The sequence below is a fragment of the Rhodobacter sp. Har01 genome (assembly GCF_020564565.1).
Taxonomy (GTDB): Bacteria; Pseudomonadota; Alphaproteobacteria; order Rhodobacterales; family Rhodobacteraceae; genus Pseudogemmobacter.
The window spans coordinates 385,290-427,836 of record NZ_JAJCTD010000004.1; the positions used below are offsets into that span (position 1 = coordinate 385,290).

Below are 42,547 nucleotides of genomic sequence, written 5' to 3' on the forward strand. Positions count from 1 at the left end.
GGACGGCCGATTTGACCTGGGCCGAAGCCACCGGCAGGGCATAGCGCACTGGCACCGGGTCAGCGGCGCCCACCACCGTCATCGGCAGCCGCCCGCCCGCACGTCCAAAGGCTCGCGCGCCGAACAGCGCCAGCGGGTCGGTCACCCGCCCCATCGGCCGTTTGCGCAAGCTGGCGTCGCCGGTGTAGGTCGCGGTGATCGGGGTCGTGGCCATGCTGCCCATGATCAGCCGCGCCCCGGTGCCCGAGTTGCCGCAGTCGATCACGTCGGCCGGCTCGCGGAACCCGCCGACGCCGACACCGCGCACCGACCACTCTCCCGGCCCCGACCGCTCGACCGTCGCGCCAAAGGCCTGCATGGCCTTGCCGGTGTCCAGAACGTCCTGGCCTTCCAGCAGCCCGGTGATCCGGGTCTCGCCCACCGCCATCGCCCCCAGGATCAGCGCCCGGTGGCTGATCGACTTGTCCCCCGGCACCTCGGCCACGCCTGTCAGCGGCCCGCACCGGCCGGAGGTCATCGGTTGTGCCTCGCCGTGGCCCGCCATCCTGGTCTCCTTCGCAAATCCGCCCGCCTGATAGCGCAAGCCGAACGGGCGGTCCACCCGCCCCCCTTTTCGCGGCGGGGTGGGCGGGTGGGCGCCGCGAAAAGGGGGGCTTGCCCGGCCTCAGGCGCGGCGGAAGGTCAGGTAATGCGGCACCCGGCCCTCGCGCAGGGCTTTCTGCTCATAGCGGGTGGAAATCCAGTCCTCCCAGGCCTCGCCCGGCCCGGCCTGGCGTTCCAGCACGAAGCCGGCGGGCGGCACCTCTTCCAGCGCCTGCCGGACGTAATCGGGAATGTCGGTCGCCACCCGGAACTCGGCCCCCGGCGCGGTCACGCGGGCCAGGGGCAGCAGATAGTCCGGCGTCACGAAGCGGCGGCGATGGTGGCGGGCCTTGGGCCAGGGATCGGGGTAGTTCAGGAACACCCGCGTCAGGCAGGCGTCGGGCAACACGTCGAACAGCTCGCGCACATCGCGCGGGTGCAGCGACAGGTTGGTCACCCCCGCCGCCCGGATCTTGCCCAGCAGCATGGCAATGCCGTTGACGAAGGGCTCGGCGCCGATCAGATGCACCTCTGGATGGCCCGCGGCCATGTGCACCAGATGCTCACCGCCGCCGAAGCCGATTTCCAGCCAGAGCGGCCGCCCGCCGGCAAAGCCCAGGTCCAGCGGGGCACGATCCGGGTTCTCGGCCGCCGTCACGCCCTTCAGCCGCAGCGGCTCGAGGTCCTGCGCCAGATAGTCCCGCTGGGACGCCCGCAAGGTCTTGCCATGGGTGCGACCATAGAAGTTGCGGCGTTCGGGCTGGGGCAGGTCAGAAGGGGGCAGGTCAGAGGGGGGCATGACCGGGGCCTCTAGCGACGCCGCCCCCGGGGGTCAAGCCCGCGGCAAGATGCGTCCCCGCCGGGCAGCCCAAGCCGAAACGATTGCGCAACGTCGCCAAATCGGGCAACACTGCTGCGCGATGCGCCAGATGTTCCTTTCCCTGCACCGGCTGCTGATGCTGGTGGCCCTGACGGTCGCCCTTGCGGCAACCGGCTTTGCGCATCGCATGCCCACGCCGGACCAGGCGGCGCTGGACGCCTTCCTTCTGGCCGGAGGCGAGCTGAGCGATCTGTGCGGCGATGCCGACGGCGACGGCCTGCCAGACCACCCCGGATGCCAGGCCTGCCAGATCGCCGGCGCGGCCGACCTGCCGGCACCCCTGACCTCGGCCCGCAAGGCCGATCTGGTCTTTGTCGCCGAGGTCGTCGCCCCGCGCGAAAGCCGCGCCGTCCGCGCCGTGCTGGACCCCGCCCGCGGATTGCGCGCACCCCCCCTGGCCTGATCCCAGTCCCGGCCTTGCCGCGATGACCTGACCGGCCGCGCGCCCCTGGCGCTGCCGCCTGTCGCATCGCCCGGGCCTCCCGGCTTTTCCGGGCTCCGCGGTGGCGTCCCCTTGCCCGCCGGGGCCCAAGGCGCCGCCCCTTGTCACAAGGGACGGCACCCCGCCTGGCCCCGTCCGGTCCCCAGACGGACGGGGCCCCTTTCCGAACCATCGACACAACAACAGGGAACCGAACATGCGCCCCATCCTTGGCCTTCTGACCGCCCTCCTGCTTGCCGCCCCGCTGCACGCCCATGGCGTGACGGCGGGCAGCATCGAGATCATCCACCCCAACATCCCGCAGCCCGCGGACGGCGCCATGGCGGCCGCGGGCTACATGGGAATCGCCAATGCCGGAGATCAGCCCGACCGGCTGATCGGCGTCGAAACCCCGGTGGCGAAAAGCGCCATGCTGCACCAGACCTCGGTCGACGCCGACGGTGTGGCGAAGATGGCCCATCTGCCGGGACTGGACATTCCCGCCGGCGGCACTGCGCTGCTGGAACCCGGCGGCACCCACATCATGCTGATGGGCCTGACCCAGACCCTGACCGAGGGCCAGATGGTCCCCGCGACGCTGATCTTCGAAACCGCCGGCCGGGTCGAGGTCGAGTTCATGGTCGATCCGCCCGGCGGCATGGACCACTCGACGATGGACCATTCGGCCGCCGGCAACTGACCCCCTTTTTTCACACGGGAGACCCCGATGAACCGCCTTCTCACCCTGGCCGTTCTGGCCCTTTCCACCGCCCTGCCCGCCTGGGCCGAGGTCACGCTGACCGACCTGAAGGGCCGCGAAGTGACCCTGCCCGAGACGCCCGACCGGGTGCTTCTGGGCTTTTACTACGAGGATTTCATCGCCATCACCGGCCCCGGCGGCATCGACAAGGTTGTCGCGATCTCGCGCGGCCCTTGGGCCGAATGGCGCCCGATGCAGTGGGAGGCGTACAAGGCCGTCTTCCCGCAGATCGACAGCCTGCCCGACGTCGGCGATACCGAGACCTCGACCTTCTCGGTCGAAGCCGCCATCGCGGCCAAGCCCGATGTGGCCCTGCTGGCGGCCTGGCAGTTCGATGCCCTGGGCGAGGGCGTGGCGCAGCTTGAATCGGCCGGCATCCCGGTGGTGGTGGTCGACTACAACGCCCAGACGCTGGCCGCGCACCTCGCCTCGACCCGCGTCATCGGCACGCTGATGGGCAGCGAGGACCGCGCCGAAAGGCTGGCCACCCTTTATGAGGCGATGATCACCGACACCGCCGCGCGGGTGGCGGCGGCGGGCGATGCGCCGAAGAAGGTTTATGTCGAGCTGGCCAAGAAGGGCCCGGCCGAGATCGGCAACACCTATGGCAACGGCATGTGGGCCGGTGTGATCGACCTGGTCGGCGGGGCGAACATCGCCAAGGGCCAGATCGAGAACTGGGGCCCGCTGGCGCCCGAATACGTGCTGGCCGAGCAGCCCGAGGTGATCCTGCTGGCCGGGTCCGAATGGATGTCGGCGCCCGAGGCGGTGCGGGTGGGCTTCAAGGCCGATGCGGCCGACGCGCAGGCCAAGATGGCCGCCTACCTGACGCGGCCCGGCTGGGCCGACCTGCCGGCGGTCAAGTCGGGCGAGGTGCATGCCATCTACCACGGCGGGGCGCGGTCGCTGTCGGACTTCGTCTTCGCCCGCTACCTGGGCAAGGTTCTGCACCCTGCCGCCTTTGCCGATGTCGATCCGCAGGCGGAACTGGCGGCCTATTACGCCGAATGGCTGCCGATCCCGCTGGACGGCATCTTCGTGCAAAAGCTGCAATGACCTCCGTTGGCCTGACCCCCGGCGCGGCCTATGCCCGCCGGATCAGGCGGCGCGGCGCGGCGGTTCTGGCCGCCGCGCTGGCGCTTGTGGCGCTGCTGATCGCCGATCTGGTGACCGGCCCCTCGGGCATGCCGCTGGCCGAGCTGAACCGCGCCCTCTGGGCCGGGCCGGGCGGGGAAGACCGCGCGGCGGCGGCGATCCTGTGGCAGATCCGGATGCCGCAGACGATCATGGCCACGCTGGTCGGCGCCAGCCTGGGCCTGGCCGGTCTGATGATGCAGACCATCCTGGCCAACCCGTTGGCCAGCCCCTTCACCCTGGGCTTTTCCGCCGCCGCCGGCTTTGGCGCGGCGCTGTCGATCCTGTTCGGCGGCCTTTCGCCCCTGCCGCAATGGGTGGAAACGCCACTTGCCGCCTTTGCCATGACCCTGCTGTCGACCGGCCTGATCTACCTGGTCGCCCGGCTGAAGGGTGCCCAGCCCGAAGTGCTGGTGCTGGCCGGCATTGCCGTGCTGTTCTTCTTTCAGGCGCTGCAATCGCTGGTGCAGTTCATGGCCTCGCCCGAAGTCTTGCAGCAGATCGTGTTCTGGCTGTTCGGCAGCCTGCTCAAGGCCTCGTGGACCTCGGTCCAGGTCGCCGGCGCGATCCTGGCACTGTGCCTGCCGCTGGTGCTGCGCGACGCCTGGAACCTGACCGCGCTGCGCACCGGAGACGCCAATGCCGCCGCGCTGGGGCTGGACGTCAACCGCCTGCGCCGCCGTGCCTTTCTGCTGGTGGCGGCGCTGACCGCGGGGGCCGTCAGCTTTACCGGCACCATCGGCTTTGTCGGCCTGATCGCCCCCCACGTCGCCCGCGCCGCCGTGGGCGAGGATCACCGCTTTGCCCTGCCGATGGCGGCGCTGACCGGCGCGGTGATCCTGGTCGCGGCCTCGGTGCTGGGCAAGCTGATCTCGCCCGGGGCGGTGATCCCGGTCGGCATCATCACCGCCGTCGCCGGCATCCCGATGCTGCTGGCCGTCCTGTTGACGCTGAAACCGGCGGGGCCGCGATGACGCTGCACGCCAGCCTTCCCGCCGTCCGCAAGGGCCGCCGCACCATCCTGCACCCGCTGGAGCTGACCGCCGAGCCGGGCCAGATGCTGGGCGTGATCGGCCCCAACGGCGCGGGCAAGTCCACCCTTCTGCGCAGCCTGGCCGGGGCCGAGGGGCCAAGGCCCCCGACCACCTGGCAGGGCGCGCCTCTGCCCGCCCGCCGCATCGCCTACATGCCGCAGGCGTTCCAGATCTCGGCCGGCCTGACCGTGCTGGAATGCGTCCTGCTGGGCCGGCGCGAGACGCTGGGCTGGCACGTCCTGCCCGCCGACATGGCCGAGGCCGAGGCCGTTCTGCACCGGCTTGGCCTGTCGGATCTGGCGCCCCGCGGGATGGACACGCTGTCGGGCGGACAACAGCAGATGGTCCTGCTGGCGCAGCGCCTGGTCCGCGCGCCGCTGCTGATGGTGCTGGACGAGCCGACCTCGGCGCTGGACCTGCACCACCAGCTGGCGATCCTGCGCCACCTGGTCGGCTATGCCCGCTCCGCCCGGGCGGTGATCGTTCTGGCCCTGCACGACCTGACCCTTGCCGCCCGCTTTTGCGATCGGCTCTGGCTGTTGCATCAGGGCGCGCTGGTGGACAGCGGCCCCGCCGCGCGGGTTCTGACGGCCCGCGCCATCGGCCAGTGCTGGCAGGTCGCGCCGGAAATCCTGACCGGCCGCGACGGCCACCCGGTCATCGTCCCGCATTGACCGCCGAACAACCGCGTCAGACCGGCGCGCCGGCGGCGTCGAAGATGCCCTCGAACAGCGCCGAGGACAGGTAGCGCTCGCCCGAATCCGGCAGGATCACCACGATGGTCTTGCCCGCGTTCTCGGGCCGTTCGGCCAGCCGCAGCGCCACCGCCGTCGCCGCGCCGCAGGAGATGCCGGCCAGGATGCCCTCATCCCGCGCCAGCCGCAGCGCGGTGGCGATGGCTTCGGGGCCCGTCACCTGCTCGACCGCATCGACCAGCGACAGGTCCAGCACCCCCGGCACGAAGCCCGCGCCAATGCCCTGAATCTTGTGCGGCCCCGGCGCGACCGTCTCGCCCGCGCGGGTCTGGCTGATCACCGGGCTTTCCGCCGGCTCGACCGCGACCGAGACCAGTGGGTGCCCCAGCGTGCGCTTGATGTAGCGCGACACGCCGGTGATGGTGCCGCCGGTGCCCACGCCCGCCACCAGGATATCGACGACTCCGCCGGTATCTTCCCAGATCTCGGGCCCGGTGGTGCGTTCGTGGATCGCCGGGTTGGCCGGGTTCTGGAACTGTTGCAACAGCACGTATTTCGGGTCGCTCGCCGCAATCTCCTCGGCCCGGGCGATGGCCCCCTTCATACCCTTGGCGCCTTCGGTCAGCACCAGCTTCGCGCCATAGGCGAGCAGGATCTTGCGCCGCTCGATGCTCATCGTCTCGGGCATGGTCAGGGTGATCGGGATGCCGCGCGCGGCGGCGACGAAGGCCAGCGCGATGCCGGTGTTGCCCGAGGTCGGCTCGACGATCTCTTTCCCCGGGCCCAGCAGGCCGCGTTCCTCGGCATCCCAGATCATCGCAGCACCAATCCGGCATTTCACCGAATAGGCCGGGTTGCGGCCTTCGATCTTGGCCAGGATGCGCGCGCCGGTCCCGGCAGCGATCCGGTTCAGCTGCACCAGCGGCGTGCGCCCGATGGACAGCGAGTTGTCGTCGTAGATCCGTGTCATCCGCGTCGCTCCAACCGATCCGTGGCGTCCTGTGCCCCGGTCACGGTGGCGAATGCGGCACGCGCCGGTCAAGCCGAAAAGGCGGCGCGGAAGCATCTGCTCTTCCCGGCCGAATTCCGGAACCGGCGTTCTGCGCAAGCCCGGAAACCGAGAACGTCCGTCTCCGGGCGCTTGGCCTGCGGCGTGCCGCTCAGCGCGCGTCGGCGAGAATCAGCTCCGCCGCCTTCCAGCCGACCAGAATCGCCGGCGCATTGGTGTTGCCCGCGATCAGGTTCGGGAAGCTGGAGGCATCGGCCACCCGCAGCCCCTGCACACCATGCACCCGCAGCCGCGCGTCGATGACCGAGGTCGCCGGCTTCGGCCCCATCCGGCAGGTGCAGGAGGGGTGATAGACGGTGCCCGAGCGCAGGCGGAAATCCTGGGTCAGGTCGGCGTCGCTTTGCACCTGCGGCCCGGGGCGCAGTTCCTCATCCACCCAGCGGGCGAAACTCGGCTGCGCCGCGATCTTGCGCAGGAACTTCACCGCCAGCAGCATCTCGGCCACGTCTTCCCTGGTGGAATAGGCATTCCCCACGATCGACGGATGCGCCATCGGGTCGGGCGAGGTGATCCGCACATGCCCGCGGCTAGTGGGCCGGCAGTTCGACAGGCCGATGCTCAGCCCCGGAAAGGGATCGGGGTTCAGCAGCGGCCGCTCACCCGCCTTCGGGATCAGGGTGGAAAACGCCTGCATGTAAAGCTGCATGTTCGGCCGGTCGAGGTCGGGCCGCGTGCGGAAGAACCCGCCGCCGTGGTTGATCGACTTGGCCAGCGGCCCGCCTCCCAGGGTCAGATACCACAGCCCGACCAGCACCTTGCCCCAGGCTGGGTGCAGGATGTTGTTGTAGGTCGGCACCTTCATCCGCCAGGTGTAGTTCAGGCCGTGGTGGTCGCTCATATGCTCGCCCACGTTGGGGTTGGCCTGCACCACCGCAATGCCCATCTTCTGCAGCAGCGGCCCCGGCCCGATGCCGGAAAGCTGCAGCAGTTGCGGGCTGTTGATCGCACCGCCGCACAGGATCACCTCGGCCTTCGCGCGCAGCACCCTGCGCTCGCGCGCGTTGCGATATTCCACGCCCACCGCCCGGCCGTTCTCGATGACGATCCGCGTCACCTGCGCCCCGGTGAGGACGGTCAGGTTCTTGCGCCGCATCGCCGGCCGCAGGAAAGCGCGCGCGGTCGAGTTGCGGCGGCGGTGCCTGATCGTCATCTGGTAGGTGCCGGCGCCGTCCTGCTCGGCGCCGTTGAAATCGGGGTTGAAGGGCAGGCCGGCCTCGCCGCAGGCGGCGATGTAATCCTGAACCAGCCAGTGCAGCCCCTTGCGGTTTTCCGAGATGAACAGCGGCCCGCCACGGCCGCGGAAGGCGTTGCCGCCGGCCTGATTGTCCTCGATGGCGCGGTAGGCGGACAGGACGTCATCCCAGCCCCAGCCAGGATTTTCCGCGCCCCATTCGTCATAGTCGGCACGGTGGCCGCGAATCCAGACCATGGCGTTGATCGAGGACGACCCGCCCAGCACCTTGCCGCGGGGGATGAAGTCCTGCTGGCCCGCAAGGCCGGGGTCGGGTTCGGTCCGGTAAAGCCAGTTCACCGCAGGGTTGTAGAACAGCTTGCCGTAACCCAGCGGCATCTGGACGAAAAGTCGCCGGTCCGTGCCGCCCGCCTCCAGCAGGGTGACACGGTACTTGCCGGATTTCGTCAAACGCTCGGCCAGCACGCAGCCCGCAGAGCCGGCGCCCACGATGATGTAGTCGGTCTCGTCCGTCATGCCCGGGCCTCCGCTGCCGGGCAAGCTACCCCCCGGGCGGGCCGCGGCCTTGGCGTTTTGCGACCGGGAATGTCGCGTCGGAACCATCCGGGGCGGCAGCGTTGACAGGCCTGCCCGTCAGGATCAAACTTCGCCGGCTTGCCCAACCCGCCGCAGCGAACATCAGGACCATGGCCATGTCCGAAAGCGCGCATCACGATGCCTGGGCGGCGGCCGACAGCTAGATGCCTACATGGGCCGGTGGAGCCGGCAAACCGCGCCGCTGTTCCTGGACTGGCTGGCGCCGCTCGCGGGCCTGGACTGGGTCGAGGTCGGCTGCGGCACCGGCGCGCTTTCGGCACAGATCCTGGCGCGCGGCTCCCCCGCCAGCCTGACCGCCATCGACCCGTCCGCCGGGTTCGTGGCCAAGGCGCAGGCCGCCCTTGCAGACCCGCGCGCGCGCTTTGCGGTGGGCGATGCGCAGGCCCTGGACCTGGCCGATGCCAGCGCCGACATCGTGGTCTCGGCGCTGGCGCTGAACTTCATTCCCGACCGCGCCAAGGCCCTGTCCGAGATGTGCCGCGTGGCCCGGCCCGGCGGCACCATCGCCTGCTACGTCTGGGATTATCCGGGCGGCGGGGTCGAATTCATGCGTGCCTTCTGGACGGCGGCGGTGACGCTGGACCCTGCCGCAAGCGATCTGACCGAGGACAAGCGGTTTCCCTTCTGCACCCCCGACGCGCTGACGCACCTTCTGCACGAGGCCGGCCTGTCGAGGCTGGCCTGCCAGACCCTGACCGCGCCGACACGGTTCGTCGATTTCGACGATTTCTGGCGCCCGTTCGCATTGGGCGCCGGTCCGGCACCCGGCTATTGCGCCAGCCTTGCGCCAGACCACCGCCAGCGCCTGCAAGACCGGCTGTCGGCCGATCTGCCGCGTCAGGCCGACGGCTCCATCGTGCTGCACACCCGCGCCTGGGCGCTGCGCGGAACTTCCAGATGACCGCTAGCGCCCCTTCCAGACCGGATCGCGCTTTTCGGCAAAGGCGCGGGCGCCTTCCAACTGGTCTTCGCTCGAGTAGAGCCGGTCCACCGTCGGCATCTGCCGCTTGGTGATGCGGTTCAGGGCATCCTGGAAGCGCATGGCCTCGGCCTCGCGCACCACTTCCTTGATCGCGGCGTAGACCAGCGGCGGGCCGCTTTCCAGCAGCCGCGCCAGCGCCCAGGCCTTGGGCAGCAGGTCTTCGGCGGTGCAGATTTCCTTGACCAGCCCCCATCGATGCGCCTCCTCGGCATCGAACCAGCGCCCGGTCAGCAGCAGGTCCATCGCGACATGGTAGGGGATGCGCTTGGGCAGCTTGATGCTGGCGGCATCGGCCACGGTGCCGGACCGGATTTCCGGCAAGGCGAAGGTGGCAGTGGTGGTGCACAGGATGAGATCGGCCGACAGCGCCAGTTCCAGGCCTCCGCCGCAGCAGATGCCCTGCACCGCGGCGATCACCGGCTTGTTGAGGTTGGGCAGTTCCTGCAAGCCGCCGAAGCCGCCGACGCCATAGTCGCCGTCCACCGCGTCACCGTCGGCCGCGGCCTTGAGGTCCCAGCCAGGGCAGAAGAATTTCTCGCCGGTCGAGCGCAGGATGCAGACGCGCAGGCTGTCGTCGTCGCGGAAGTCGCGGAACACGAGCCCCATGATGCGGCTGGTGACCAGGTCGATGGCATTGGCCCTGGGCCGGTCGAGCGTCACCTCGAGGATGGCGCCTTCGCGGCGGGTGCGGATCGGGCCTTCGGTTCGCATCTGCATCGGCATGGGGCTCAGACCTTCCTGATCAGGGCATCCACCGCCACCGCGCCGGTTGCGCGGACGAGGATGGGGTTGATTTCGATTTCCTCGAGGCTGTCGTCGGCCAGCATCAGCGCGCCCAGGCGGGTGGCGATCTCGGCCACCGCCGCCATGTCGGCCCGCGGCCGGCCGCGGTAGCCATCCAAGAGCGGCCATAGCCGCAGGCGGCGGGCGGCCTGCAGGAGGTCTTCGGCGGGGACGGGCAGGACCAGGGTGACGGTATCGGCCAGCACCTCGGCGGTGACGCCGCCCATGCCAAGGGTCAGCGTCACGCCATAGACCGGGTCGCGGCGCAGGCCGATAAGGATTTCTGCCAGGGTGCCGGTGACCATTTCCTCGACCAGATAGCCGGTAGCGCCGGGCATTTCGGCCTGGCCTTGCAGGCTGGAGAGATTGAGGCGCACCGCCCCGGCCTCGGTCTTGTGGGCGAAGCCCAGGCCCTTGAGCGCGAAGGGTGGCGTCAGATGCGCGGCCTTGGCGGCAACGTCGGCAAGGGTGTGGCCAAGGACGCCGCGCGGGATGGGCACCCGGGCCGCGTCCAGAAGGCGCTTGCCTTCGGCCTCGTCCAGCAGGCGGGTCTCGCGCGGGGGCAGAGCGGCGGCGGGGCGCCAGCCGGGGCGGCCGGGGGGCGTCTGCGCCGCCCGGATCGCGGCCAGGCCGGTTTCCAGGCCCAGCAGGGCGCAGACGCCCTGGGCCATCATCGCGGTCACTCTGGCCTCGCCGAAGTTCTCGGCCAGCGAGGCGATGGGCAGGGAGGGCTTGCCGGTGGCGCGCTGCGCCGCGACGATGGCGTCGAAGGCGGGCTGGTAGCCCGAGGGATCGCAGCGGTCGGGGCGCGGGCTGTCGATGATGTAGAGGCCGGCGTCGTAGGCCGACAGCATCGCGGAGAAGACCTCGGTGGTCTTGGGCCCGTCACCCCAGATGAAGGTGTGGTAATCCAACGGGTTGGCGATGGCGACGATGGGGCCGAGGGTTTCGAACAGCCGCGCCCGGGTGGCTTCGGGCACCGGGGGGAAGTCGATGCCGAAGGGGGCGGCAAGGTCGGCCACCAGCCCGGCTTCGCCCCCCGAGCAGGACAGCGAGCAGAGGCGGGTGCCGATCTGCGGGCCGTGGACGTGGAAGAGCTTGAGCGTCTCGATCAACTCGCTGGGGGTGTTGACCTCGGCCACGCCGATCTGGCGCAGGAAGGCGCTGGAGGCGGCGCCGCCACCGGCCAAGGAGGCGGTGTGCGAGGCGGCGGCAGTACGGCTGAGTTCGGTCTTGCCGGACTTGATGCAGACCACGCCCTTGCCCAGGCCGCGGGCGCGTTCGGCCAGGGCGGCGAAGGCGGCGGCGTCGTCGATGCCCTCGACATACATGCCCAGGGCGGTGACGCGCGGGTCGTCCAGCAGCGCGCCGGCCAGTTCGGCCAGGCCGACAACGGCGGCATTGCCGAGGCAGGCGACATAGGCGACGGGCAGGCCGCGCTGCTGCATGCCAAGGTTGATGACGATGTTCGAAGACTGGCTGACAAGCGCAACGCCCTTGTCCACCCGCACGCCGCCGTGCTGGTCCGGCCAGAGCAGCGCGCCATCCAGGTAGTTGATCACACCATAGCAGTTCGGCCCGAGGATCGGCATGTCGCCGGCCGCGTCGACCAGTCTCTGCTGCAACCCGGGCTCGCCGGCTTCCTCCCAGCCCGAGGCAAAGCAGATCGCGCCGCCTGCCCCCATGGCGGCAAGGTCCCTGACCACGTCCAGTGTGGCGAAGCGGTTGACGCCGACAAAAGCGGCATCGGGCGGCTCTGGCAGGTCGGCGAGGCTGGTATAGGCCCGCAGCCCGCCGATCTCGGCCTTGGTCGGGTGCACCGGCCAGACCGGACCGGCAAAGCCCATCTTGCGGCATTGCTCGATGACGTTCAGCGCCCAGCCGGCGCCAAGCACGGCGATGTGGCGCGGACGGAGCAGGCGATCGAGCCGCGTCATCTGCGGCCTCCGCCCTGGCGGAGGCCGCCGGGGGCGCTGCCCCCGGACCCCCGGGATATTTGAGGACAGATGAAAGGGCCAGGGGTGCACCCTGCCCCGGCGAACCGAGGCAGGGTTTCACCCGTCACGGTCATCGGCGTCCCCGCCTGTACCGTGGCCTCAGATTGGCCCATTAACCTTAACATTTCGTTTCATCTGTCCTCAAATATCCCACGGGGGTCCGGGGGTGTGAAACCCCCGGTTCCAACGGTTCAGGCCCCGAGCGGCCGCAGCAATTCGCGGCTGATGATGTGCCGCTGGATTTCCGAGGTGCCTTCCCAGATCCGTTCCACCCGCGCATCGCGCCAGATGCGTTCCAGCGGCAACTCGTCCATCAGCCCCATGCCGCCGTGGATCTGGATCGCCTCGTCGGCGATCATCGCCAGCACCTCGGTGGCCTTCAGCTTGGCCATCGACATGTCGGCCTCGGTGACGGTGCCCTGGTCGTATTTCCAGGCCGCCTCGCGCACCAGAAGCTCGGCCGCCTTCAACTCCATCGCCATGTCGGCCAGCTTGAAGGAAATCCCCTGGAACTTGCCGATCTGGCTCCCGAACTGCCTGCGCTCGGCCGCCCATTGCAGCGCGTGGCCCAGCGCGCGTTCTGCCCGGCCGAGGCAGGTGCTGGCGACCTGCAGCCGTGTCGCGCCCAGCCAGGAATTCGCCACCTCGAAGCCCTTGTGCACCTCGCCCAGGATCTGCCGCTTGTGCAGGCGGCAGTCATCGAATTCCAGGATCGCGTTGGTGTAGCCGCGGTGGCTGACGTTGCGGTAGCCGTCGCGCACGGTGAACCCCGGCGTGCCCTTGTCCACGAAGAACGCCGTGATCCTCTTCTTCGGCCCTCGCGGGGTGTCTTCCTCTCCGGTCGCCATGAAGACGATGGCGAAGCCGGCCAGGTCGGCGTGGCTGATGAAGTGCTTGGTGCCATTCAGGATCCAGTCGTCGCCGTCGGGGCGGGCGCTCGCCTTCATCCCCCGCAGGTCCGACCCCGCGCCGGGTTCCGTCATCGCCAGGCAGTCCCAGGTCTCGCCGCGGATGCAGGGCATCAGGTAGCGTTCGCGCTGTTCCTCGTTTCCGGCCAGCAGGATGTTCGAGGGCCGCGCGACGCAGGTCCAGTGAAGGGCATAGTTCGCCCGGCCCAGCTCTTTCTCGTAAAGCAGCCAGGACAGGGTATCCAGCCCCGCACCGCCCACCTCGAGCGGCATGTTGGCGGCGTAGAGGCCGGCCGCCATCGCCTTCTGCTGCACCTCGCGGATCAGCTCCAGCGGCAGCACGCCGCTGCGTTCCACCGCCTGTTCGTGCGGGTAGAGCTCGGTCTCGACGAAGCTGCGCGTCGTCTCAACGATCATCCTTTGCTCTTCGCTCAGGCCGAAATCCATGGCGTCACCTCAGGGGTCCACGTTGTAGGTCATGCCGTCCACGGCGAGGGCCTGACCCGCGACCATGCGCGCGGCGTCGGAGGCCAGGAACAGCGCCATGTCGGCCACGTCCTGCGCCTCGGTCAGCCGCTTCATGGCGGTGCCGGCGGCATAGCCTTGCCGCACGGCTTCGGGCGTCATGCCCTTGGCGGCCGCCTCGGCCTCGATCACGCGGTCGATGCGGGGGCCGGTCACGCTGCCGGGGCAGATGGCGTTGGCGCGGATGCCGAAGGGGCCCAGTTCCATCGCCACCGTCTTCATCAGCCCGATCATTCCCCATTTCGCCGCCACATAGGGCGCGCGGAACGGGGTGCCGTTGAGGCCGGAGGTGGAGGAGATGAACAGCACGACCCCCTGCCCCGCCGGCTTCATCAGCCGGGCGGCGCCGCGCGCCAGCAGCATGGCGCCGTCCAGGTTCACGCCCAGGCACTGGCGCCAGGCTTCGAGCGCAAGGTCCCCGATCGCCGCCGTGGGGCCCTTGATCCCGGCATTGGCCACGGCCACGTCGAGCCCGCCCCAGTCGGAGGCGATCTCGGCGAACAGCATCTCCATCGCCGGTTCGCTGGACGCATCGGCCAGCGTCCCGCGGATGCCGGGCGGCAGCGCCGCCATCATCGACTGGTCCACGTCCGTCACCCAGACCCGGTCGCCCGCGGCCTGGAAGGCGCGGGCCATGGCCAGGCCGATGCCGTTCGCCCCGGCGGTGATCAGGACGCGGCGGCTCACTTCTTCTGGCCGACGGCGCGGCCGGCGCCTTCGGGCAAGGGTAGGCCGGCGTGGGCGGCGGCGATGGGGCTCAGCAGGGCCAGCACCTCGGGCGCGGCGGCGCAGGCGCGGCCCGCTTTCATGTCCACGTGCAGCAGCATCTGTTCCACCGTCGCCACCGGCCGGTCGCCGACCGAGAGGCGGATGAAGCTGTGGATGCGCTTTTCGTCGGCCTTCACCACCTGCAGCGTGCCGGTCACCCGGTCGCCCAGCTTGGCCTCGTCCAGGTGGCGGATGTGGGTTTCGGCGGTGTAGTAGCTGTGGCCGGCCGCCACATAGTCCATTCCCGCCCCGATCAGCCGCAGGAAGGCGTCGCAGACTTCCGAGGCGCAGAACAGGTAGCGGCTTTCGGTCATGTGGCCGTTGTAGTCGATCCAGCCCGGCAGCACCTGCATCTCGGCCATCTTCAGCGGCATGCCGTCCGGCGCGCCGGCATGGAACGCCGCCTGCCGCCGTTCGTCATGCTCGCGCAGCACACGGCCGGCGCCCCAGTTCCGTTCCTTCAGCGCGCGCAGGAAGCCGATCAGGTTGGAATCCCGAATCCGCTCCAGCTCGCGGATCGTGTGGTGGCCCGATTGCGCGTTGGACTGGCCGGCGATCAGGTCCACCAGTTCATCGTTGAACTCGGGCACGTCCATCAGCTTGGTCCAGGGCCAGGTCAGGCAGGGGCCGAACTGCGCCATGAAGTGCTTCATGCCCGCCTCGCCGCCCGCCACGCGATAGGTCTCGAACAGGCCCATCTGGCCCCAGCGCAGGCCAAAGCCCATGCGGATCGCCTCGTCGATCTCTTCCGTGGTGGCGACACCATCCTTGACCAGCCACAGCGCCTCGCGCCAGACCGCCTCGAGGAACCGGTCGGCGATATGGGCGTCGATCTCCTTGCGGACATGCAGGGGGAACATGCCGATCTCGCGCAGGATGTCCTTCGCCGCCTCGATCACCTTGGCGTCCGAGCGGGCCGAGGGCACCACTTCGGCCAGCGGCAGCAGATACACCGGGTTGAACGGGTGGGCGACGAAGATCACGCCGGGGTCGGCCGCGCCCTGCTGCAATTCGCTGGGCTTGAAGCCGCTGGTGGAAGACCCGATCGGCGTCCCCGGCGCAGCTGCCTGCTGGATCAGCGCAAACACCCGGTGCTTGAGGTCCAGCCGCTCGCTGACCGATTCCTGGATGTAGGCAGCGCCCTCGACCGCCTCGGTCACCGTGCCGACGAAGGACAGCCTGCCCTCGGCCGGCATCGGAATGTCGGACAGCGCCGGCAAGGCCTTGCGGGCATTGGCGATGACCTCGCCCACCTTGCGCGGGGCCTCGGGGTCGGGATCGAACACCGCCACGTCCCAGCCGTTCAGCAGGAACCGCGCCGCCCAGCCGCCGCCGATCACCCCACCGCCGATGATTGCCGCCTTGCGCGCCATCTGCGTCCCTCCCCCTAGTCCACGCAGATGGCCGACTTCTGGCCCTGCTCGTCCATGAATTCGTAGCAGCCGAACACCGGCGTGACCTTGGAGCAGGTCATCGTGTCGGCCATGCATTGCCCCTCGCAATCGCCGGCCCGGGTGCAGGCCTTGCCCGCATCCGGCATCGGCCGGAAGCAAAGCTCGTCGGGGAACAGCCCGCCACGGCCGACCGTCCCGCCCTGCGCCAGACAGGCGGCGCGGTCGGCGTCGCCCAGCGGCTTGCCCTCGGGTCCGCCGTCCTGCGCCTTGTCCACGCAGCCGGCCAAGGCGAGAAGCAGCACCAGCGCGCGGATCATTTCGCCACCGGGGCGCGCTTTTCCAGCTTCAACCGGGCGCGGACTTCGGCCGGGGTGATGACGCGGGCGCCCAGGTTCTCGATGATCCCGGCCGCGCGTTCCACCAGTTGCGCGTTGGTCGCCAGCACGCCCTTGTCCAGCCAAAGGTTGTCTTCCAGGCCGACGCGGACGTTGCCCCCCGCCAGCACGGCGGCGGCGACATAGGGCATCTGGTGGCGGCCCAAGGAGAAGGCCGACCAGAACCAGGTCTTCGGCACGTTGTTGACCATGGCCATGAAGGTGTTCAGGTCGTCCGGCGCCCCCCAGGGCACGCCCATGCACAGTTGCACCAGCACCGGGTCGGGGATGATGCCCTCCTCGGCCAGTTGCTTGGCAAACCACAGGTGGCCGGTGTCGAAGGCCTCGATCTCGATCCGGGTTCCGGCCGCGACCATCCGCTTGGCCATGTCGCGCAACAGGCCCGGCGTGTTGACCATCACATAGTCGGCCTCGTTGAAGTTCATCGTGCCGCAATCGAGGGTGCAGATCTCGGGCCGGCAGTCGACCACATGCGCCACCCGCTCGGTCGCCCCGGCCATGTCGGACCGCGCGCCCATCCGGTCCATCGCCTCGGTGCCGTCGAACAGCAGGTCGCCGCCCATGCCGGCGGTCAGGTTCAGCACCACGTCGGTGTCGCTGTCGCGGATGCGCTCGGTCACCTCGCGGTAGTAGTCCAGCCGGCGGCTGGGCTTGCCGGTGTCCGGGTCGCGGACATGGCAATGCACCACCGCCGCGCCGGCCTTGGCCGCCGCGATGGCGCTTTCGGCAATCTGCTGCGGGCTGCGAGGGACGTGGGGCGAGCGGTCCTGGGTGCCGCCCGAGCCGGTGATGGCACAGGTGATGAAGACTTCGCGGTTCATGGTCAGCGGCATCGGTCCCTCCGGGTCTGGCCTGCCACCTTAGCGGGCTGGACAGCGCATGTGTTGCGGATTACGAAATCCGCATGTCGGAAAACGCAATCTTCGTCCCGGCAAGGGCGCCGCTGACCATTGCGCTGCTGGTGCTGCCGCAGTCTTCGATCCTCGAGGTCGCCTCGGCGCTGGACCCCCTGCGCAACGCCAACCGGCAACTGGGGCACGAAGCGTTCCGCTGGCGCGTCGTCACCCCGGACGGCCAGCCCGCGCCCTTGACTTGCGGGCTGTCGCTGCCTGCGTCGGGGCCGCTGGCCGCAGCCATCGGCGCCGAGGCGCTGATCGTGGTGGCGGGCTACCGGCTGGATCTGGTGGCGACGCGCCTCCTGATCCGCGACCTGCGCCGCATCGCGCCACGCTTCGCCCTGGTGGGCGGCATCGACGCCGGGCCCTGGGTGCTGGCGCGGGCCGGGTTGCTGGACGGCCACCGCGCCACGGTGCATTGGGAAGACCTCGAGGACCTCGCCGCCGTCCACCCCGAGATCGACGTGGTGCCCGACCGCTTCGTGATCGACCGCAACCGCGCGACCATCGGCGGCGCCGCTCCGGCACAGGATTTCATGCTGGCGCTGATCGCCGCGCGTCACGGGCCGGCGCTGGCCCGGCAGGTGGCGCTCAGCTTTCTCACCACCCCCCGCCCCGGCGCCGAGCCGCAGACCGCCCCGGCGCCCGACCCGGCCCTCGACCCCCGCGTTGCCCGTGCCGTGCAGCGGATGGAGGCCCGGATCGACGCGCCCGAGCCGGTGGCCGAGACCGCCGCTTCCGTCGGCCTGTCCGCCCGCCGCCTGGAAACCCTGTTCCGAGCCGCCTTCGGCACCACCCCCGGGGCGCACGCCCTGTCGCTGCGCCTGCAGGCCGCGCGGCGCATGCTGACCGACACCCGCCACCCGCTGGCCGAGGTCGCCCTGCGCACCGGCTTCTCCAGCCCCGCCACCCTGAGCCGCGCCTTCCGCCGCGCCTACGGCCAACCGCCCGGCACCCTGCGGAAACCGGAAAGCGGGGGTTTCACACCCCCGCACCCCCGTGGGATATTTTCAGACAGATGAAACGGAAAGAAACCTGTGCCCTTTCATCTGTCCCCGAATATCCCGGGGGTGAGGCCGCAGGCCGAGGGGGCAGCGCCCCCTTACGCGGCGTCGAGCAGCCCACGGCCTTTCAGCAGCGCCTCTACGCCCGGCATCCGGCCGCGGAATTTCAGATACAGGGCTTCGGCCTCTTCGCTGCCCCCTGCGGACAGGATGAAGCGTTCCAGCCTCGCCGCCGTCTCTGCGTCGAAGGGATCGCCCGCCTCCTCGAAGGCCGCGAAGGCGTCGGCGTCCATCACCTCGGACCACATGTAGCTGTAGTAGCCCGCCGAATAGCCGTCGCCGCTGAACACATGCGCGAAATGCGGGGTGGCATGGCGCATCCGGATCGCCCGCGGCATCCCCAGGCCCTCCAGCACCTCGGCCTGTTTCTGCATCGGATCGGCCGGCGGCGCGCCGGTGTGGAACTCCAGGTCCACCAGCGCGCTTGCCACGAATTCCACCGTGGCAAAGCCCTGGTCGTAGGTCGCCGCCGCCAGCAGACGCTCCAGCATCTCGGCGGGCATCGCCTCGCCGGTCTCATGGTGCCGCGCATGGGCCTGCAGCACGGCGGGCACCTCCAGCCAGTGCTCGTAAAGCTGGCTCGGCAGTTCCACGAAATCGCGCGCAACCGAGGTGCCGCTGATGAAGCCATAGGTCACGTCGGACAGCATCTGGTGCAGCGCGTGGCCGAATTCATGAAACAGCGTGCGCGCGTCGTCATAGGACAAGAGGCACGGGTCACCCTTGGCGAAGTTGCAGACGTTCACCACGATGGGCCGCACCTCGCCGCCCAGCTTGCGCTGACTGCGCATCGCCGAACACCAGGCGCCCGAGCGCTTGGAGCCGCGGGCGAAGTAGTCGCCCAGGAACACCGCCCGATGGGCACCGCGGCGCGTCACCTCCCACCCGCGCACGTCGGGGTGGTAGAACGGCCCGTCGATCTCGCGGAACTCCAGCCCGAACAGGCGGTTGGCGCAGTCGAACATCGCCCCCAGCATGGCGTCGAGCGAGAGATACGGCTTCAACGCCGCCTCATCCAGGTCGTGCTCGGCGCGGCGGCGCTTTTCGGAATAGTAGCGCCAGTCCCAGGCCTCCAGCGGCCCCGTCAGCCCGTCCGCCTGCAGCATCGCCTCCAGCACCGTTGCATCCGCCAGCGCCTTCGCCCGCGCCGGCTGCCAGACCCGCATCAACAAATCGCGCACGGCGTCCGAGGTCTTGGCCATCTCGGGTTCCAGCTTGTAGGCGGCGAAATCCGGATAGCCCAGCAGCGCCGCCCGCTCCGCCCGCAAGGCCAGGGTTTCCGCCGCGATCCCGCGGTTGTCGGTCTCGCCGCCGTTGGCCCCGCGCCCCACCCAGGCCTCATAGGCCCGCTGCCGCAGCCCCCGGCGGGGCGAGAATTGCAGGAACGGCACGATCAGACTGCGGTTCAGCGTCACCACCGGCCCCAGACCGCGCTCGGCCCCGGCCGCCTGCGCCGTATCCACCACGAAGCCGGGCAAACCCTCCAGGTCGGCCTCGGCCAGCTCCATGAACCAGCCCCGCTCCTCGGCCAGCAGGTTCTGCGAAAACTGCGTCCCCAGCACCGCCAGCCGCGCCTTCACCGCGGTCAGCCGTTCGGCCGCCGCCCCCTCCAACGCCGCGCCCGAGCGGACGAACATCCGCCGATACAGCTCCAGCACCCGCAGCGCCTCGGCCCCCAGACCAAGGCCCTCGCGGCCCTGCCACAGCGCCTCAATCTTCGCAAACAGCGCCTTGTTGTTCGTCACCTCCGAGGAAAACGCGCTCATCTTCGGCGCCAGCTCCCGCTGCAGCGCCTCGCGCGCGTCGTTCGAATCCGCTCCGGCGAGGTTGTAGAACACCCCCGCCACCCGGTCCAAATCCGCCTCGGCCAGTTCCAGAGCCTCGATCACCTCGGCGAACCCCGTCCCCGGCCCCTCGGCAATCGCCCCGATCGCCACCCGCGCGCGCGCCAGCGCCTCATCGAAAGCCGGGGCGAAATCCTCATCGCGGACCTTTGCAAAGGGCGGCAGGCCGAAGGGCGTGTCCCAGGTCTGAAGCAATACGTTCATCGTGCAGTCTCCTTTGAGCGCAAGCTAGGCACCCCAGCCGGCAAGGTCTACCCCGCCTGCGGCAATTGCCCTTTTTGAAATACTCCACGGGGGTCCGGGGGTGTGAAACCCCCGGCCTTCGCCGTCAGTCTCGCCCGCGCGACCGCATCCGCGCCTCGAACCGGCGCAACACCAGGCTCAGCCCGATGGTCATGGTCAGGTAAATCAGCGCCGCCACGTTGTACGTCTCGAAATAGCGGAAGTTGCCCGTCGCGGTGACCTTGGCCAACTGCGCCACGTCGGAAATCCCCAGCACCGCCACCAGCGAGCTGTCCTTGACCATGGCCACGAAGTCGTTGCCCAGAGGCGGCAGGATCAGCCGGAACGCCTGCGGGAACCGCACCAGCCGGAAGCGTTGCCAGCCGTTCAGGCCCAGGGACATCGCCGCCTCGACCTGGCCCTTGTCCACCGCCTGCAGGCCGGCCCGGAAGATCTCGGCCAGAAAGGCCGAATAGGCCAGCATCAGCGCCAGCACCGCCCGCCACAGCAAGGGCACGTCGCGGGTGCGCCAGGCGTCCTCTCCGAACACCCAGTTCACCGCCGCGATCACTGCCGGTACCAGCGCGAAGGCCACGTACAACAGCAACACCAGGATCGGCACGCCGCGCATCACCTCGATGTAGAGCCGCGCCGCCTGGCGCAGCACCATGTGCCGTGACAGCCCCATCATCGCCAGCCCCAGCCCCATCAGGCAGGCGCCGACATAGGCCACCACTGACACGCCCACGGTGATCCAGATGCCCTTGGACAGCGCCTTCAGCGAGGCCCGGTAGACCTCGTCCGAGGCGACCTGCCAGAACAGGTAAAGGCCGGTGACCGCAAGGATCACCAGCCACCAGGGAAAGTCCTTCTCGGGCGTGTTCTGTGGCGCCATGCAGCGGCCCCGGGGGGTCAGGTCACCCCGGGGCCAGACCCTTTCACTGCCCCATCTTGTACTCGACGAACCACTTCTGGTTCAGCGCATCCAGGGTGCCGTCGGCCTTCATCGCCGCAATCGCCGCGTTGACCGGGGCCACCAACTCGCTGCCTTTCGGGAAGATGAAGCCGAAATCCTCGCTCGCCAGCGGCGCGCCGATGATCTTCAGCCCGCCCTCCGAGGCCGCAACATAGCCGTTCGCTGCCGTCGAATCCGACAGCGTCAGGTCCACGTCGCCCGCCTTCAGCGCCTCAAGCCCGGCGCCGAAGGTCTCGAACTTGATGATGCGGGGATTTTCCTCGTTGCCGTCCAGAATCTCGTAGACTGCCGCGTAGAACGGCGAGGTGCCGGGCTGGGCCGAGACCAAGAGTTCGGGAATGGCCGCAAAGGACGCCGCGTCGGTGAAGCGGGCCTCGTCCCCGCGCACGATCATCAGCATCTCGGACCGCATGTAGGGATCGCTGAAATCGACCTTCTCCTTGCGGTCGTCCTTGATGGTGATGCCGGTCATGCCGATGTCGTACTGGCCTTCCGACACCGAGGGGATCATCGCATCCCAGGATGAGTTCTCGTATTTCACCACCATGTTCAGACGCTTGGCGATTTCCGCCATGGCGTCGTATTCCCAGCCCACCGCCGCGCCGGAACTGTCCATGAACTGCAGCGGCGGATAGGCGTTCTCGGTGACGACGACCACCTCCTTGCCGCCCAGGTCGGGCAGGCCCTGGGCCAGGGCGGAAAGCGGCAGAAAGGTCAGCGCGGCGGCGCCAAGCATGGCGGTCAGTTTCATGGGTCAGGCTCCCGGTTGGTTTTGTCGCACTATGAGCATGGGTCCGCCGCGTTGCAAGCAAGGCCGCACCTGTGCGCCCGCGCACCAAACCCCAACGCGGGCGCGGAATTGCACCGAACCCATTGCAGCGCCATCTTGGACGCATCCCGCGCACCCCGGAGAGACCGATGAGCCCTCGCATGCCCACCTACTTCATCAGCCATGGCGGCGGCCCCTGGCCCTGGATGCCCGACTGGCGCGCGATGTTCGCAAATCTCGAGGCCAGCTTCGTGCAGATGGTGCGCGACCTGCCCGAACGGCCCAAGGCGATCCTGATGATTTCGGGGCACTGGGAGGATGACAGCTTCGCCGTGATGTCCGGCGCGCAGCCGCCGATGGTCTACGACTATTCGGGGTTCCCGCCCGAAACCTTCCAGATCAAGTACCCCGCCCCGGGCGCCCCCGCCCTGGCGCGCCGCGCGGCCGAGCTGATCGCCGCCGCCGGCCTGCCGGTGCGGCTGGATGACAAACAGGGCTTTGACCACGGCACCTTCGTGCCCGCCTATGTCATGTATCCCGACGCCAGCATGCCGGTGTTCCAGATTTCCCTGCGCCACGGCTACAGCCCGGTAGAGCACTTTGCCCTCGGCCGCGCGCTGGCGCCCTTGCGCGACGAAGCCGTGCTGATCGTCGGCTCGGGCCTGTCCTACCACAACCTGCGCCTGTTCGGCCCGGGGGCCAAGGTGCCCTCCGAAGCCTTCGACGCCTGGCTGGCCGAGACCATGGCCGCCGCCCCGGCCGAACGCACCGACCGCCTGACCCACTGGGAACGGGCCCCCTACGCCCGCACCTGCCACGCCCAGGAGGACCACTTCGTCCCGCTCTTCGCCGCCCTCGGCGCCGCCGAAGGCGAAGCGGCGCGCATGGTCTATCACGACAAGGACCTTTTCGGCGGCGTCACCGCCTCGAGCTACCGGATAGGTTAAGAGACCGATTTTTCGACGAAAAATCGAAACCGGCGCGCGACTTTCGCGGTCAGCTTTCGCCGCAGACCGGGCAACCTGGCCGCTTTTGCACCCCGATCACCCGCGTCTCGGCGTATAGCGCGTCGTGGATCATCAGCCGGCCGCGCAGCGGCTCGCCCGCGCCGGTGATCAGCTTCACCGCCTCCATCGCCATCATCGTGCCGATGATTCCCGGCAGGGGTGCTGCCACGCCGGCCTCGGCGCAGGTCGGCACCATGCCGGGCGCCGGCCGCACTGGAAACACGCATTCGTAGCAGGGCGCGCCGCGGGCAGGATCCCAGACCGAAAGCTGCCCTTCCCACTGGGTGATCGCCCCGGCGACCAGCGGCTTGGCCAGCTTCGCGCAGGTGCGGTTCACCAGGTAGCGGGTGCCGAAATTGTCGGTGCCATCCAGCACCAGGTCATACTCGGCCACCAACGCCTCGGCGATGTCATCCTGGAACCGCCGGTGATAGGGCCGAACCTCGACGAAGGGGTTCAGCGCCTTCATCGCGGCCTCGGCCGAGAACACCTTGGGCATTCCGATCCGCTCATCGGCATGGATGATCTGCCGCTGCAGGTTCGAACCTTCCACCGTGTCCGGGTCGATCACCCCGATCCTTCCCACCCCCGCCGCCGCCAGGTAGAGCAGCGCCGGAGACCCCAGGCCCCCAGCCCCCACCACCAGCACCTTCGCCGCCTTCAACCGCTTTTGCCCCGGCCCGCCGATCTCACGCAGAAGGATGTGGCGGGCGTAGCGGTCCAGTTCCGCCGGGCCGAAGCTGGCCCCGGGCGCCGGCACCGCTGCGGCCGGGGCCGACGCGGCCAAGGGCCTGGCCCGCGCCTTCAGGGCGGAAAACCCCAGCCGGTAGAGCGCCACCAGCGCGCCCAGCAGGCCGAAGACAAGCCAGCCATCGAAGGTCCCACCCACCGCGTCGATCAGCGTGTCGCTGGCGACCATCGGCAGATGCACGGCCATGATCGCCAGCCACCACAGCGCCGCCAGGGCCCAGACCGCCCAGGGCCGCCAGCGCAGCCATCGCCCCGCGCCCCAGAGCGCAGCAAAGCCGAAAAGCCCGATCATCGCGTCCCGGTCGAGCCGAAGCCGCCTTCACCCCGCGCCGTGGCCTCCAGCCGGTCGACCACCCCGAACAGCACCTGCACCACCGGCGCCACCACCGCCTGCGCGATCCGGTCGCCATGGCGGATGGTGTAGGGGACCGCGCCAAGGTTGACCAGCGCAACGCCCAACGGGCCGCGATAGTCGGCGTCGATGGTGCCCGGTGTGTTCGGCAGGGTGATGCCATGCCGGGTGGCCAGCCCCGAGCGCGGGCGGATTTGCATCTCGTACCCGTCCGGAATCGCCACCCGCAGCCCGGTCGGGCAGATCGCCCGCTGCATCGGCGCCAAGGTCAGGCCTGTGGCACGCTCGGCCTCGGGGAAGTTGGCGCACAGATCGGCGCCCGCCGCGCCCGCCGTCTGATAGGCGGGCAAGGGCAGGCTGCGGTCAGCCCAGTCCTCCCACAGTACCTGCACCACCGGGGTCATGCCAGCGCCTCGGCGATCCTTGCGGCCAGCTGGCGCGCCACCGCGTCCTTGGTCATCCGCGGCCAGGTCTCGGCGCCCGCCTCGGTGATCAGCGTCACCGCGTTCTCGGTCCCACCCATGATGCCGGTGCCGGGAGAGACGTCATTCGCCACCATCCAGTCGCAGCCCTTGCGCAGCCGCTTGGCCTTGGCATGGGCCAGCACATCCGTCGTCTCGGCGGCAAAGCCCACCACCAGCCGGGGCCGCGGCGCACCCTTTGCGACTGTCGCCAGAATGTCCGGGTTCTCGGCGAACTCCAGCGCCGGCGCGCGCCCCGAGCCGTCCTTCTTCATCTTCTGCCCGGCGGTGTTGGCCACCCGCCAGTCGGCCACCGCCGCCGCCATCACCGCCGCATCCGCCGGAAGCGTGGCCAGCACCGCCGCCAGCATCTCGGCCGCCGTCTCGACCCGGACCACCGCCACCCCCGCGGGCGCGGGCACGACGGCCGGCCCGGTGACGAAGGTCACCCGTGCGCCCAGATCGCGCAGCGCCGCCGCCAACGCCGTACCCTGCGCGCCCGAGGATCGGTTGGCGATGTAGCGCACCGGGTCGATCGGCTCATGCGTCGGCCCGGATGTCACCAGCACATGCCGCCCCGCCAGCGGCCCGCCGCCCAAGGCGGCCTCGATGGCGGCGAAGATCGCCCCGGGTTCCGCCATCCGGCCCGGCCCGTATTCGCCGCAGGCCATCTCGCCCTCGTCCGGGCCCACCGTCAGCACGCCGTCGCCGCGCAGGGTGGCCAGGTTGCGCTGCGTCGCCGGATGCGTCCACATCCGCACGTTCATCGCCGGCGCCAGCAGCACCCGCTTGTCGGTGGCCAAAAGCAGGGTCGAGGCGAGGTCATCCGCCCGCCCCGATGCCATCTTGGCCATCAGGTCCGCGGTAGCGGGCGCCACCACCACAAGGTCCGCCGCGCGGGACAGCTGGATGTGGCCCATCTCGGCCTCATCGCCCAGGTCGAACAGGTCCTGGTGCAGCTTCTCGCCCGCCAGCGCCGTCAGCGACAAGGGCGTCACGAACTCCCCCCCGGCCCGCGTCAGCACCGGAGACACCGTCGCTCCGGCCTTCTTCAGCAGCCGCACCAGTTCCAGCGCCTTGTAGGCCGCGATGCCGCCGCCGACGATCAGAAGAATACGCTTGCCTGCCAGCATGATCCGTCCCTGCCTTGCTGCCCGGACGTTAGGACCCGGCGCGCGCAAACTCAACCGCCTGCGCGGGACGCCGGGCCTGGGCGCGGAATTCGAAGTCGAATTCCGTCCACGATTTCCGACTTCGGAAATCGGTTCCTTGCTTGACCCTCAGCCCTGGAACGCCAGACAGGGGTCTTCGCGCGGGGCCGGGGCGGTCAGGTTCACCGCGTCAAAAGGGGCGTCCGGGCCGGGGTCCGCCTCGACCTGGCCCAGCGCCCAGACCGTCACGCCGGGCGCGGCCGCGGCGATCAGCGCCGGGATGCCCTGATCCTTGCGCGCGTGCCCTGTGCCGGTGATCACCACCACCGGGGTCAGGCCCCGCTCGACCGCCGCCACCGCGGCCGCCGCCATCGCCTGGTCACGCAACCGTTGCGCCTCGACCATGCCCGGCAACAGCGTGGCCGGCAGCGCGCTGCAATGCGCCTCCTGTTGCTCGGCCTCGCGCGTGGCCTGGTCCTCGGGCGGCAGGGGGCCCAGGGCCCAGAGCGCCGCTGCCTCTGGCCCGACCACCGCGGCAGCCCCTTCCTTCACCGCGCGGGAAAGCCTGTCCTTCGGCACCGCCGCGCCGATCATTTCAGCCCCTCCTGCCGCCAGGACGATCGGATGATACATCGCGAAATCCGGCCAGCCCGATGCTTGCCAGCCCAGCGCCTCGGCCAGGGCGCCGGCATCTGCCCGGTCCACGCCCACCGCGGCCAGCAGTTGCGCCGGGGTCAGCATTTCCCAGACCACCGCCTGCGGCGCAAGATCCGCCACCAGACGGGCCTGCTCGGCATGGTGGGCGGCATTGTCGTGCACCTCTCCCAGCACGTAGACCTGAACTCCGGCTGGCGGGATGACTTGCGCAGGCGCGGCCGACGCGGCCGACGCGGCCGCAAGGGCAACCAGGAATGCGATGAACCTCATGCGAAGAAGTGTTGCACCTCGCGCGACTGCGCTTCAAGGCTGCGCCGCAGCTTGACGAAGGCAGCGGCCTCCAGCTGCCGCACCCGTTCTTTCGACAGCCCCAGTTCCTCGCCCAGCGATTCCAGCGTCCGCGGCTCATCCTTCAACTTGCGCTCGGCCACGATGAAGCGTTCGCGCTGGTTCAGCCCCTCCATCGCCCGGCTCATCCAGACCCTCAGCTGCGCCCCATCGTGCGAGGCCTCGACCTGCTCTTCCGCCTGCGGGCCCTCGTCCTCCAGCGCCTCGATCCATTCGCGGCCATCCTCGTCCGCCGACTGCACCGCGTTCAAAGAGAAGTCGGACCCCGACAGCCGGCCCTCCATCATTTCCACATCGCCCACCGGCACGCCGATTTCCGCGGCCACCATCTGGCGCAGGCGCAACTGGTCCAGCGCCTCGCCCCGCTCGGCGGCCTCGCGCTCAAGCTTGGCCTGCACGCGCTTGAGGTTGAAGAACAGCGCCTTCTGGCTGCTGGTCGAGCCGGTCCGCACCAGCGACCAGTTGCGCATCACATAATCCTGGATGCTGGCCTTGATCCACCACACGGCATAGGTCGAAAACCGTACGCCCCGCTCGGGGTCGAACTTGTCGGCCGCCTTCATCAGGCCAAGGCTGGCCTCCTGGATCAGGTCGTTCATCGGCGCGCCGTAGCGGCGGAACTTCGCCGCCATGCTGACCGCCAGCCGCATATAGGCCGTGATCAGCCGGTGCAGCGCGCGCTCGTCGCGGTGGTCACGCCAGGCCCGGGCCAGCCGAAGCTCGGTCTCCGCATCCAGCAGTTCGGCCCGCATCGCTTGGCGCGGCAACCGAAAATCGCTATATCCGTCTAGCGCCATGACAACCCCCACCCTGGTGCCTGCGCGGCACTTCTGCCGACGTCTCCAGGCTTTTTACGCAAGGCCCCTGTGACCGGATCACCCAAGTCCCCGCAATTCCCGCTGCCACCCCTGACCCTGGTCACCGGAGGCGCGCGGTCCGGCAAATCCCGCTTTGCCGAAGGCCTCGCCCGCGCCTCGGGCCTGCCCCGCCGCTACCTTGCCACCGCCCAGGCCTTCGATGCCGAGATGGCCCAACGCATCGCCCGCCACCGCGACGACCGCGGCACGGGCTGGGAAACCGTCGAGGCCCCGCTTGACCTGTGTCCCGCGCTGGCCGCCGCGGCCGCCGACAGCGTGACCCTGATCGACTGTGTAACGCTCTGGCTGACCAACCACATGCTCGCCGGCCACGACCTGCAGGCCCAGGCCGACATGCTTTTCTCCAGCCTCGCCGCCTGCCGCGGCAAGGTCATTGTCGTCTCCAACGAAGTCGGCTGGGGAATCGTTCCCGAAAATGCCCTTGCCCGCGCCTTCCGTGACGAACAGGGCCGGCTGAGCCAGCGGCTGGCGGCAGAGGCGGGCCTTGTGGTGGCGGTGATCGCGGGCCTGCCGCTGGCGCTGAAGGGCCGCTTGCCGTGACCCGGCTCTGGCTGGTCCGCCACGGGCCGACGCATGCGACCGGCATGGTCGGCTGGTCCGACCTGCCCGCCGACCTGTCGGATACCGACGCGCTGGCCCGGCTGAACGCCCACCTTCCGGCCGACGCGCCCGTCGTCTCCTCCGACCTGACCCGCGCTGTCACCACCGCCGATGCCCTGTCCCCCCGTCGCCGCCTGCCGCATGACCGCGACTGGCGCGAGCTGAACTTTGGCCGATGGGAACTGCGCCGCTGGGACGAGGTCGAGGATCAGGCCCGCGCCCGCGCCTTCTGGGACGATCCGGGCGACACCTGCCCCCCCGGCGGCGAAAGCTGGAACGCGCTGACCGCCCGCGTCACCGCCGCCATCGACCGGCTGGCCGCGCACCCCGAGGTGATCGTCGTCGCCCATTTCGGCCCCATCCTCGCCGCCCTGCAATTGGCCGAAGGCCTGACCCCCGCCGCCGCCTTCACCCACCGGATCGAGCCGCTTTCGGTCACCTGCCTTGACCTTGGCCCCGCCCCGCGTGCCATGGCGATCAATCATCGCCCGTGATGCCACCGTTCAGCATTCCGCGCTTTTCCCTTGCCCTGCCGCCGCCTACCCTGCCGGTGCCTCAAAGGACGGAACCATGACCTATACCCTCGTGATCGGCGACCGCGGCTATTCCAGCTGGTCCCTGCGCGGCTGGCTGCTGTTCGATGCCTTCGGCATACCGGTGCAAACCGTGCAGGCGCGGCTGTACACCGACGAACTGCCCAACCTTCTCAAGCAGTTCCCCCCGGCCCGCACCGCCCCCACCATGCGCACCCCGGCCGGGACCGTGGTGCCCGAATCCCTGGCCATCGCCGAGGAGCTGGCCTCGCGCCATCCGCAGGCCAGGCTCTGGCCCGCCGACCCAGAGCACCGCGCCGTGGCGCGCGCGCTGTCCGCCGAGATGCACGCCGGTTTCACCGCGCTGCGCAACCATTGCCCGATGAACCTGCGCGTCAGCTACACCGACTGCGCACCACCGCCCGAGGTGCTGGCCGACCTTGCCCGGCTGGAAACCGTCTGGGCCTGGGCGCGGCAGGCGACCGGGTCGCAAACCCCCTGGCTCTGCGGCGCCTATTCCGCCGCCGACGTATTCTTCGCCCCGGTGGCGGCGCGGGTCGCCGGCTACAACCTGCCGGTCGGGCCGATGGCCATGGCCTACGTCGCCGCCCACCTCGCCCAGCCGTCGTTCCGCCGCTGGCGCGCGATGGGCCTGGTCGATGGCCCCGACCAGGACTTCTACCGCCGCGACTACCCCCGCCGCGCCTGGCCCGGCCCGGTGCCGCTGCCCGCAACGCCCGTCGAAGGCACCGCCGCAGAAAACGCCGCCTGCCCCTATTCCGGCAAGCCGGTGACCCATGTGCTGGAACTGTCCGGCCGGCGCTTCGGCTTTTGCAACGCCTTCTGCCGTGACAAGACCGTGGCCGACCCCGAGGCCTGGCCCGCTTTCATGGCCCTGGTCCGGGGCGAGCAGACCGGATAGGCCCGCGTTTACCTTTCCCTAACCATTTGCACGCTATCGGTTAACCAAGGTTAAGCGAGGCAGACATGGTGGCACGGGCCTATACGGTGGCCTTCGAGGGGGTCGAAGCGCGCATCGTCGAGGTGCAATGCGCCGTCTCGGCCGGCAGCGCCGCCTTCAACCTTGTCGGTTTGCCCGACAAGGCCGTCTCAGAGGCCAAGGAACGCGTCCGCGCCGCCCTTCAGGCGCTGACGATCGCGCTGCCGAACCGGCGCATCACCGTCAACCTGTCTCCGGCGGACATGCCCAAGGAAGGCAGCCACTTCGACCTGCCCATCGCATTATCGCTGCTGGCGGCACTGGACATCATCCCCAGGGACGAGATCGAGCACACGGTCGCCCTTGGCGAACTGTCCCTCGACGGCCGCCTGATGCCGGTCCTGGGCGCTCTTCCCGCCGCGATGGCCGCCGCGGAAGCGGATCGCGGCCTGCTGTGCCCTCGCGCCTGCGGGGCCGAGGCCGCCTGGGTGGGCGCCACCGAGGTGCTCGCCGCCGGCTCGCTGGACGAGGTGGTTCGCCACTACACCGGCCAGCAGCCGCTGCATGCCGCCGAAGCCGGCGAAGTCGCGGCCCCGCCGCCGGGCCGCGACCTGCGCGAGGTCAAGGGCCAGGAACGCGCCAAGCGCGCGCTCGAGATCGCCGCCGCCGGCCGCCACCACCTGTTTCTTGTCGGCCCGCCTGGCTCGGGCAAGTCGATGCTGGCCGCCCGACTGCCTGGACTGCTGCCGCCGCTGTCACCCGCCGAAGCGCTGGAAACCTCGATGATCCACTCGCTGTCGGGCCTGCTCAGCGAAGGCGGCATTTCCCGGCAGCGTCCGTTCCGCGAACCCCACCACACCGCCTCGATGGCCGCCATCGTCGGCGGCGGCCGGGGCGCGAAACCCGGCGAGATCAGCCTGGCCCACAACGGCGTGCTGTTCCTGGACGAGTTCCCCGAATTCCCCCGGACCGTGCTGGAGACGCTTCGCCAACCCCTCGAAACCGGCGAGGTCATGGTCGCCCGCGCCAATGCCCACATCCACTACCCCTGCCGCTTCCTGCTGGTCGCTGCCGCCAACCCGTGCAAATGCGGCTACCTGACCGATCCCGCCCGCGCCTGCGGTCGCGCGCCGATCTGCGGCGAAGACTACCTCGGCCGCATCTCGGGCCCGCTGATGGACCGGTTCGATCTGCGCATCGAGGTGCCCCCCGTCGCCTACACCGACCTCGACCTGCCGGCCTCGGGCGACACCTCCGCCACCGTCGCCGCCCGCGTGGCGCAAGCCCGCGCCGTCCAGCAGGCGCGCTTCCAGGACCACCCCAATCTGCGCGTCAATGCCGACATGGAAGGCGCGCTGCTTGAGCAGACCGCCTCCCCCGACGCCGAAGGCCGGGCGCTGCTGACCCGGGTTGCCGAACGCATGGGCCTCACCGCCCGCGGCTACCACCGGGTTCTCCGCGTTGCCCGCACCATCGCCGATCTCGACGGGTCAGCGACGGTGCGCCAACCCCACATCGCCGAAGCGATCAGCTATCGCCTGACCCTGGGGCCGAAATCCTGACCTGCAGGCCGCCCACCATGGCCAAGCCCCGGCGCCGCGCCCCGAACCGCTCCCCGAAAGCGCGGCTCTAGCGCGCCCGCTTCGCCTCGATCACCTGCCAGATCCGCGCGGCCGTGTTGGTGCCGTCGAACCGCTCCAGCTCCTGGATGCCGGTCGGCGAGGTCACGTTGATCTCGGTCAGCCAGTCGCCGATCACGTCGATGCCGACGAAAACCTGGCCCTTTTCCCGCAACACCGGGCCGATGGCGGCGCAGATTTCGCGGTCCCGCTCGGTCAGCCCCACCTTCTCGGGCCGCCCGCCGGCATGCATGTTCGACCGCGTCTCGCCGGCCTGCGGCACCCGGTTGATCGCGCCCACCGGCTCACCATCGACCAGGATCACCCGCTTGTCGCCGTTTTCCACCGCCGGCAGGAACTTCTGCACGATCAAGGGCTCGCGGCTCATCGAGGTGAACAACTCGTGCAGGGCCGAAAGGTTGCGGTCGTTCGGGTCGAGCCGGAACACGCCGGCGCCGCCATTGCCGTAAAGCGGCTTCAGGATGATGTCGCCATGCCGCGCCTTGAACGCCCGGATGGTGGCCAGGTCGCGGGCAATGGCGGTCGGCGGGGTCAGATCGGGAAAGCGCAGCACCAGGAGCTTCTCGGGCGAATTGCGCACCCAGAACGGATCGTTCACCACCAGCGTCTGCGGATGGATCATCTCCAGCAGATGCGTCGTGGTGATGTAGCCCATGTCGAACGGCGGGTCCTGCCGCAGCCAGACCACGTCCATCCCGGCCAGGTCCACCTCGCGCTCGGGGCCGAAACTGACATGGTTGCCGGCTTCGCGCCGCAGCTCGATGTCCCAGCCCCGCGCCACCACCCGACCCTCGACAAAGGCCAGCCGGTCGGGCGTGTAATAGAACAGGCGATGCCCCCGCGCCTGCGCTTCAAGACCAATTCGAAACGTCGAATCGGCGTCGATGTTGACTGACCCGATCGGGTCCATCTGCAGGGCGACGTTGAGCGGCATCGCATACTCCGGTTTCGGCACCGCCCCTTCTTGGCGCAGGACGCAGCCGGATGCAAACCGCCTCAGTCGAGCCAGAGATTCTCAGTGATCTCGATGCGCCCGCCCCGGTCGACCAGGGCCAGGTCGATGCGAACATCGGTCTGCTGCCCCAGGGGTTCGCCGTCGATGAAATCGGCCACGGTCCGGACGATTCGCTCATGCTGGGTGCGGGTGAAATACTCTGCCGCGATGGCGTGGGTCGCCGCGGATTTGACTTCGACGAAAACCACCGTCGCTCCGTCCCGGACCACCAGGTCGACTTCGCCCGAGGCCCCGCGCCAGCGGCGCGCGGCGACCGCCAGTCCGCGCGCTGCATAGTGCCGCGCCACGGCATCTTCGGCCGCTTGTCCGGACAGATGCGCCCGCAGTCCGCGGTCGGCGCGGCGCTGGCGTTCGGGGCTTTCGCAGACGAAATCGAAGGGCATCGGTCCAACCTTGGGGCGGCAGAGGCTATCGTTCGGCCAGATCGAGCGCCATCCGGTAGGCGTCCTTGCGTGGCACCCCCAGATGATGCGCCACTTCGGCTACTGCTTCCTTAACGCTCATGGTTTTCAGGGCGTTGGTCAGCGCCGCCCTCACCTCGTCGGCGGTCGCCGCGCGGTCGGGCGCCCGTGCGATCACCAGGACGATTTCGCCTTTCGGTTCAGCGCCTTGCAATTCCTCGGCCAGGTTGAGAAGCCTGCCCCTCCGAATTTCTTCATGGCGTTTCGTCAGTTCCCGGCACAGCGCCGCAGGCCGGTCAGGACCGAACACCCGCGCCATTTCCGCCAGGGTGCGCGCCACCCGCCGGGGCGATTCGTAGACCACCAGGGTTGCCGGCACCGTCGCCAGGTCGGCCAGGTATCTTGCCCGATCCCCCGCCGCCGTCGGCACAAAGCCTGCGAACAGGAAGCGGTCGGTCGGCAGGCCCGACAGGGTCAGCGCCGCCAGCACCGCCGAGGCACCGGGCACCGCATGCACCGGCTGCCCGGCCGAGACCGCCGAGCGGACCAGCGTGAAACCCGGGTCCGAGATCAGCGGCGTGCCGGCCTCCGAGGCATAGGCGACCGACTTGCCCGCCTGCAGCGCCGCCAGCATCCGCTCGGCCGCTTCGGCCTCGTTGTGGTCGTGGCAAGCGATCAGCGGGCGCTTTCCCACCGCGAGGCCATGGATTTCCATCAGGTGCCGCAGGGTGCGCGTGTCTTCGGCCATCAGCACGTCGGCGCCGGCCAGCACGTCCAGCGCCCGCAGCGTGATGTCGCGGGCGGCGCCGATCGGCGTCGCCACCAGATGCAGCCCCGGCGGGATCGTGCCGGAAACCGGGCGGGCATCGGCCGCACCGTTCATCGGCCACGTCCCGGCAAGTTTACTTCGCATTGGGAAACAACTAACGTGACCACTGTCGCTGCGCCTTCTCTGCCAAAGGACGTTTTCATGTTGTCCGCAATGCTTCGGGCCCGCAAGTCCTTGGGCCGCCTGTTTCTTGTCTTCCTCGGCCTGCTCGTCGCGGCCTGCGTTCCGGGTGGCGGGCCGTTGTCCGGGGCGCAGCAGGGCGGGCCGGGCAACGTCCAGGTCGCGCTTCTGGTGCCGGGCGGCTCGGGCCAGTCCAGCGACGCCGTGCTGGCAAGCAGCCTTGAGAACGCCGCCCGGCTGGCGGTGGCCGACCTTTCCGGGGTGGGAATCGACCTGCGCGTCTACCCGACCGGAGGCCAGCCCGGCCAGGCCGTCGCCGCGGCCCAGCAGGCCGCTGACGAGGGCGCCCAGGTCATCCTTGGCCCGGTTTTCGCCGAGGAAGCCAATGCGGTCGGCGTGGCGATGGCCGCGCGCGGGCTGTCGGTCCTGGCTTTCTCGAACAACCCGGCCATCGCCGGCGGCAATGTCTTCGTGCTGGGCCCGACCTTCGACAACACCGCCCGGCGGCTGGCCTCCCATGCGGTGCGGGCCGGCAAGGGCCAGGTGATGATCGTCCACGACCGCAACACCGCGGGCGAGTTGGGCCGCGACGCAATCCAGCGCGGCGTGGCCGCGGCGGGCGGCTCGGTGGTGGCGGTCTCGTCCTACGAATTCTCGCAAAGCGGCGTGTCCGGGGCCGCCCCGGGCATCGTGCAGACCGCCAAGGCCAAGGGCGCCACCGCGATGTTCCTGACCGCAGACACCGCCGGGGCGCTGCCGCTGCTCAGCCAGCTGCTGGCGGACAACGGGCTTGACACCGGCGCCACCAAGTTCATCGGGCTGACCCGCTGGGACATTCCGGCCCAGACGCTGGGCCTGCCCGGGGTGCAGGGCGGCTGGTTCGCGCTGCCCGATCCCGGCCTTTATGCCCAGTTCCAAAGCCGTTACCAGTCGGCCTACGGTGCCGCGCCGCATCCGATTGCGGGGCTGGCCTATGACGGCATCGCCGCCATCGGCGCGCTGGCCCGCCAGGGGCGCGACTTCTCGCCGGGCTCGCTGACGCAAGGGTCCGGCTTCGCCGGGGTCTCGGGCATCTTCCGCTTCCGCGCCGACGGCACCAACGAACGCGGTCTTGCCATTGCCGAAATCCGCAACAACCAGGTCGTGGTGATTGACCCCGCTCCCCGCAGTTTCGCCGGCGCCGGCTTCTGACGCCTCCCGGGCGCCGACCCGGCCAGCCCTCCACCAGGGGCCGCTCGCCGGGCGGCCCCTTCTGGTGCCCGCCACCGAGATCGTCGACCCGCACGCGCTGGCTGCGGCGATCCTGGCCGAGGTGCACGGCGCCGAACCGATCGAGCCGCGCGCCGCGCGCGGCATCGCCGTGCGCCACCTGACGACGGCCCGCGCTGCTGCCAACGCCCGCCTCGCCACGGCCTTTGCGGCCCACCCGCTTGAGGCGCGCGCGATGGTCACCGCCCAGGCCCACCTGACCGACGGTCTGGTCACCACCGCCTTCGCCGTGGCCCAGGCGTTGCACCCCTTGCACAACCCGACCGAGGCCGAGCGCATCGCCATCCTCGCCGTCGGCGGCTATGGCCGCGCCGAGATGGCACCACACTCCGACGTCGATCTGCTGTTCCTGACGCCGTGGAAGATCACCCCCTGGGCGGAATCGGTGATCGAGTCGCTGCTCTACATCCTGTGGGACCTCAAGCTGAAGGTCGGCCATTCCAGCCGCACCGTCGCCGACTGCATCCGCCTGGCGCGCGACGACATCACCATCCGCACCGCGCTTCTGGAACACCGCTTCATCGCCGGCTACGACCCCCTCGCCACCGATCTGGCCGACCGGCTGTGGGGCGAGCTGTTCCGCACCACCGGCCCGCAGTTCATCGAGGCCAAGCTGGTCGAGCGGGCCGAACGCCACCGCCGCCAGGGCGGCCAGCGCTATGTGCTGGAACCGAACGTCAAGGAAGGCAAGGGCGGCCTGCGCGACCTGCAGACCCTGTACTGGATCGGCAAGTATCTGCACCGCAGCCCCACCGCCGAGGGCCTGGTCGCCGCCGGCCTGTTCTCGGCCGAGGAATTCGCCACCTTCACCCGGGCCGAGGATTTCCTCTGGGCCGTCCGCTGCCACCTGCACCTGGTTACCGGGCGGGCCACCGACACGCTGACCTTCGACCTGCAACCCGAAGTCGCCACCCGCATGGGCTATGCCGACCAGGGCGGCCGCCGCGCGGTTGAAATCTTCATGCAGGACTACTTCCGCCACGCCACCCGCGTCGGCGAACTGACCCGCGTCTTCCTGGCCGAACTGGAAGCCCGCCACGCCAAACGCGAGGCCAGCCTCTTCGGCATCTTCAAGCGCACCAAACGGGTGAAATCCGGCTACACTCTGGTTCAGGGCCGGCTTGACCTCAAAGACCCCAAGGATTTCCTCAAGGACAAGCTGAACCTGCTGCGGGTGTTCGAGGAAGGCCTGCGCACCGGTTATCTTGTCCACCCGAACGTGCTGCGCCTGCTGTCCACCAACCTCTGGCGCATCGACGACGACCTGCGCGAGAACCCCGAGGCCGCGCGCATCTTCCTGGACACGCTGTTGAAACACGGCAACCCGGAACGCCCGCTGCGGCGGATGAACGAGATCGGCGTGCTGGCCGCCTTCATCCCCGAATTCGAACCCATCGTCGCGATGATGCAGTTCAACGTCTACCACCACTACACGGTTGACGAACACATCATCCAGACCATCAGCATCCTCGCGCAGATCGAACGCGGCGAACTGGTCGAAGACCTGCCGCTGTCGTCCTCGATCCTCAAGGCAGGGGTGAACCGCCGCGTCCTCTACATCGCGCTTCTGTTGCACGACATCGGCAAGGGCCGCCCCGAGGATCACTCGATCCTCGGCGCCCAGATCGCCCGCCGGGTCTGCCCGCGCCTGGGGCTGACCGAGGAGGAAAGCGAAACCGTCGAATGGCTGGTGCGCTATCACCTGCTGATGTCGGACATGGCGCAAAAGCGCGACCTGGGCGACCCGCGCACCGTGCGCGACTTCGCCAAGGCGGTGAAGACCCGCAAGCGGCTGGACCTCTTGACCGTCCTTACCGTCTGCGACATCCGCGGCGTCGGCCCGGGCACCTGGAACAACTGGAAGGCCATGCTGCTGCGGCAGTTGCACAAGCTGACCGCCGAGGCGCTGGAAGGCGGGCTGGAAACCCTGAACCGAGAGAACCGCGAAGACGAGGCCAAGCGCGCCCTGCGCGAGCGGCTGTCCGGCTGGGACGCGAAAGATCTGCGGCATGAACTGGCACGCCACTACGCGCCCTACTGGCAGGGCCTGTCCACCGACACCCACGCCGTCTTTGCCCGCCTGCTGCGCGGCATCGGCACCGACGAGATCCGCATCGACCTGCACCCCGACGACGACCGCGACGCGACGCGGGCATGCTTTGCCCTGGCCGACCACCCCGGCATCTTCTCGCGGCTGGCCGGCGCGCTGGCGCTGGTCGGGGCCAACGTCCGCGACGCCCGCACCTACACCTCCAAGGACGGCTACGCCACGCCGGTCTTCTGGGTCCAGGATGCCGAGGGCAAGCCCTACGAGGCCGCCCGCCTGCCGCGCCTGACCCAGATGATCGACAAGACACTGAAGGGCGAGGTCATCGCCCGCGACGCCCTGAAAGACCGCGACAAGGTGAAGAAGCGCGAGCGCGAGTTCCGCTTTCCCACCCACATCATGTTCGACAACGAAGGGTCCGAGATCTACACGATCATCGAGGTCGACACCCGCGACCGGCCCGGCCTGCTGTATGACCTGACCCGTACGCTGGCCAGTTCCAACATCTCCATTGTCTCGGCGGTGATTGCCACCTATGGGGCGCAGGTGGTGGACACCTTCTATGTGAAAGACATGTTCGGCCTGAAACTGCACCAGAAGCTGAAGCAGGAAACCCTGGAGAAGAAGTTGCGCCAGGCCATCATCGAAGGCGCCGAACGGGCGCGGGCGCAGGGCTAGGCCGGGGGCATGAAACCGATCCGCCTGCTGACCGGCTTTCTGACCGTCGGCTTCTGGACGCTGCTCAGCCGGATCATGGGCTTTGTGCGCGACATCCTGATGGCCAACTACCTGGGCTCGGGCCCGGTGGCCGAGGCCTTTCTGGTGGCGCAATCGCTGCCCAACATGTTCCGCCGCTTCTTCGCCGAAGGCGCCTTCAACATGGCCTTCGTGCCAATGTTCGCGAAAAAGCTGGAAGGGCATGAGGACGCAGAGACCTTCGCCCGCGATGCCTATTGGGGCATGGCGGGGGTGCTGATCGTCTTCACCCTGATCGGCATGGCCGCGATGCCCTGGCTGGTGCTGGCCATGGCAGCGGGCTTTCTGGGCGATCAACGCTATGACCTGGCGGTCACCCTGGGCAACATCGCCTTTCCCTACATCCTGTTCATCTCGTTGACCGCGCTCCTGTCGGGTGTGCTGAACGCGATGGGCCGGTTCCTGGCCACCTCGGCCGTGCCGATCCTGCTGAACGCGGGGCTTGTGCTGGGGATGATCCTCGCCCACCGCCTGCAATGGGACATGGGCCGCGCGCTGGCCTGGTCGGTGGCGCTGTCCGGCGTGGCGCAGCTCTTCTTCACCTGGATCGCGGTGCGCCGCATGGGCCTGCGGCTGCCGTTCCGCTGGCCGACGCTGACGCCCGACCTGAGGCGCCTGGCCATCATCGCCGCCCCCGCCGTGTTGGCCGGCGGCGTGGTGCAGATCAACCTGATCGTCGGCCGCCAGGTCGCCAGCGCGACCGAAGGCGCCATCGCCTGGCTGTCCTACGCCGACCGGCTGTATCAACTGCCCCTCGGCGTGGTCGGCATCGCCATCGGCGTGGTGCTGCTGCCCGACCTTTCCCGCCGCCTGCGCGCCGGCGACGGCCCCGGCTCGCGCAATTCCTTCAACCGCGGGACCGAGTTCGCGCTTCTGCTGACCGTGCCCGCCGCGGTGGCCCTGGTGGTGATCGCCTATCCGCTGATCTCGGTCCTGTTCCAGCGCGGCGCCTTCGGTGCGACCGACACGGCGAACACCGCCATGGCGCTGGCCGCCTATGGCGCCGGCCTGCCGGCCTTCGTGCTGCACAAGGTGCTGCAGCCGCTCTACTATGCGCGCGAAGACACGCGCCGGCCGTTCTATTACGCGGTGATCTCGATGGCGGTGAATGCCGCCATCGCCATCGGCCTGATGCCGCTGATCGGCTTCCTTGCCGCTGCCATCGCCACCTCTGCCGCGGCCTGGGTCATGGTCTGGCAACTCTGGCGCGGGTCCCGCGCGATGGGCGACGCGGCGCGTTTCGACGACCGCTTCCGCCACCGCCTGCCGCGCATCGTTCTGGCCTCGACGGTGATGGGGGCCGTGCTCTGGGGCCTGGCGCAGGTCATGTCGGGCTGGCTGGCGGCACCGGGCGCGCGGTCGCTGGGCCTGCTGGTCCTCTGTTCGGCCGGCATCGTCACCTACTTCGGCATCGCCGCCGTCCTCGGCGCGATGAGCCTGCCGGAGCTGAAATCCGTCCTGCGCCGCAACCGCAACGGCAAGTCCTGATCCTTACCGGTCGCGCAGCCGCGCCCGCACCCGGCTCCAGCCCCCCGGGCTGACGACGAAACTCAGCACGAACCCGGTCGCGAACCCCGCCAGCTCGGCCACCCAACCGAAGCCGCCACCGAACAGCAGCCCGAACACCAGCTGGATCGCCAGCAGCATCCCGATCAGGGTGAACGCCCGGAACTGGCTGGTGCCAGTGCCGGCCAGCCGCACCCAGATCAGGAAGGTGAAGGCCCCGATCAGCCCGTAGTTGCCCGGAAACGCCCCGATCAGCACCCCCCGTTCGCCTGGCAACAGCGCCGTGTAGACCAGTGCGCCCACGATGCAGGCGCCGAAGAACACCGCCAGCACCGCCCACCAGCGGAACACCTCGCCCACCATCTTGCCCAGCGCCAGCAAGAGGACCACCCCGAACAGCGCCCCGGTGAAATCCGGATGCACGAAGGCATAACTCAGCAGCCGGTGCAGCCCGTTCAGCGGCCAGACCCCGGTCTCCCAGAAATACCGCATCAGGTCGGGCACATAGGCGAACCGCTCGACCGCCTGCAGCCGCCAGCCGATGCCCCCGGCCCCCCCCACCAGCCCGCGGTCGGCCAGTTGCAGAACCAACTCCATCGCGATCATCGGCAGTGCCATCACCCAGACCACCACCGGCAGCGGGTTCAGCGGAGGGGCGTTGCGGTCCTGCAGGTTCATGCCGTATCTCCCTTGGGGGTGTGCGCCCTTGCGCCGTTGACGCCCCTTGCCCCATCGTCTACCCCCGACCCGCCGGATTTTCCAGACGGAGCCCCCATGACCGCCACCTTCGCCCCCCGCATCTTCTCGGGCATCCAGCCTTCGGGCGGCCTGACGCTGGGCAATTACCTGGGCGCGCTCAAACGCTTCGTCGAAAAGCAGGATGAGGGGATCGAGACGATCTACTGCCTTGTCGACATGCACGCCATCACCGTCTGGCAAGACCCCGAAAAGCTGCGCCAGCAGACCCGCGAAGGGGCCGCCGCCTTCATCGCCGCCGGCATCGACCCGGCGCGCTCGATCCTGTTCAACCAAAGCCAGGTCTCGGGCCACGCCGAGCTGGGCTGGATCTTCAACTGCGTCGCCCGCATGGGCTGGATGAGCCGGATGACGCAATGGAAGGACAAGGCCGGCAAGAACGCCGAGGCGCAAAGCCTTGGCCTGTTCGCCTATCCCTCGCTGATGGCCGCCGACATCATGCTTTACCACGCCACCATGGTCCCGGTGGGCGAAGACCAGAAGCAGCACCTGGAACTGACCCGCGACATCGCGATCAAGTTCAACAACGACTTCGGCGTCGATTTTTTCCCGGTGGTGGAACCCCTGATCGAAGGCGTCGCCACACGCGTAATGAGCTTGCGCGACGGCACCAAGAAGATGTCGAAGTCCGACCCCAGCGACCAGAGCCGGATCAACCTGACCGACGACGCCGACACCATCGCCCAGAAGATCCGCAAGGCCAAGACCGACCCCGAACCCCTGCCCGGGCATCTTGAAGGCCTGAAGGACCGCCCCGAGGCGCGCAATCTGGTCAACATCTACGCCGCCCTGTCGGGCCAGCCTGCCGCCGCCGTGGTGGCGGAATTCGCCGGCGCGCAGTTCGGCGCCTTCAAGCCCAAGCTGGCCGATCTTGCCGTGGCCAAGCTCTCGCCCATCACCACCGAGATGAACCGGCTGATGAAGGACCCCGCCGAGATCGACCGCATCCTTGGCCAGGGCGCCGACCGCGCCGCCGCCATCGCCGAGCCGATCCTGGAGCGGACCTTTCAGATCACCGGCATGATCCGCTCGCGCCGCCGGGGGTGATGCGCTGCTTGGGCCAGCGGATCGGGCGGGCGGCGCTGACCGCCGTTCTGGCCGCGTCGCTGGTGCTGGCCGGCTGGTCCGCCCTGCGGATCATCCGCGACCCGCTGCTCCAGCCCTTCGCCGACCGCACGGCAGACGAATTCGTCGCCGCGCTGGACCGCCAGCTTGCCCGGACAACCACGCCCGACCTCGTGGCCGACCGGCTGCGAACCCTGCTGGCCGAAACGCCTCGCAACTGGATCGCCATCGACGCGGTCACAGAGATCGCCACCGACCGCGCCATCGTCCTGCCAGCCGACCTGATCGCCGCGCGACAGGCCGCCTGGGATCAGGACCACGGTTATTTGCATTCCGCGGGCGCCTGCGTCGTCTGCACCCTGAACGCGGCGCGCTGCACCATCCAGTTGGCGCTGATCTGCAATACCCCTGTCGCACTGACTCCGATCGGTGACCTGATCGGCATCGGCAGGGCGGGCTACGCTGCAGCTTCTGGCACTGAGGTCGACCGCATCGACTTCGCGCTTTCGGCCATCGGGCTGGGCGCGACCCTGGCCCTTGCGGCAACCGGCGGCACATCGCTGACGTTGAAGGCCGGCGCCTCGCTGCTGAAGCTGGCCCGCAAGATGCGGCTGCTGTCCCCCCGCCTGATGGCCCTGATCGCCGACGCGGCACAGCGCGGCATCCGCTGGGAACGGGCGGCGCAGTGGGACAGCCTGACCGACCCCGCGCGCCTGCTGAACGTCGCTGCCGTGGCGCCGGTGGCGGCTGTCGCCTCGGACCTGGGCCGGATCAACCACGCGCTGGACACCACGCGCACGCTGCACCTGATGCGCTACATCGACGGGCCGGACGATGCCCGTCACCTTGCGGATGCGGCCCAGGTGCTGGGTCCGCGGTCCGTGGGCATGATCGAGGTGCTCGGGAAATCCCGGTTCCTCCGAGCCGCCGTGCGCTGGACGGACGAAGCCCTGGCGCTGGTCGCCGGGATCGTCGGGCTGCTGGTCTCACTCGGCATGGCGCTGGCATCGGCGTTGCAGGGCCTGATCGCCCGGCGCCTGCGCCGCGCCCTGCGCCAACCCTCGCGCTGAGAATGCCGAGTCTGTCATGCGGCTGAATCCTTTGCGCCCTAGGGTCGGCCTCGTGCGGGCGGGCCTGTCCCCTTCCCCAGCCTCCGGGCCAGCCCCTGGCCCCAAGGCCCCCGCCCCCTTTCGCCCCCGTGTGCCCCCTCGCACGGGGGCGCCCTTTTTCCCGGACCTCGCGCCACCCCTTGCAAGATGCTGACCGGGCAGAGCCAATTTGCCGGCTGTGGCTCGCCACCGGAGTTGGCACAGAATGACACCAGAGTTGGCAGCAGGCGCCAAAGTGTGGGCAGGCCCCGTGTCGCTTGAGCCCCGCTCAGACCAGCGCCGCTGCACGTTGATGGGCCTCGGTTTCCGAGATGGAGAGTCTATCTGCGGCATGTCCGGCATCAGCACCCATGGAACAGTTTGGCGTGATTGCGTGGCGGAGGGTTTGCGGCTCATCTTGACCCCACATGGAGGTGGAGATGAGAAAGAACCTCGTGACGACGAAGGCGCCTGCCGAACAGGTCGTGAAG

General features: G+C 69.5%; 41 protein-coding genes (1 of these 41 running past the window's edge). 17 read left to right on the forward strand and 24 right to left on the reverse strand.

The genetic code is table 11. The annotated features are described in order from the left end of the window. Together aroA and trmB are read right to left on the reverse strand one after the other, a co-directional pair. Positions 1–544 carry the 5' portion of a 3-phosphoshikimate 1-carboxyvinyltransferase gene (aroA, locus tag LHP98_RS12670; protein ID WP_227252888.1) on the reverse strand. It extends 803 nt beyond the left edge of the window, so only the first 544 of its 1,347 coding nucleotides appear in the window; the start codon lies at positions 542–544; the stop codon falls past the left edge of the window. A 120-nt stretch (positions 545–664) separates the two neighbouring features. Then, a complete protein-coding gene (gene trmB, locus LHP98_RS12675) occupies positions 665–1,381 on the reverse strand; it encodes a tRNA (guanine(46)-N(7))-methyltransferase TrmB (RefSeq protein WP_227252889.1) in 717 nt (238 codons plus the stop codon). 130 nt (positions 1,382–1,511) lie between these two features. Between trmB and LHP98_RS12680 the strand changes: the two genes are divergently transcribed. The 5 genes from LHP98_RS12680 (at position 1,512) to LHP98_RS12700 (ending at position 5,485) form a co-directional block, all read left to right on the forward strand. Beyond that, positions 1,512–1,865 (forward strand): hypothetical protein, encoded by a 354-nt coding sequence (locus LHP98_RS12680; protein WP_227252890.1) that lies wholly within the window; start codon positions 1,512–1,514, stop codon positions 1,863–1,865. Positions 1,866–2,100: 235 nt separating this feature from the next. After that, positions 2,101–2,583 (forward strand): copper chaperone PCu(A)C, encoded by a 483-nt coding sequence (locus tag LHP98_RS12685; protein ID WP_227252891.1) that lies wholly within the window; start codon positions 2,101–2,103, stop codon positions 2,581–2,583. 27 nt (positions 2,584–2,610) lie between these two features. Beyond that, complete coding sequence (locus LHP98_RS12690) at positions 2,611–3,699, forward strand: ABC transporter substrate-binding protein (RefSeq protein WP_227252892.1); 1,089 nt, start codon at positions 2,611–2,613, stop codon at positions 3,697–3,699. Continuing rightward, positions 3,696–4,751, forward strand: a complete 1,056-nt coding sequence (locus LHP98_RS12695; RefSeq protein ID WP_227252893.1) for a FecCD family ABC transporter permease — start codon at positions 3,696–3,698, stop codon at positions 4,749–4,751. Before LHP98_RS12690 ends, LHP98_RS12695 begins: the two co-directional genes overlap by 4 nt. After that, positions 4,748–5,485 carry an ABC transporter ATP-binding protein gene (locus tag LHP98_RS12700; protein ID WP_227252894.1) on the forward strand — a complete coding sequence of 246 codons (738 nt, stop codon included), beginning with the start codon at positions 4,748–4,750 and terminating at the stop codon, positions 5,483–5,485. The genes LHP98_RS12695 and LHP98_RS12700 overlap by 4 nt, the downstream gene beginning before the upstream one ends. A 16-nt stretch (positions 5,486–5,501) precedes the next feature. Here LHP98_RS12700 and cysK read toward each other — a convergent pair whose 3' ends face one another. Both cysK and LHP98_RS12710 read right to left on the reverse strand, forming a co-directional pair. Then, positions 5,502–6,476 carry a cysteine synthase A gene (gene cysK, locus LHP98_RS12705; RefSeq protein WP_227252895.1) on the reverse strand — a complete coding sequence of 325 codons (975 nt, stop codon included), beginning with the start codon at positions 6,474–6,476 and terminating at the stop codon, positions 5,502–5,504. 190 nt (positions 6,477–6,666) lie between these two features. Continuing rightward, entirely contained in the window at positions 6,667–8,283 is a 1,617-nt protein-coding gene (locus LHP98_RS12710; RefSeq protein ID WP_227252896.1) for a GMC family oxidoreductase, read from the reverse strand. Positions 8,284–8,515: 232 nt separating this feature from the next. Between LHP98_RS12710 and LHP98_RS12715 the strand changes: the two genes are divergently transcribed. After that, the gene (locus LHP98_RS12715) at positions 8,516–9,265 is read left to right on the forward strand and encodes a class I SAM-dependent methyltransferase (RefSeq protein ID WP_227252897.1); all 750 of its coding nucleotides are present in this window, start codon (positions 8,516–8,518) and stop codon (positions 9,263–9,265) included. 3 nt (positions 9,266–9,268) lie between these two features. Here LHP98_RS12715 and LHP98_RS12720 read toward each other — a convergent pair whose 3' ends face one another. The 7 genes from LHP98_RS12720 to LHP98_RS12750 form a co-directional block, all read right to left on the reverse strand. After that, entirely contained in the window at positions 9,269–10,069 is an 801-nt protein-coding gene (locus tag LHP98_RS12720) for a carnitinyl-CoA dehydratase (RefSeq protein WP_227252898.1), read from the reverse strand. 5 nt (positions 10,070–10,074) lie between these two features. Then, positions 10,075–12,066 carry an acetate--CoA ligase family protein gene (locus tag LHP98_RS12725; protein WP_227252899.1) on the reverse strand — a complete coding sequence of 664 codons (1,992 nt, stop codon included), beginning with the start codon at positions 12,064–12,066 and terminating at the stop codon, positions 10,075–10,077. A gap of 251 nt (positions 12,067–12,317) precedes the next feature. Then, positions 12,318–13,481 (reverse strand): acyl-CoA dehydrogenase family protein, encoded by a 1,164-nt coding sequence (locus tag LHP98_RS12730; RefSeq protein ID WP_227252900.1) that lies wholly within the window; start codon positions 13,479–13,481, stop codon positions 12,318–12,320. Between the two features lie 9 nt (positions 13,482–13,490). After that, entirely contained in the window at positions 13,491–14,246 is a 756-nt protein-coding gene (locus LHP98_RS12735; protein ID WP_227252901.1) for an SDR family oxidoreductase, read from the reverse strand. Beyond that, complete coding sequence (locus LHP98_RS12740) at positions 14,243–15,700, reverse strand: carnitine 3-dehydrogenase (protein ID WP_227252902.1); 1,458 nt, start codon at positions 15,698–15,700, stop codon at positions 14,243–14,245. The genes LHP98_RS12735 and LHP98_RS12740 overlap by 4 nt, the downstream gene beginning before the upstream one ends. Positions 15,701–15,714: 14 nt before the next feature. Then, positions 15,715–16,038, reverse strand: coding sequence for a hypothetical protein (locus LHP98_RS12745; protein WP_227252903.1), 324 nt, complete (start codon positions 16,036–16,038; stop codon positions 15,715–15,717). Then, positions 16,035–16,949: a 3-keto-5-aminohexanoate cleavage protein gene (locus tag LHP98_RS12750; RefSeq protein WP_227252904.1), complete on the reverse strand. Its 915-nt coding sequence runs from the start codon at positions 16,947–16,949 to the stop codon at positions 16,035–16,037. The genes LHP98_RS12745 and LHP98_RS12750 overlap by 4 nt, the downstream gene beginning before the upstream one ends. Before the next feature lie 71 nt (positions 16,950–17,020). On the opposite strand from LHP98_RS12750, the gene LHP98_RS12755 reads away from it, so the two are divergent. Further along, complete coding sequence (locus LHP98_RS12755) at positions 17,021–18,034, forward strand: GlxA family transcriptional regulator (RefSeq protein ID WP_227252905.1); 1,014 nt, start codon at positions 17,021–17,023, stop codon at positions 18,032–18,034. Between the two features lie 80 nt (positions 18,035–18,114). On the opposite strand, the gene LHP98_RS12760 is transcribed toward LHP98_RS12755, so the two are convergent. From LHP98_RS12760 to LHP98_RS12770, 3 genes are all read right to left on the reverse strand, one after another. Beyond that, positions 18,115–20,124, reverse strand: a complete 2,010-nt coding sequence (locus LHP98_RS12760) for a M3 family metallopeptidase (RefSeq protein WP_227252906.1) — start codon at positions 20,122–20,124, stop codon at positions 18,115–18,117. A 124-nt stretch (positions 20,125–20,248) separates the two neighbouring features. Beyond that, positions 20,249–21,037 (reverse strand): amino acid ABC transporter permease, encoded by a 789-nt coding sequence (locus LHP98_RS12765; RefSeq protein WP_227252907.1) that lies wholly within the window; start codon positions 21,035–21,037, stop codon positions 20,249–20,251. Between the two features lie 43 nt (positions 21,038–21,080). Continuing rightward, on the reverse strand, positions 21,081–21,869 hold the full coding sequence (locus tag LHP98_RS12770; protein ID WP_227252908.1) for a transporter substrate-binding domain-containing protein: 789 nt from the start codon (positions 21,867–21,869) through the stop codon (positions 21,081–21,083). Positions 21,870–22,036: 167 nt separating this feature from the next. Here LHP98_RS12770 and LHP98_RS12775 point away from each other — a divergent pair, with 167 nt between their 5' ends. After that, complete coding sequence (locus LHP98_RS12775; RefSeq protein ID WP_227252909.1) at positions 22,037–22,834, forward strand: DODA-type extradiol aromatic ring-opening family dioxygenase; 798 nt, start codon at positions 22,037–22,039, stop codon at positions 22,832–22,834. A 49-nt stretch (positions 22,835–22,883) separates the two neighbouring features. Here LHP98_RS12775 and LHP98_RS12780 read toward each other — a convergent pair whose 3' ends face one another. The 5 genes from LHP98_RS12780 to LHP98_RS12800 form a co-directional block, all read right to left on the reverse strand. Continuing rightward, the gene (locus tag LHP98_RS12780; protein WP_227252910.1) at positions 22,884–23,936 is read right to left on the reverse strand and encodes a HesA/MoeB/ThiF family protein; all 1,053 of its coding nucleotides are present in this window, start codon (positions 23,934–23,936) and stop codon (positions 22,884–22,886) included. Beyond that, a complete protein-coding gene (dut, locus tag LHP98_RS12785; RefSeq protein WP_227252911.1) occupies positions 23,933–24,400 on the reverse strand; it encodes a dUTP diphosphatase in 468 nt (155 codons plus the stop codon). The genes LHP98_RS12780 and dut overlap by 4 nt, the downstream gene beginning before the upstream one ends. Beyond that, positions 24,397–25,590 carry a bifunctional phosphopantothenoylcysteine decarboxylase/phosphopantothenate--cysteine ligase CoaBC gene (coaBC, locus tag LHP98_RS12790; RefSeq protein ID WP_227252912.1) on the reverse strand — a complete coding sequence of 398 codons (1,194 nt, stop codon included), beginning with the start codon at positions 25,588–25,590 and terminating at the stop codon, positions 24,397–24,399. Before coaBC ends, dut begins: the two co-directional genes overlap by 4 nt. A 147-nt stretch (positions 25,591–25,737) precedes the next feature. Then, positions 25,738–26,535, reverse strand: coding sequence for a ChaN family lipoprotein (locus LHP98_RS12795; protein WP_227252913.1), 798 nt, complete (start codon positions 26,533–26,535; stop codon positions 25,738–25,740). Then, positions 26,532–27,410: an RNA polymerase factor sigma-32 gene (locus LHP98_RS12800; protein WP_227252914.1), complete on the reverse strand. Its 879-nt coding sequence runs from the start codon at positions 27,408–27,410 to the stop codon at positions 26,532–26,534. The genes LHP98_RS12795 and LHP98_RS12800 overlap by 4 nt, the downstream gene beginning before the upstream one ends. 69 nt (positions 27,411–27,479) lie before the next feature. On the opposite strand from LHP98_RS12800, the gene cobU reads away from it, so the two are divergent. The 4 genes from cobU to LHP98_RS12820 all read left to right on the forward strand — a co-directional run bounded on the left by cobU (position 27,480) and on the right by LHP98_RS12820 (position 31,126). Beyond that, entirely contained in the window at positions 27,480–28,031 is a 552-nt protein-coding gene (gene cobU, locus LHP98_RS12805) for a bifunctional adenosylcobinamide kinase/adenosylcobinamide-phosphate guanylyltransferase (RefSeq protein ID WP_227252915.1), read from the forward strand. After that, positions 28,028–28,585 carry a histidine phosphatase family protein gene (locus LHP98_RS12810; RefSeq protein WP_227252916.1) on the forward strand — a complete coding sequence of 186 codons (558 nt, stop codon included), beginning with the start codon at positions 28,028–28,030 and terminating at the stop codon, positions 28,583–28,585. Before cobU ends, LHP98_RS12810 begins: the two co-directional genes overlap by 4 nt. Positions 28,586–28,661: 76 nt before the next feature. Beyond that, positions 28,662–29,546, forward strand: coding sequence for a glutathione S-transferase (locus LHP98_RS12815; protein WP_227252917.1), 885 nt, complete (start codon positions 28,662–28,664; stop codon positions 29,544–29,546). 65 nt (positions 29,547–29,611) lie between these two features. After that, entirely contained in the window at positions 29,612–31,126 is a 1,515-nt protein-coding gene (locus tag LHP98_RS12820; protein WP_227252918.1) for a YifB family Mg chelatase-like AAA ATPase, read from the forward strand. A 67-nt stretch (positions 31,127–31,193) separates the two neighbouring features. Here LHP98_RS12820 and gshB read toward each other — a convergent pair whose 3' ends face one another. From gshB to rsmI, 3 genes are all read right to left on the reverse strand, one after another. Further along, positions 31,194–32,138: a glutathione synthase gene (gshB, locus tag LHP98_RS12825; RefSeq protein ID WP_227252919.1), complete on the reverse strand. Its 945-nt coding sequence runs from the start codon at positions 32,136–32,138 to the stop codon at positions 31,194–31,196. 62 nt (positions 32,139–32,200) lie between these two features. Beyond that, complete coding sequence (locus LHP98_RS12830) at positions 32,201–32,602, reverse strand: YraN family protein (RefSeq protein WP_227252920.1); 402 nt, start codon at positions 32,600–32,602, stop codon at positions 32,201–32,203. A gap of 25 nt (positions 32,603–32,627) precedes the next feature. Continuing rightward, complete coding sequence (gene rsmI, locus LHP98_RS12835) at positions 32,628–33,503, reverse strand: 16S rRNA (cytidine(1402)-2'-O)-methyltransferase (RefSeq protein ID WP_227252921.1); 876 nt, start codon at positions 33,501–33,503, stop codon at positions 32,628–32,630. Between the two features lie 87 nt (positions 33,504–33,590). On the opposite strand from rsmI, the gene LHP98_RS12840 reads away from it, so the two are divergent. The 3 genes from LHP98_RS12840 to murJ are packed head-to-tail and all read left to right on the forward strand — an operon-like array spanning position 33,591 to position 39,129. Beyond that, positions 33,591–34,760 (forward strand): penicillin-binding protein activator, encoded by a 1,170-nt coding sequence (locus LHP98_RS12840; protein WP_227252922.1) that lies wholly within the window; start codon positions 33,591–33,593, stop codon positions 34,758–34,760. Then, the gene (locus LHP98_RS12845) at positions 34,720–37,563 is read left to right on the forward strand and encodes a [protein-PII] uridylyltransferase (protein ID WP_413687709.1); all 2,844 of its coding nucleotides are present in this window, start codon (positions 34,720–34,722) and stop codon (positions 37,561–37,563) included. Before LHP98_RS12840 ends, LHP98_RS12845 begins: the two co-directional genes overlap by 41 nt. Before the next feature lie 9 nt (positions 37,564–37,572). Beyond that, positions 37,573–39,129 (forward strand): murein biosynthesis integral membrane protein MurJ, encoded by a 1,557-nt coding sequence (gene murJ / locus LHP98_RS12850; protein WP_227252924.1) that lies wholly within the window; start codon positions 37,573–37,575, stop codon positions 39,127–39,129. 3 nt (positions 39,130–39,132) lie between these two features. Here murJ and LHP98_RS12855 read toward each other — a convergent pair whose 3' ends face one another. Then, positions 39,133–39,819 (reverse strand): rhomboid family intramembrane serine protease, encoded by a 687-nt coding sequence (locus LHP98_RS12855; protein ID WP_227252952.1) that lies wholly within the window; start codon positions 39,817–39,819, stop codon positions 39,133–39,135. Positions 39,820–39,921: 102 nt separating this feature from the next. On the opposite strand from LHP98_RS12855, the gene trpS reads away from it, so the two are divergent. Then, positions 39,922–40,950 (forward strand): tryptophan--tRNA ligase, encoded by a 1,029-nt coding sequence (gene trpS / locus LHP98_RS12860; protein WP_227252925.1) that lies wholly within the window; start codon positions 39,922–39,924, stop codon positions 40,948–40,950. Beyond that, a complete protein-coding gene (locus LHP98_RS12865) occupies positions 40,950–42,038 on the forward strand; it encodes a hypothetical protein (RefSeq protein WP_227252926.1) in 1,089 nt (362 codons plus the stop codon). Before trpS ends, LHP98_RS12865 begins: the two co-directional genes overlap by 1 nt. Positions 42,039–42,345: 307 nt before the next feature. Here LHP98_RS12865 and LHP98_RS12870 read toward each other — a convergent pair. Continuing rightward, the coding region (locus tag LHP98_RS12870; RefSeq protein WP_227252927.1) for a hypothetical protein at positions 42,346–42,547 on the reverse strand (202 nt) is incomplete at its 5' end.

What these genes read in the sequence shown, in the direction of transcription:
- trmB (WP_227252889.1), bottom strand. Translation starts at nt 1,381, where the DNA reads ATGCCCCCCTCTGACCTGCCCCCTTCTGACCTGCCCCAGCCCGAACGC.
- LHP98_RS12680 (WP_227252890.1), top strand. Translation starts at nt 1,512, where the DNA reads ATGTTCCTTTCCCTGCACCGGCTGCTGATGCTGGTGGCCCTGACGGTC.
- LHP98_RS12685 (WP_227252891.1), top strand. Translation starts at nt 2,101, where the DNA reads ATGCGCCCCATCCTTGGCCTTCTGACCGCCCTCCTGCTTGCCGCCCCG.
- LHP98_RS12690 (WP_227252892.1), top strand. Translation starts at nt 2,611, where the DNA reads ATGAACCGCCTTCTCACCCTGGCCGTTCTGGCCCTTTCCACCGCCCTG.
- LHP98_RS12695 (WP_227252893.1), top strand. Translation starts at nt 3,696, where the DNA reads ATGACCTCCGTTGGCCTGACCCCCGGCGCGGCCTATGCCCGCCGGATC.
- LHP98_RS12700 (WP_227252894.1), top strand. Translation starts at nt 4,748, where the DNA reads ATGACGCTGCACGCCAGCCTTCCCGCCGTCCGCAAGGGCCGCCGCACC.
- cysK (WP_227252895.1), bottom strand. Translation starts at nt 6,476, where the DNA reads ATGACACGGATCTACGACGACAACTCGCTGTCCATCGGGCGCACGCCG.
- LHP98_RS12710 (WP_227252896.1), bottom strand. Translation starts at nt 8,283, where the DNA reads ATGACGGACGAGACCGACTACATCATCGTGGGCGCCGGCTCTGCGGGC.
- LHP98_RS12715 (WP_227252897.1), top strand. Translation starts at nt 8,516, where the DNA reads ATGGGCCGGTGGAGCCGGCAAACCGCGCCGCTGTTCCTGGACTGGCTG.
- LHP98_RS12720 (WP_227252898.1), bottom strand. Translation starts at nt 10,069, where the DNA reads ATGCCGATGCAGATGCGAACCGAAGGCCCGATCCGCACCCGCCGCGAA.
- LHP98_RS12725 (WP_227252899.1), bottom strand. Translation starts at nt 12,066, where the DNA reads ATGACGCGGCTCGATCGCCTGCTCCGTCCGCGCCACATCGCCGTGCTT.
- LHP98_RS12730 (WP_227252900.1), bottom strand. Translation starts at nt 13,481, where the DNA reads ATGGATTTCGGCCTGAGCGAAGAGCAAAGGATGATCGTTGAGACGACG.
- LHP98_RS12740 (WP_227252902.1), bottom strand. Translation starts at nt 15,700, where the DNA reads ATGGCGCGCAAGGCGGCAATCATCGGCGGTGGGGTGATCGGCGGCGGC.
- LHP98_RS12745 (WP_227252903.1), bottom strand. Translation starts at nt 16,038, where the DNA reads ATGATCCGCGCGCTGGTGCTGCTTCTCGCCTTGGCCGGCTGCGTGGAC.
- LHP98_RS12750 (WP_227252904.1), bottom strand. Translation starts at nt 16,949, where the DNA reads ATGCCGCTGACCATGAACCGCGAAGTCTTCATCACCTGTGCCATCACC.
- LHP98_RS12755 (WP_227252905.1), top strand. Translation starts at nt 17,021, where the DNA reads ATGTCGGAAAACGCAATCTTCGTCCCGGCAAGGGCGCCGCTGACCATT.
- LHP98_RS12760 (WP_227252906.1), bottom strand. Translation starts at nt 20,124, where the DNA reads ATGAACGTATTGCTTCAGACCTGGGACACGCCCTTCGGCCTGCCGCCC.
- LHP98_RS12765 (WP_227252907.1), bottom strand. Translation starts at nt 21,037, where the DNA reads ATGGCGCCACAGAACACGCCCGAGAAGGACTTTCCCTGGTGGCTGGTG.
- LHP98_RS12770 (WP_227252908.1), bottom strand. Translation starts at nt 21,869, where the DNA reads ATGAAACTGACCGCCATGCTTGGCGCCGCCGCGCTGACCTTTCTGCCG.
- LHP98_RS12775 (WP_227252909.1), top strand. Translation starts at nt 22,037, where the DNA reads ATGAGCCCTCGCATGCCCACCTACTTCATCAGCCATGGCGGCGGCCCC.
- LHP98_RS12780 (WP_227252910.1), bottom strand. Translation starts at nt 23,936, where the DNA reads ATGATCGGGCTTTTCGGCTTTGCTGCGCTCTGGGGCGCGGGGCGATGG.
- dut (WP_227252911.1), bottom strand. Translation starts at nt 24,400, where the DNA reads ATGACCCCGGTGGTGCAGGTACTGTGGGAGGACTGGGCTGACCGCAGC.
- coaBC (WP_227252912.1), bottom strand. Translation starts at nt 25,590, where the DNA reads ATGCTGGCAGGCAAGCGTATTCTTCTGATCGTCGGCGGCGGCATCGCG.
- LHP98_RS12795 (WP_227252913.1), bottom strand. Translation starts at nt 26,535, where the DNA reads ATGAGGTTCATCGCATTCCTGGTTGCCCTTGCGGCCGCGTCGGCCGCG.
- LHP98_RS12800 (WP_227252914.1), bottom strand. Translation starts at nt 27,410, where the DNA reads ATGGCGCTAGACGGATATAGCGATTTTCGGTTGCCGCGCCAAGCGATG.
- LHP98_RS12815 (WP_227252917.1), top strand. Translation starts at nt 28,662, where the DNA reads ATGACCTATACCCTCGTGATCGGCGACCGCGGCTATTCCAGCTGGTCC.
- LHP98_RS12820 (WP_227252918.1), top strand. Translation starts at nt 29,612, where the DNA reads ATGGTGGCACGGGCCTATACGGTGGCCTTCGAGGGGGTCGAAGCGCGC.
- gshB (WP_227252919.1), bottom strand. Translation starts at nt 32,138, where the DNA reads ATGCCGCTCAACGTCGCCCTGCAGATGGACCCGATCGGGTCAGTCAAC.
- LHP98_RS12830 (WP_227252920.1), bottom strand. Translation starts at nt 32,602, where the DNA reads ATGCCCTTCGATTTCGTCTGCGAAAGCCCCGAACGCCAGCGCCGCGCC.
- rsmI (WP_227252921.1), bottom strand. Translation starts at nt 33,503, where the DNA reads ATGAACGGTGCGGCCGATGCCCGCCCGGTTTCCGGCACGATCCCGCCG.
- LHP98_RS12840 (WP_227252922.1), top strand. Translation starts at nt 33,591, where the DNA reads ATGTTGTCCGCAATGCTTCGGGCCCGCAAGTCCTTGGGCCGCCTGTTT.
- murJ (WP_227252924.1), top strand. Translation starts at nt 37,573, where the DNA reads ATGAAACCGATCCGCCTGCTGACCGGCTTTCTGACCGTCGGCTTCTGG.
- trpS (WP_227252925.1), top strand. Translation starts at nt 39,922, where the DNA reads ATGACCGCCACCTTCGCCCCCCGCATCTTCTCGGGCATCCAGCCTTCG.
- LHP98_RS12865 (WP_227252926.1), top strand. Translation starts at nt 40,950, where the DNA reads ATGCGCTGCTTGGGCCAGCGGATCGGGCGGGCGGCGCTGACCGCCGTT.